Below are 56,524 nucleotides of genomic sequence, written 5' to 3' on the forward strand. Positions count from 1 at the left end.
CCCGCATTGTACGCACGGCAAAAGTTGACTTCATAAACCAGCCCTGAATCGCCCCCTGGGCATCGTCCCCGCCTGAACGATTATGCCCAATTCATCATGCTGCAACGCGATAACAATCACAAGCAATATGCGATGATATGCCTAACTGGTTAAATTCTTGGTGGCATTGGCGCGTAGGCAGCCGGATCGACCGATAGCGGCCGACCCTCGAGCGATAGGCTTGCGATCCGCGCCGGCGTCTCGCTGATCACCTTGCCGCGCCGGACGACAAAGAGCCTCGTGGCGCGCATGCGAACGGCTTCGATCGGATCCCGAGCCTGCAGCACGACGAGATCGCCGGTGCAGCCGACTTCGAGCCCATAACCGTCGAGACCCATCACTTTGGCCGGATTGACGGTGACCGCGTCGAAACAGAACCGCATCGCTTCGCGCGACGTCAACTGACCGACGTGCAGCCCCATATGGGCGACATCCAGCATGTCGGCGCCGCCGAGCGAATACCAAGGGTCCATGCAGCAATCCTGGCCGAAGGCGATATTGATGCCGAATTCGCGCATCTCCTTGACCCGGGTCAGTCCGCGCCGCTTTGGATAGGTGTCATGCCGCCCCTGTAGCACGATGTTGATCAGCGGATTGGGGATCGCATGCACGCCTGCCTCCGCAATCAGAGGCAGGAGTTTGGAGACATAATAATTGTCCATCGAATGCATCGAGGTCAGGTGCGAGCCGGCCACCCTGCCTTGAAGCCCGAGCCGTATCGTTTCGGCGGCCAGCGTCTCGATGTGACGCGACAGCGGATCGTCGGTCTCATCGCAATGCATATCAACCCTCAGACCGCGCTTTTCAGCGATCTCGCAGAGCGCACGCACGGAACGCGCGCCGTCCTCCATCGTCCGCTCGAAATGCGGAATGCCGCCGACGATATCAACGCCAAGATCGAGGGCGCGCTCCAGATTCGCTGCCGCCGTCGGCGAGCGGTAATAGCCGTCCTGCGGGAAGGCGACGAGCTGCAGATCGAGATAGGGCGCGACTTTTCTTTTCACGTCCAGCAGCGCTTCGACGGCAAGCAACCGGTCGTCGCAGATATCGACATGGGTCCGCACGGCGAGCAGCCCCTGCGACACCGCAAGATCGCAATAGCGCAATGCCCGCTCTGCCACCGCCTCATGCGTCAACAGCGGCTTCAACTCACCCCAGAGCGCGATACCCTCCAGCAGCGTGCCCGACATATTCAGCCGCGGTAGGCCAAGCGACAGCGTCGCATCCATATGGAAATGGCAATCGATGAACGGCGGCGAAACCAGTTGCCCGCCGGCATCGATCACACGCTCCACCTCTCCCTCCAAGCCCGGCTGCACAGCCACGATCTTGCCGCCAGCAATAGCGATATCCTGACCCTCACGGCCATCGGGAAGGCTGGCATTACGGACGATGAGATCGAATGACATCGGGAATTGCCTTTGGATTGAAGCGCGACAAGACGGATATGTAGTGCGAAACGGCGATGAAATGAACGGTTCGTACAGCGCCGGCACACGATGTCACAAGAATCGAGGTGCAGACAGTGAGTTGACTCGATTCGCTCTTTCCGCAACTTTCTCTCGAGAATCAGTAAATACAAGCATATGTGGAAATCATGGTCGAATCAGCCCACACGGCGACCACTGTCAATTCTGTTCCCCCTTGGCAGCGGTGGGGTGCGCGAATGATCGATTTTTCGCTCCTTTATCTGCCATCGAATTATCTCGCGGAACTGCTCTTTTCACGCCTTTTCCCATCAGCTTATCTTCAAATGGCACTGCCGGACGCGCGCATTGTCGCAATATACCTTGCTCCCGGCATGCTGTGGTATCTCCTTCCTCTTGTTATGGTTGCGCTTCTTATTACGTCCGTCGTTCTGGCGCTGGTAATGGCCGTATTCGGAGCAACGCCTGGAAAGGCGATCTTTGGTATCAAAGTCCGGCCATTGAACGGCAACGGCACATTCCGTTTCCATTTGCGCAGAGAGCTGGCCGTTTTTGCCGCCGGCTTCGGATGTGGCTTTCCATTGATTTCCGCACTCACGATGGTCGTGCAAAGACAGCGCGTCGCTCTCGGATTGCCCGCCAGCTATGACGAAGGTCGGGCCAGCATCACCGGTATGCGATTGACGCCGGTTCGCGAAGTCCTGGGTGCCATCGCTATCATAGCAACTGCAATCGGCGCGACGATGCTCACCGTAAGCGAGCGCGGAAATGCGCCGTGGCATCTGCAAACCTATGCCTGGCAAAACCCAGTAACGTCGAAAATCACTGCCATCAGCAGGATCTGGCAGGTCAAGAGCATACCGGCCGCGCCTCCGAATAGATATTACGAATTCCGCAGCAGTCGATCACTATTATCTATGGTTCAGTTTGGATATGAACGCTGGTCCGGCAACAATATCGACAACGCTTCCTATGCTGCCATATTGCAGCCGGTTGTGCAGCAACACTTCAAAGTCATCGACGATTGGAAGCCTGTAACCGTGGGTGGGATTTCCGCCCTGCGTATTCATGCCTCCGGCTTTGACGGGCTCTCAACCGCCATCGAGATTACCGTGGCGGTTCAAGGACGTGATTGCTGGCAAACAAGTGTCTACACGCGCGGCAAGGAAGTTGACGACACGACCGGCGCCACCGATCTTGCCGAGGCGTTATTTTCAACCATTGCAACCGACCAGAGCGAAATCTCTGCGCTCAACGTGACATCTCCGTGACGCGCGCCATCGCGTATAGGCGTCATCGGCGATCATGTGTATAAGCGACAACAACTGCCAATGAAGGGATTGCGCTGTAGCGTGCGCACCCATCGCTAGCAAAAGGATTGAAGTTTCATGCACGTCACGATGATCGGTTCGGGTTATGTGGGTCTTGTGTCCGGCGTCTGCTTTGCCGATTTCGGCCACAACGTGATTTGCGTCGATAAGGACGCCGGCAAGATCGAGGCGCTGCGAAGGGGTGAAATCCCGATCTTCGAGCCCGGCCTTGAACAATTGGTCGCCGACAACGTCCGCGCCGGCCGCCTTTCCTTCTCGACCGATGTCGAAACCAGCGTTGCCGCGAGCGACGTCGTCTTCATCGCCGTCGGCACGCCGTCGCGCCGTGGTGATGGCCACGCCGACCTCTCCTATGTCTATGCCGCCGCCCGCGAGATCGCCCAGCACATCAAGGGCTTTACCGTCATCGTCACCAAATCGACCGTGCCGGTCGGCACCGGCGACGAGGTCGAACGCATCATCCGCGAAACCAATCCGGATGCCGATGTCGCCGTCGTCTCCAATCCGGAATTCCTGCGCGAAGGCGCGGCGATTGAGGACTTCAAGCGCCCCGACCGCATCGTCATCGGCCTCAATGACGATCGCGCCCGTGGCGTCATGACCGAGGTCTACCGGCCGCTTTATCTCAACCAGGCGCCGCTGCTCTTCACCGCTCGTCGCACCTCGGAGCTGATCAAATACGCAGCGAATGCCTTCCTTGCCATGAAGATCACCTTCATCAACGAGATGGCCGATCTGTGCGAAAAAGTCGGCGCCAATGTGCAGGAAGTCTCGCGCGGCATCGGCCTTGATGGCCGCATCGGTTCAAAATTCCTGCATGCCGGCCCAGGCTATGGCGGCTCCTGCTTCCCCAAGGATACGCTGGCATTAGCCAAGACCGCGCAGGACTATGATAGCCCCGTGCGCCTGATCGAGACGACGATCTCGATCAACGACAGCCGCAAGCGCGCCATGGGCCGCAAGGTGATCGCGGCCATGGGCGGCGATATCAGGGGCAAGGCCATTGCTGTGCTCGGCCTGACCTTCAAGCCGAATACCGATGATATGCGCGACAGCCCGGCGATCTCGATCATCCAGGCGCTGCAGGATGCCGGCGCCGCTGTGACCGGCTACGATCCGGAAGGCATGGACAATGCCCGCCAGCTCATCGACAACATCGCCTATGCCGACGATGCCTACAGCGCAGCGCGCGACGCCGATGCGCTCGTCATCATTACGGAATGGAACCAGTTCCGCGCGCTCGACTTCGGCCGGCTGAAATCCGTCATGAAAGCCCCCGTCCTCGTGGACCTCAGAAACATCTATCGCCATGACGAGGTCACAAAGCACGGGTTTGCCTATACCAGCATCGGCAGACCCATGAATGGCGCCGAACTGTAAGCAAAGGCCGACGAATGCGTTATCTTATTACCGGAACCGCCGGGTTCATCGGGTTCCATCTCGCCAAGCGCCTGCTCGATGACGGGCATTTCGTGGTCGGCTTCGACGGCATGACGCCCTATTACGACGTCAGGCTCAAGGAAAAGCGCACCGCGATCCTCGCCCGCTCCAATGGCTTCAAGGCCGTGACGGGTATGCTGGAGGATAAGGCAGCCCTGGATCACGCTGCTGAACTGGCGGAACCTAACGTCATCGTCCATCTCGCCGCACAGGCCGGCGTGCGTTACAGCCTGGAAAACCCGCGATCCTACGTGGATTCCAACGTCACCGGCTCATTCAATGTGCTGGAACTGGCGAGAAGCCTCCAGCCGAAGCACCTGCTGCTGGCCTCCACCTCCTCCGTCTATGGCGCCAACGAGAAGATCCCCTTCGCGGAGAGTGACAAGGCCGACGAGCAGATGACGATCTATGCGGCGACGAAGAAGAGCATGGAGCTGATGGCGCATAGCTATGCCCATCTCTTTCGTATTCCGACCACCGCCTTCCGCTTCTTCACCGTCTACGGTCCCTGGGGCCGTCCCGACATGGCATTGTTCAAATTCGTCGACGCCATCAGGAACGACCGGCCGATCGAAATCTACGGCGAAGGCAAGATGAGCCGCGATTTCACCTATATCGACGATCTCATTGAGGGCATCGTCCGACTGATCGGTGTCGTGCCTTCGGAAGAAAATCGCATCGTTTCGGAGACCATCGGCGACACCTTGTCGAAACACGCGCCGTTCCGCGTCGTCAATATCGGCGGCGGTCAGCCGGTCGGGCTGATGAGCTTCGTCGAAACCATCGAGGCGATGCTCGGCAAGAAGGCGATCCACCACATGCTGCCAATGCAGCCCGGCGACGTGCACAATACCTATGCCGTTCCGGACCTGCTGGTAGCGCTGACCGGCTTCAAACCGCAGATCGAAGTCGAAGAAGGCGTGCGCCGTTTCGTCGAATGGTATCAGGAAAACTATTGAGCCGATGCCGCCATAGGCGGCCCCTAGAGCAATTTCAAGAAAAGTGCGTGAGCCCCTTTCCGCCCGGAATTGCGTGAAAACAAAGAGATAGAGCAGTTCAGCGATTTCCTGAAGCGCTGAACTGCTCTAGCCGGAAGCGGAGACAGCAGCATCAGATTGGCACTTGCCACGACTGCTTGATCTTCTGCATCGGAATTTCGGTCTTGATGTTTCTGACCCCTTTGATGCGGCCAAGGTGTTCCATCTGAAACCGCCTATATCCCTCCAGATCCGGGGCGACGACCCTGAGGAGGAAATCGCAGTCGCCTGCCATAAGGTGGCACTCGACCACCTGTGGAAGCTTTTCGGCCGCCTCATAGAAAGCGGTCGTCGTCTCTTCGTCCTGGCTGGAAAGCCATATCCGGACAAAAACGGTGAAGCCCATGTCGAGCTTTGCGGGGTCGAGGATGGCGACGTATTGCTTGATGATACCGGCCTCTTCCAACAACTTGACCCGCCTCAGGCATGGAGACGGAGACAGTCCGACCTTTGCAGCGAGCTCAGTGTTCTGGATTTTCCCATCCTGTTGCAGGACGCGGAGGATCGCGCGATCTAAGGAATCAAGTTTCATTGGAGTTTTCCACCCGAAAAGCACAGGATCATTGGCACAGCATGCCAATTTTTGAGGATTTCGGCCGTAAAACGCAACCAAGATCGCGAACGACTGCGCTATTGTCCCCCTCCTATGTCGCCCAAGGTGTCGGCAATTAGAAATGGGAAGGGGTTGGGCCGGTGACGGACTATGTTTCAGGTGATGTCAGCGTCCGATCGCAAGGACGCTCAGAGGGGTGGCGAGGCCTCAGGGATTCGACACCGGTGATGTTGGGCTTCGTGCCTTTTGCCCTGGTACTCGGCGCACGCGCAGCCGATAAAGGCTTCAGTCTTGGCGAAGTGCCCCTGATGACGGGATTGAACTTCGGGGGCGGATCGGAGTTCGCGGCTGTCGAACTTTGGACGTCGCCCCCGCATGTCCTCCTCATTGTCGCCATCACTTTTCTGGTCAACAGCCGCCACCTGCTGATGGGTGCGGCGCTCGCTCCCTTTATTCGGCATCTGTCGAAGAAAAAGGCGTTCGTAGCACTGTTCTTCATGTGCGATGAAAGCTGGGCAATAGGGCTCGCCGACGCAAAGAAGTCGAACACGACCTTGAGCCTCGGTTATTTCTTCGGCGTCGCCCTCGGCCTCTATTTCAGTTGGGTCATCTTCACGACGATAGGAGCATTCGTGGGCCCCGTTCTTGGCGATGTCACGCGCTATGGCTTTGACATGGCATTCCCGGCTGTATTTTTCGTGATGCTCGCCGGGATGTGGAAAGGCGCAAAGGCGGCGCTTCCCTGGCTGGTCAGCTTGCTCGTCGCTGCAACCACATACGCAGTGTTTCCTGGAGCTTGGTATGTTCCTGGCGGGGCGCTCTCCGGTGTACTCTCTGCATTCCTGCTGGCGCGAACCGATGTTTGATCCTTCATTTGTTATCGCCATCATCTGCATGGCAACGGTCACCTATCTGACGCGTATCGGAGGATACGTCTTCCTGCGCAACCGCACGCTAAGCCCCCGTTTGCGCACGGTCATGGAGAACGCCCCGGGTTGCGTATTGATCACGGTCATCGCGCCGGGCTTCGTCACCGGACGCCCCGCCGATCTCATCACCCTTGCGCTCACCATGTTGGCGGCGACCCGACTGCCCGTGCTTCCGACGGTGCTGATCTCGATCGCTTCGGCTGGTATCCTTCGCCACATGTTGGCGTGAATCCCCGCTCTTCAGGCAGGCTGGAAACATGACAGAGATCGTGGAAGCAGAGCACTGGATTGAGAGCCCCGCCGGGCGCCTCTATGCCAAGTCATGGGCACCACGCGATCTGAATTCCAAGGCGCCGATCATCCTGTTTCACGACTCTCTCGGATGCGTCGCGCTCTGGAGAGATTTCCCGCGTTTGCTCGCCCATTCTCTCGGGCGACGTGTGATCGCCTACGACAGATTGGGCTTTGGCCGCTCCGATGCTCGCATGGACATTTTGGAGCGAGACTTCATTGCCTTGGAAGCCGAGCGCGTCGTACCGCTCCTCTGCGAGCAATTGGCGCTTCGGGAATTTATCGCCTGCGGGCACAGCGTGGGCGGCGGCATGGCGGTGGAAACGGGAGCCAGGCTCGCCGGGTGCAATGCTGTGATCACCATCGCCGCCCAGGCTTTCGTGGAAGATAGGACGCTGCAAGGCATCAGGACCGCACAGCAGGAATTTGCGTCGGTCGACACCATTGCCCGGCTTGCCAAATATCATGGCGACAAAGCTGATTGGGTGCTGCGCGCTTGGACCGAAACCTGGCTTGCTCCGGATTTCGCCGAATGGAACCTCGATGCAGCACTTGAGAGACTGCCTTGTCCGGTAATCGCCATTCACGGCGACCGGGATGAATATGGTTCGCTTGCCCATCCACGTCGGATCGCGGCAGGGCGCGGATCATTCCATATTCTTCCAGACACCGGACATTCGCCACATCGCGAACGTCCAGCAGAGGTCATCAAGGTGATCGAAGACTTCCTGGCCTATTCGGCCAGCCCCGCCGGATGATAGGCCCGATCGAAATAGATAAGCCCCTGCCCGCCGCCGCGCTGGCGGATGGCATCGACTTCGCACATCAGAATATCGTGCGTGCCGCCATTGGCGCGATGCACGATGCGGCAATCGAACGAGACGAGCGCATCCTCCAACGCCGGCGAACCGGTGGATAGTTCCGACCATGCAGCCGCAGCGAAGCGCTCCGCCACCGGCGTCTTGCCGCCAAAGAGGCGCGACAGGTCCTGATGCCCCTCGGAAAGCACGTTAACGCAAAGCACGCCGTTTTCCGTAACGGCAGGGTGAACCGAAGCGGTGCGGTTGAGACAGACGAGCAGCGTCGGCGGGCTGTCGGAGACACTGCAGACGGCTGTTGCGGCAAAACCGGCAAGCCCCGCAGGTCCATTGGTCGTCACGATACTGACGGCCGCTGCCATCCGCGCCATGGCATTGCGGAACTCGGATTTGACCACATCTGGATCGGCAACAGGCACCGCCTTCTCGATCGCCACGGATGTTTTCATGTTCATTCCCATCATCCCCACCGTTTGTGCCGGACCCTGGCAAAATTAGAGGGTCGAGACGCTTGTCTCAAGCAACGATGTTTCTCAGAACCCACACCTGAAGAGCAATAAGTTTTCTATAAAATCTATATACAAAAAGAAAAAACAATTCCTGTCGACGTTTCGCGCATCTCCTCCCCTCATGCGCAAACGAGACGCTAACTCCGGGATTCGCAGCGGCCATCATCCGGGGTGCACACAAAAAGGCAGCGGCACGGCCACAAATTGATGCTTTCCCTAGCCATCACCCTTGCCGTATCCGTTATAAGAGAAAGCACATGAGAGGAAATGGCGATGGCGAAGCCCTTCTATTGGAACGAACTGACGACCTATGATTTCGCTGGCCTTTCGCCCGACACCACCATTGCCGTCCTGCCGATCGCCTCGACCGAACAGCACGGCCCGCATCTGCCGATCGCCACCGACGTGGCCATTGCCAACGGCATGCTGGCCGAACTGAAGGCGCAACGCCCTGACGATCTCGACTTCCTGGTGTTGCCGACCCAGGAAATCGGCAAGGCCAACGAACATATCTACGGCCCCGGCACGCTCTCCCTCAGCGCCGAGCTGCTGATCCCGGTCTGGACCGCGATCGGCGCCAAGGTTGCCGAGGCCGGCATCCGCAAGATGGTCATCGTCAATTCGCATGGCGGCAATCTCGACATCATGGGCATCGTCGCGCGCGAATTGCGCGTGCGCCATCAAATGGCGGTCGTCGCCACGCAATGGACGCGCTTCGGCACGCCGGACGGCATGATCAGCGACCATGAGCAGCGTTACGGCATCCATGGCGGCGACGTAGAAACCTCGCTGATGCTGCATTTCCGCCCCGAGCTGGTGCGAATGGACAAGGCCGAAAATTTCGTCTCCAAGGCGGAATGGATGAAGGAGCAGTCGAATTATCTGCAGCCGCTGCCGCCGCATTCGCTCGCCTGGATCGCCCACGATCTCAATTCCAACGGCGTCGTCGGCAATGCCGCCAACGGCACGGCGGAAAAGGGCGCGCTCATCTGCCGCCATCAGGTGCAGGGCTTCATTGAACTGCTGCGCGATCTCAGGGACTATCCCCTGTCGAACCTCTATTCGAAATAGGCGTCCGGCCGGCGGCGTTCCGGCACCATCAGGATGTGTCCCTTCGCCTGCAGTTCTTCCACCAGGCCGGCGAGTTCGGCAAGCAGATATTCCACGAACAAGCTAGTCGCCGCATCGAGCGGCGCTCGCGTGCGGGCAAAGAGTTTCATCGGCTGATGCCGCGAATGCGGCTCGGCGATCGGCCGGAACACCAGCTCGCCGCGCCGGCATTCGGCGATGACGTCGAGCGGGTTCAACAGCGTCAGCCCCGCCCCGCATTTGACCAGTTGCTTCAGCATTTCCGACGCGTTGCTTTCCAGCACCGGCTCGACCTGCACCGATAGCCGCGCCAGCGTCAGATTGATGATCTCGCGCAGGCTGGAGCCCGGCTGCGCCAGCACCAGCCGCTCCTCCACGACATCGGCGAGATTGATCGGCCCAGGCCCGATCAGAGGATGCCCCGGCGGCAGCACGACGCCGATCGGAATATCGAAATTGCCGAGCGAACGGATGCCCGGTGTCGCCGGAATGTTGAAGCCGAGGCCGACATCGACTTCGCCGGACAAGACGGGCGCCATGGTCGTGGAGCCGGCATCGTTGCGCAATTGAATGAAGACGCGCGGATGTTCGGACAGGAAACGCGCGATGATCTCCGGCAAGGGTCCGGAAGCAAGCCCGACCGTCGTGACGATCCTGACTTTGCCGGCCTGCTGCATCTTGAGACTGCGGATGCGCCCTTCCAGCCGCTCGTAGTTCTTCAGCACCTCGCGGATATGCTCGATGCAGAGCTCACCCGCCGCCGTCAATCTGAGCCCGCGCGGCAGTCGTTCGAATAGCGGCGCTCCCATCTCTTCTTCCAACGCCAGGATCTGCCTGTTGACCGCCGACGACGCCACATTGAGCCTCGCCGCCGCCTTGCGGATCGAGCCGCAGCGGGCAATCTCGTTGATATAAAGAAGTCGCCTCGAGTGCAGCATGCTCATCCCCATTGCATAAATTTTGCCCAGGCCGCACAATTTAGGCACGAGCGCGAGCTGAGATGCCTAAAAGGCATCAATGCGCACGAATTTTGATGCTTTTCAAAGCGCAACGCAATCGCTCAAATGCGGAAAATGGGCGTCAATCGCGGCGTCCCATGGCAGATAAGGGGAACAACCGGCCATGTCCAATGCATTGAAGACCAAAGCATTTCTCGCCGTCATGGGCTTGGTGGCCGCTGTCGCCGCCGCACAGCCGGCGAGCGCCCTCGACAAAGTGACGTACGGAACCAACTGGCTGGCGGAGGCCGAACACGGCGGCTTCTACCAGGCGATCGCCGACGGCACCTACAAAAAATACGGCCTGGATGTTGAAATCGTCCAGGGTGGCCCGAACGCCGCCAATCAGGCGCTGCTGATTTCCGACAAAATCGACTTCTACATGGGCAGCCCGCAGCAGGAAATTGATGCGGTCAAACAGGGCATTCCGATCGTCGACGTTGCCGCGATCTTTCAGAAGGACCCGCAGGTGCTGATCGCCCATCCGGACGCCGGCGTCGATAAGTTCGAAGATATTGCCAAGCTGCCGACGATTTTCCTCGGCAAGGACGGCTACGTTACTTTCTTCGAATGGATGAAGGCCAACTTCCCCGGCTTCAAGGACGAGCAATACAAGCCTTACAATTTCAGCCCGGCGCCGTTCCTCGCCGACAAGCAATCGGCGCAGCAGGGTTACCTGACCTCGGAACCCTATGAAATCCAGAAGCAGACCGGTTGGGAACCGAAGGTCTTCCTGCTCGCCGACAGCGGCTATTCGCCTTATTCGACGATGATCACCACGCAGACGTCGCTCGTTCAAAAGAACCCTGATCTCGTGCAGCGTTTCGTCAGCGCCTCGATCGAAGGCTGGTACAACTACCTCTATGGCGACAACAAAGCGGCCAACGATCTGATCAAGAAAGACAATCCCGATATGACGGATGGCCAGATCGCCTATTCTATCGCCAAGATGAAGGAATACGGCATTGTCGAATCCGGCGACGCGCTCGACAAGGGCATCGGCTGCATCACCGACGCGCACTACAAGAAATTCTTCGACGAGATGGTGCAGATCAAGATGTTCACCGCTGATACGGATTACAAGAAAGCATTCGATCCGCAGTTCGCCTGCAAAGGCGTCGGGATGAGCCTGAAGAAGTGACGGTCAAATAGAGCCCCTCACCCTAGCCCTCTCCCCACTCGCGGGGAGAGGGAACGACAGAGCCAAAGGCGCGACCGCCGAACGACAAGAGCTGCAACTGCCGCCACAGGCCATGGTGATTGAGATCGGCAGGCATGACGAGATAGTCCCCTCTCCCCGCCAGTGGGGAGAGGGTTAGGGTGAGGGGCAATTCTTGCTCTGAAGCCGATTGCTGACATCGACAGAGAGCCGAACGATGATCATACCCAATGCAACCGCTGCCCCCTCGACAGAAGCACGCAAGCGGCCACTCGTCGTCATGGACAAGGTATCGAAGATATTCTCCAACGGCACCCTGGCGCTGTCCGACATGTCGCTGACGGTGGAGAGCGGCGAGTTTATCAGCCTGCTCGGCCCCTCGGGCTGCGGCAAGTCGACGGCGCTGCGGATTATCGCGGGCCTCGGCGGAGCCTCCAGCGGTACGATCGACTGGCCGAGTTCGCGCATCAACTCCAAGGGCCTGCCGGAGGGCGATATCAGTTTCGTCTTCCAGGAGCCGACACTGCTGCCTTGGAAGACCGTCTTCGGCAATGTCCACCTGCCGCTGAAACTGCGCGGCATCTCCAAAGTGGCAGCCTATGACCAGATTATGGAAACACTGGCGACCGTCGGCCTGCAGGATTTCGCCGATGCCTATCCGCGTGAATTGTCCGGTGGCATGAAGATGCGCGTCTCCATCGCTCGCGCGCTGGTCACCAAGCCGAAGCTGCTGCTGATGGACGAACCCTTTGCAGCGCTCGACGAGATCACCCGCCAGAGGCTCAACGACGATGTGCTGCGGCTGTGGCAGTCGACCGGCATTACGGTGATCTTCGTCACCCATTCCGTCTATGAGTCAGCCTATCTCTCAAACCGCATCGTCGTGATGAAGGCGCGCCCTGGCCGTGTCCACACCGACTTTCCCCTAGACACCAGCGGCGAACGCGACCTGCTCTACCGGTCTTCCGAGGAATATCGTCAGGTTTGTGAAAAAGTGTCCCGTTCCCTGATCGAAGCCATTGGTTGACTGGAGGCCCATTGATGAGCAACAGCACCAGCCTACCCCTCTCTGCAGAGACGACCGATGCACCATCTGAACCCGCCCTGCGGGCCGGAAATGCCGAACGCTCCCTCAGCATTCTCGTCCCGCTGCTGACCGTCGTCGTCCTAATCCTCCTCTGGCAGCTTCTCGTCGTCGGCGCCGGCATTCCGCAATATATTCTGCCAAGCCCGCTCGCCGTCGCGAAAGCACTGGTGTCCGACTGGGGCATCCTCTCGCCAGCGCTTTGGGTGACGACGGAGATCACCTTCATCTCGCTGGCGCTGGCGCTGATCGGCGGTGTCGGCTTTGCGATTTTCCTCGTGCAATCGCGCTGGATCGAACTCGCCTTCTATCCGCTCGCCGTCATCCTGCAGGTAACGCCGATTGTCGCGATCGCGCCGTTGATCCTGATCTACGCGCCAACCCGCGAAGCCGCACTGTTGATCTGCGGTTTCCTCGTCGCCTTCTTCCCGATCCTCTCCAACATGGTGCAGGGACTGAAGAGCGTCGACCATAATCTCCTCAATCTCTTCGATCTCTATGGCGCCTCGCGCTGGCAGACGCTGTTGCATCTGAAGCTGCCGGCCGCCCAGCCCTATTTCATGACCGGCCTCAGGATCGGCGGCGGCCTGTCGCTGATCGCCTCCGTGGTCGCGGAATTCGCCGCCGGCTCCGGCGGCCCCAATTCCGGTCTCGCCTTCCGGCTGCTCGAAGCGCAGTATCGCCAGAACATGCCGCGCCTGTTCGCCGCCCTGCTGCTGCTCTCGGCGCTTGGCGTCGCCATCTTCGCCCTCACCTCCTTCATCTCATGGCTGAGCCTGCATCGCTGGCACGAAAGCAGCCTCAAGCGGGAAAACTGATGTCCTATTCCTTCATGTCCCCGCCGAACGCGGCGCGCTTCGTGCTGAGCAACGCCACCGTCCCCGCCGTGACGGCAGCCGGCTTCACCGGCCCATCAAGCGAAGGCTTGATAAAAGCCGATATCGTCGTTGCGGATGGCCTCATCAAGGATATTCTGCCGGTAGGCAGCGCGCCGGCTGAATTCGCCAAGGCCGATATGAGAGACGGCATGGTCTGGCCGACCTTCGCCGACATGCATACCCATATCGACAAGGGCCACATCTGGGAGCGCCGCGCCAATCCGGACGGCAGTTTCGTAGGCGCTCTCGACGCGGTACGCGCTGATCGCGAGGCCAACTGGTCGGCTGAGGATGTCAGGAAGCGCATGGAATTCTCGCTGCGCTCGGCCTATGCCCACGGCACCAGCCTGATCCGCACACACCTCGACTCACTCGCGCCTCAGCACCGCATTTCCTTCGAGGTATTCTCTGAGGTGCGCGAAGCCTGGAAAGACAAGATCGCGCTGCAAGCCGTCGCGCTCTTCCCGCTCGATGAGATGGCCGACGACGCCTTCTTCGCCGATCTCCTCATGGTCATCCGCGATGCCGGAGGCCTGATCGGCGGCGTCACGCAGATGAACCCCGATATCGATCGCCAGCTCGACAAACTGATCTGCGCCGCCATGGACAACGGCCTCGATATCGACCTGCATGTCGACGAAACAGAAGACAAACAGGTGCTGACGCTAAAGGCGATCGCCGAAGCGGTGCTGCGCAATGGCTTCACCGGCAAGGTCACCGCCGGCCATTGCTGCTCGCTCGCCCGCCAGGACGAGGATGTTGCCGCCGCCACGATCGATCTCGTCGCCAAAGCCCAGATCTCCGTCGTCTCCTTGCCGATGTGCAACATGTATCTGCAGGATCGCCATGCGCGCCGTACACCCCGTTGGCGCGGTGTCACCCTGCTGCATGAGCTGGCGGCCGCCGGCGTGCGGACGGCGGTTGCCTCAGACAATACACGCGACCCCTTCTACGCCTATGGCGATCTCGACTCCGTCGAGGTCTTCCGCGAGGCCGTCCGCATCCTGCACCTCGATCATCCGCTGGATACGGCCGCCCGGGTGATCACCACGTCGCCGGCCGATATTCTCGGCCGTCCCGATATCGGCCGTATCGCCGTGGGCGGCCCCGCCGATCTCGTCCTCTTCAGCGCCAGACGCTGGAGCGAATTCCTCTCTCGTCCGCAGTCCGACCGCGTCGTCCTTCGCAAGGGCAAGGTGATCGACCGCAGCCTGCCGGATTACCGCGAACTCGATACCGTTATTGGAGCCTGACATGCCGGATTATCAGCTCATCAAAAAAGAACTCGAAGGCATCGCCGTCGAAGACAATCCGGCGCTGGTGCGCCAGAAGAGCCGGGATTTCTACTGGTATTCGCCGATCCTGAAGGCGCAGCTCGACAATGTCACCGCCGATCTCGTCGTGACGCCGAAGACCGAGGAAGAGGTGATCCGCACGCTGAAGGTCGCCTATGCCCATGATGTGCCGGTCACCCCGCGCGGCGCCGGCACCGGCAATTACGGCCAGGCCATGCCGCTTTCCGGCGGCATCGTGCTAAACCTCGCGGGCATGAACAAGATCAAGGAAATCCATCCCGGCCGCGTCATCTGCGAACCCGGCATCGTCATCGCCGAGCTCGACCGCCAGACCAAGGCGCATTCCGGCCAGGAACTGCGCTTCCATCCCTCGACCGCGCAGACGGCGACGATCGGCGGCTTCATCGCCGGCGGCTCCGGCGGCGTCGGCTCGATCACCTGGGGCGGATTGCGCGATATCGGCAATATCCTGCGCCTGCGCGTCGTCACCATGGAGGCCGAGCCGCGTGTGCTTGACCTCACCGGCTGGGACCTGACCAAGGTCAGCCATGCCTACGGCACCAACGGCATCATCACTGAGATCGAAATGCCGCTCGCCCCGGCCTATGACTGGGTGGACGTGCTGGTCGGCTACGACGATTTCATGGACGCCGTGCGCTTCTCGGATGCGCTCGCCAAATGCAACGGCATCCTGGTCAAGGAAATCGCGCCGATCGCAGCGCCCATCCCCCATGACTATTTCTCTCGCCACAAGCCCTATATCCGTCAGGGCCAATCGATCGTGGCGCTGATGATCGCGCCGCATGCCGTGGACCCGTTCCTGGCCTTCACCAGCCAGCAAAAGGGCGAAATCACCTTCCGCTCCGACAAGGTCGAGAGCATGAAGGGCATTCCGCATGCCTATGAACTCGCCTGGAACCACACGACGCTGCGCGCCATCAAAGTCGACCCGAGCATCACCTATCTGCAAGTGCAGTATCCGAGTCCGGATCACGTCGCCAAGGTCCAGAAAATGGTCGAGATCTTCGGCGACGAAGTGCCCGGCCATCTCGAGTTCATCAGGTTCGACGGCGAGATCCAGTGCGCCGGCCTGCCGCTGGTGCGCTATACGTCGGAGGCGCGGCTGGAAGAGATCATTCGCATCCATCAGGATCACGGCTGCCCGATCTTCAATCCGCATCGCTATACGCTGGAGGAAGGCGGCATGAAGCAGACGGATACCGTCCAGCTCGCTTTCAAGAAGGAAACCGATCCGAAGGGCCTGCTGAACCCCGGCAAGATGATCGCCTGGGACAATCCCGACTTCGACTTCACGGCCGGCGAGAACTATCTCTTTCCTGGTCTTGCGGCGCTGATGGAGGCCTCATGAGGGTTCTCGTCCTCCATTCGCATCCCGTCGAAGAAAGTTTCGGCGCGGCGCTGCACCGGCAGACGATTGAGAGCCTGAAAGCGGCCGGCCATGAGGTCGACGACTGCAACCTCTATGCCGAGGGCTTCGACCCCGTACTCTCCCGCCACGACCGGATGATCTATCACGACTATCCGGAAAATACCGAGGCGGTGAAACCCTATGTCGAGCGCCTGCAATGGGCGGAAGCACTTGTTATCGTCACCCCGGTCTGGAATTTCGGCTTTCCAGCGATCCTGAAAGGCTATTTCGACCGCGTCTGGCTGCCGGGCGTCACCTTCGAACTGGTGAATGGCAAGGTGACCTCGAAGCTGCGGCATATCCGCAAGCTCGGGGCCGTGATGACCTATGGCGCCGATCCCTTCCGCGCCTTCATCGTCGGCAATCCGCCGAAGAAGATCATCAAGCGCATGCTCCGCGCCATGATCAAACCCTTCGCCCCCGTCGTCTTCCTCGCCCATTACGACATGAACCGCTCCACGGACGAGACGAGAAAGCGCTTTTTGGAGAGAGTGAAGCGGGAGATGGAGCGCTTTTAGCTGCCACCCATCGGTGAAATCACCTCGCCGCCGATCCCCATCCGCATCGAGTCCTAAGCCTAACCAACTGCTTGCTGCAGGTGTTTTACATCACCTTCGCCGCTGTCACCTCGACCTCGACCAGAAACTCCGGCCGCGTAAATCCGCCGACGATGATCAGCGTGGAGGCCGGCTTCGGATCGAGTATATAGCGGTCGCGCACGGCCATATAGGCAGGAAAATCCTCGCGTTTCGTGACGAAACCGGAAATGCGGATCACGTCGGAGAAGTCCATGCCGGCTTCATCGAGGATCACCTTGATCGCCTCGAAGCAGAGTTCCGCTTGGCTAGCGACATCTGGTGGAATGCTATCGTCGAGGGCAATGCCGAGCTGGCCTGATGTGACCAGCAGACTCGCGCCTGATGGCACCAGCAGGCCGTGATTATAGTTGCCGAAGGGGCGGCGAACGGAGGGCGGATTGAAAGTTTTCTTCATCGGCATCGTTTCCCATTGGTCGCGCCGATTTCAGCATTTCACCGGCAGCCGGGCAAGCCGTTCAGAGCGCTTGCGCCGGCTCCACCGCCCGGTTTCGCCGCACTTCCAGCAGGATATGGCCAAAGAGCGCGATAAGCACGATCGGGCCGCCGATTAGCGTCGCCTGCGATGGCCGTTCAGCGAGGAATATCCAGACCCACAGAGGCGTCAGCGGCACCTCGAGCGAGGTCAGCAGGCTGGCATCGGCGGCCGGGATCAGCCGCGAGCCGAAGGTATAAAGGCTGAGACCCATGGCGTTCTGGATGATGCCGAAGGCGATGATCAGGCCGAGATCATGCCCGGACACCATCGCCGGCGAAGCGAACCAGAAGGTGATGAACGAGCAGAGCCAGGCGGACAAGGCCATCGCTGGCAGCATAGGCACATCCCGGTGCTGGCGCATGACAACAGCGAGACCGGCGACCGACAACGTCATGACGCAGGCCAGGCCCTTGCCGAGCCAACCACCGCCCCCGTTGCCGCTTACCTCACCGGAGAGCATGACCAGCACGCCGATGAGCGCCACGACGCTGGCGACCAGCGTCGCCATGCTTGGGCGCTCCTTGATGAAGACATAGGCGACGCCCGCGGTGACGAAGGGCACCGTCGCATAGATCACCATCGCATCGGCGACGGAGGTATAATAGATCGAGCCGATGCCGCTGATCATGGACGTGGTGGAAAACACCGTTGCGGCCAGCGACGGCCAGCGCATGGAGCGAAGAATTCGCCAGGCCCTGCCGCGCTCGATATAGAGAAACAGCGTGAAGACGCCGAGCCCGGAGACGATACCCCGGCAGAAGAGGATGGTCATCAGATCCGCGTGGATCAGGCGGACGAACAGGCCGGAAGTCGACCACGCCAGGGCTGAAGCCGCCACGTAGATCACGCCCAGCCGATATTGCTGCTGCTCCGCCAGCGTCACCACGAATCCCTCCGAACCCTTTAGGCTTAGACTATTAGCGAGCACCAGGAGAGCCCACAAGCGATGCCTGCGGCGCAAAATGTCGTTGATGAGAGAGGAGGTGTCGCGGCTGCAGAACCGCCACGCCCATCTCGGCCCAAACCAGCGCTTGCGTCTTGCGGATATTCCGTATGTCTTTAGGGTACCGAATATTCGGCAGAGGGGGAATCAATGCAGCTATTGCTGGCAGGGCTTTTTGCGTGCGGCTGCGTGAGCCTGGTCGACGCCCCGCTATGGCCGGCTGCCGAAAGCTACGTCAATACGGCAACGGAATGTAGCCAAAGCGGCGATCCCGGCAATTGCCGGCACACGCGCGATATGTGGAAGAGCGAATACGACGCTGCGACCGAGGGAAAATATCAGAACCAGCGAAAGGTCGCACTCTGCCTAAGCACAGGCTGCGACAATGCCATCCAGCCCGACAGTATCCGCGGCTGCGCCTGGCGCATGGTCATCGTGAATTCGAGACACGCGGAGCTGGACAATACCGACACCGAGAATCTCAACCATTTCTGCGGGTCCGCTTATATCGATCAAGCGGGACGGCGCGCAGCCGAAGTCCAGGCGAAGACGATGCTGGAACTCCTCGGGATGCGACCGGGCGCATAGCAGTCGGTACCGCCATGCGCCCGATTTCATTCACACTTGAGCATATGGCGCGAAGAAGCCGCGGATCGCCTCGATCTCATTCGGGCGGATATCGTGGCCGCCCGAATGCCACTCCAGCGTCACCTCGGCTTTCTGCCGCGTGAAATAATCCGCGAGCGCCTTGGTCACCGGCGCCGGCGAGATCGGATCGCGTTCCCCAGCGGTGATCAAAACCCGGCTGCCGTCGAGCTTGGCGTTGTCACGCGGCTGGAACGGGATCAGCGGATGCATCAGCACGGCGGCATCGAAGAGATCGCCGTGTTCGATCAGCACATTGGCGAGAATATTCGCGCCGTTGGAAAAGCCGAGACCAAGCACCTGCGAGGCGCCGTGGTCGACGGCCAGGCTCTTCACATAGGCGGCCATCTTCTCGGTGGCCCGGGCAAGGTCCGCCATGTCGTAGACGCCCTCGCCCGTGCGCCGGAAGAAGCGCGCTGCGCCATGTTCCGAAACGTCGCCACGCGGCGAGACGATGGTCGCCTCCGGCAGCAGGCGGCTGCCGAAATCGAAGAATTGGTTCTCGTCGCCGCCCGTGCCGTGGAGGGCAAACAGAATAGGTTTGCCGGGTGCACCGGGCTTCACCCGGTGCACATAGGTCGTATTCGTCATGATCACCCCCTGTTTAAGCGTCCAGCGGTTCGAGATGCTGCTCGAGCAGTGCCCGCAGATGAGCGTGCTGTTCCGGCAGCTTCAGCGCCTCGCCGAGATGGGCCGTATCTTCGTCTCGGTTGAAACCGGGCTCGTTCGTAGCGACTTCGAACAGCACGCCGCCCGGCGTACGGAAATAGATCGCCCAGAAATAGTCACGGTCGATAACCGGCGTAACCTGATATCCCGTATCCATCAGCGCCTTGCGCACTTCGAGCTGTTTTGCGCGGTTCTCGACGGCAAAGGCAACATGGTGGACGGAACCCGCACCGGGAAGTGCACGGCCGATGTTCGGCATGGTTTCGAGATCGACGAAATCGGCACCATTGCCGCCGGGGATAGCCAGCCGCTTGACGCCTTCATGCGTATCGACGACTTCATAACCCATATATTTCAACAGCTCGGCCGTGGCGCCCTCGTCCCTTAGCCGCATGGCGACGGAATGGAAGCCTCGGATAGCATGCTCGGCATCGACGCCGCCATGCGTCCAGGGCTGACGATCGTCATTCTTGACCTCGACCAGCGCGAAACCGTCCCCATCGGGACCAGCGAAATGGAGGCGCTTCTGGCCGAAGGATTCATCAGCCTTCAGAGCCTCGACGCCCTGCTTGCCAAGCCGCTCGCTCCAATAGCCGATCGCGCCCTCCGGAATGGAGAAAACGGTATTGCCGACTTCGCCTGTGCCCGGACGACCGCGAGCCATCTTCGGGAACGGGAAATAGGTCATGATCGTGCCGGGCGTGCCGATCTCGTCACCGTAATAGAGGTGATAAACATCCGGCGCGTCGAAATTGACCGTCTTCTTCACGCGGCGCAGGCCAAGCGTGTCCGTGAAGAACTTATTGTTGGTGCGGGCATCTTCCGCCATCGAGGTAACGTGGTGAAGACCCTTGATCTGATTGAGCATCTTTAACCCCTTGTCTCGCCCGCAACGGCAGGCGTTTCTCATGAGCAGAAGATGGTCCCACAGCCCGTTTTTCGATAGCCCCCAATAGCCAAACGGATTGTCTCCGATTATTGAACGACAAATGGCGGTCGTTCAATACATCAGCCATTACCCGGATCGCTCGGCAAAGCCCAGTCGATCGGATCCTTGCCATGTTCTGCCAGATAAGCGTTCGCCTTGGAAAAATGCCGGCAGCCGAGGAAGCCGTTATGCGCCGACAGTGGCGATGGGTGTGCGGCTTTCAGCACGAGGTGCCGCTCGGTATCGACGAAGGCGGCCTTCTTCTGTGCGTAGGAGCCCCAGAGCATGAAAACCACGCCGTCGCATTCGTCGTTGACACGGCGGATGACGGCATCGGTGAAGCGTTCCCAGCCCTTGCCCTGATGCGAGGCGGCCTGTGACTCCTCTACCGTCAGCACACTGTTGAGCAGAAGCACGCCCTGCTTCGCCCAGCTTTCGAGAAAGCCGTGACGCGCCGGCGGGACGCCGAGATCGGTTTCCAGTTCCTTGTAGATATTGACGAGCGACGGCGGGATACGCACGCCGGGGCGAACGCTGAAGCAGAGCCCATGCGCCTGCCCGACGCCGTGATAGGGGTCCTGTCCAAGGATCACGACCTGCACTTCATCGAGCGGCGTCAGGTCCAAGGCCCGGAAATATTCGCTGCCGCGCGGAAAAATCACCTTGCCGCGCTGTTTCTCTTCGACAAGAAAGGATTTGAGCTGCTGCATATAGGGGCTGACGAATTCCTGTGACAGCGCCTCTTTCCAGCTTTCCTCCAGCTTGATGCCCGCTTCCGCCATCGTCCCTCGCCTCCATCTTTCGTCAGCATGTCGATTGAGGATGAAAGCGCCAGCGTGTCAAGAAAAGGACTTCCATTGCGGCAGGCAGATCACAGCTTTCCGGCGGCGGACGTCGCCAGAGACGGCGATTGCACTCTCTCCCCCGTCGAGATCAGCAACGCTTCGCGTTCGGCCTCCGGCATGGCACGTACGCGTCGCCTCACCGTGAAGCGGATCGCGGCAAATCCGGCCAGCATCAGCACCACTTTGCTGCCAATACCGAAGGCCGGCATGACGACCGCCCATATGGATAGATCAAAGGCTGTGGCAACGAATACATTGAGCGCAGCGGACAGGAACATCAGGCCAGCCCAGACAAAGCCCACATAAGTAGCGACATCGGGCGCGACTGCGCGGGCAATAGCCGGCAGATACCGATTCATCCAGCCCGGCTTAAGCATCACCACGCCGACAATCGAATAGATAACGCTCGGCTTGAATAGTACGAAACGCGGATCGTCCGTCAGCAGCGTTGCCGCGCCTGCAGCAATGACCAGAAAGAGGCTCAGCCACTCCATGGTATCGATTGGCTTCCGTCGAAGGTATTGTATTCCGATTTGGACAAGGCCAAACGCTATCGCCGAGCAAGCCGAAAGGGTCGCATTATGCGTGAGGGAAAGCAGAACGACGAAAAATAGGCTGGAGGCCAAATCGGCGAGCAGTAGCCTGACCGCATCGAAAAAGCTTTTCACCGCACTTCGGCCCTTGTCGCGACTTCTGTAACGGTCATAAAGCCACCAGCCATCGACATCAAGAGATGGCACTCAATCTTTCCGTAATCACCCCTTAACCCGCGCCATTTGCGGGTCATAGAGCGGCTTCAACGACACCTGGCAGGGCACGCGGCGTTGGGCAACGTCGAGTTCGTATCGGCCGCCAAGCACGAAATCCTCGCTGACCCCATCCGCATTGCGGACATAGCCGTAACCGATCGGCTTGCCGATCGTGTAGCCATAGCCGCCGCTCGACAGCCAGCCGACGCGTTGGCCGTCGCGATAGATGGTCTCGCGACCGAGCAACACGGTTTCGGGATCGTCGGGCACGAAGCAGGCGAACAACTTCTTCACCCCCGAAGCCAACTGCCGCTCGATGGCCTCCCGGCCGCGGAAGGCGATGTTCTTCTTCATCTTCACCGCCCAGGCGAGCCCTGCCTCGACCGGCGTATGGTCGGGACCGATGTCGGAACCCCAGGCACGAAAGCCCTTTTCCAGCCGGCAGCTTTCGATCGCGCGATAGCCGGCATTGATCAATCCGTGATGACGCCCGGCCGCCATCAGCGCATCGTAGACCGTGGCCGCATATTCCACCGGCACATGCAGCTCGTAGCCGAGTTCGCCGACATAGGTCATGCGCAGCGCTCGAACCGGGCAGCCGGCAATGCCGATGGTCTTCACTCGCAGGAACGGAAATGCGGCGTTCGAAACATCGTTCGAGGTGACGGATTCCAGCACTCTGCGCGAATTCGGCCCCATCAACGACAGCACTGAATAGGCAGAAGTGATATCCACCAGTTCGGCATGCATCTCGGCCGGGATATTCCTGGCGATCCAGTCGAAATCATGCGTGGCAAAGCCCGTGCCTGTCGTGATGTAAAATTCGTTCTCGGCGACGCGCGCCACGGTGACATCGCATTCGATGCCGCCTTTGTCGTTCAGCATCTGCGTGTAGGTCAGCGCGCCAACCGGCTTGGCGACGTCGTTGGACGCGATCCAGGAGATCGCCGCTTCGGCATCTCGCCCCTTCAGCACGAATTTCGCAAAAGACGTCTGATCGAAGATCACCGCCGCCTCGCGCACCGCCCTATGCTCACGACCGACCGCAGCAAACCAGTTCTGGCGGCCGTAGCTGTAGATATCCTTCGGCTCCTCGCCGGCAAAAAGGTCGGCGAACCAGTTCGGACGCTCCCAGCCGAGCTTTTCGCCGAAACAAGCGCCCTGCGCCTTCAGCCGATCATAGAGCGGCGACTTGCGGCAGGGGCGGCCGCTCGAATGCTCCTCGAACGGCCAGGCCATGGTGTAATGCTTGCCATAGGCTTCCAGCGTGCGGGTGCGCACCCAGTCCGTATCGAAATGCGGGCGGCCGAAACGCCTGATGTCGACGGGCCACAAATCATAGGGCGGTTCGCCCTTTGCAACCCATTCGGCAAGCGCCATGCCCGCCCCGCCCGCTGACGCTATGCCGAAGGCGTTGAAGCCAGCACCGACGAAGAAGTTTCGAAGCTCCGGCGCTTCGCCGAGGATGAAATTGCCATCGGGCGTAAAGCTCTCTGGCCCGTTCAGAAGCTGCTTGATGCCCGCCGTCTGCAGCGCCGGCACGCGCATCAGAGCCTGCTCCATGATCTGCTCGAAATGACCGAAATTGCTATCGAGCAGCGTGTAATGAAACTCCTTGGGAATGCCGTCGATCGCCCAGGGGATCGGATTCGGCTCATAGCCGCCCATCACCAATCCGCCGACCTCTTCCTTGTAATAGGTCAACCTGTCGGGATCGCGCAGCGTCGGCAGGTTGGAGGGGACGCCGAAGGATTCGGTGATGAGATACTGATGCTCGACGGAGACGAGCGGCACGTTGACGCCGAAGCGCGCGGCAAAGCTGCGCGTCCACTGCCCGGCACAGACCACAACACGCTCGCATTCGATGCGGCCCTTGTCGGTGATGACAGCGCGAATCCTGCCCTTATCGATCTCCAGATCGAGAACTTCGGTGTCCTCGAAAATCGAAACACCGGCCATGCGCGCGCCCTTCGCCAGCGCCTGGGTGATATCGGAGGGATTGGCCTGCCCATCGGTCGGCAGATAGGCGGCACCGATCAGATCGTCTATATCCATTAGAGGCCAGAGATCGAAGGCCTCCTTCGGCGTCAGCAGATGCATTTGCAGCCCGAAGGATTGCGCCGTCGTCGCCTGTCGCTTGACTTCCGTCCAGCGTTCCTCATTGCAGGCAAGGCGCAGGCCGCCGTTCATCTTCCAGCCGGTGGCAAGCCCCGTCTCCGCCTCCAACCTCTTATAGAGATCGACGGAATAGCCGAGCATCTGGGTGATATTGGCGCTGGTACGCAATTGCCCGACAAGGCCTGCGGCATGGAACGTCGTGCCCGAGGTCAGCTTCTTTCGCTCCAGCAGGACCGTGTCTGATAGCCCGAGCTTGGCAAGGTGATAGGCTGTCGAACAGCCGACGATACCCCCGCCGATGACGACCGCCTTCGCTGTTTGGGGCAGTTCTTTCATCGCATCACCTCAAGAATTCCGGAATGATTGATAGGCACGTTCAAATCGCGCCAGATTTTCGCTCGTATAGGCTGAATAATCGAAGTCGATACGGGAATGGATTTCGGAAACCATGCTCCACATCGTCTCGCGCAACAGCGAAGCGCATTTCATTGCCTGATAGCGCCGACGTAGCTCGTCGCTCACCGGCGCCTCGAAATAGGCTTCCAGCATCGCCGTTTCCTGGCTTTCGGAGAATTCGTTGTTGGAAGCAAGACCACCGAGATCGAAGAGCGGCGTGTTGAAGCCGGCATAATCCCAATCGATCAGCCAAAGCCTTGTTCCATCGTCGAGGAAATTGCCGGGCAGAAGATCGTTATGGCCGAAAACGATGTCGAAGGGTCGCGCGGCCTGTTCCAGTCGCTCGGCGATATCGAGGAAGGAAGGCAGCAATGCTCCATGACGGCTACCGCCCTCTTCGAGAAGGGCGGCATAGTCGCATACCACATGAAAAACCCAGAAGATGGCCCCTGCGCCGCGAAAGTGTTTCGCAACATTCTGGTGACAGGAACGGACAAGCGGTACGATGCGCGCTAGCATCAAAGGGTCGCGAATATCCTCCGCGACCAGCGGCTTTCCGTCGATATAGTCCAGCACGAGAACGCCTGGCTCGGAATGAACGACAGCGGGCGACAATCCCGCCGCATGCGCAGCCTTGCTCGCGGCCAGTTCGTTGGCACGTCTGATGTGGTGAACCGGGATATCCGTCCCGAGCCTGACCACGAAACGCCGGCCGCTATCGGTGACCAGGTAGTTGCGATTGGTGATGCCGCCCACGAGCGGAGCGATATCGATCGATCCGCGCCAAATGCCAAGAGCCTGTATCTTGTCTTCGGGCGTTACGATCATCCCTCCTCCAGCGCTAAAATCGCGCGTCTTTTGGATGTAAAAGGTTCCTCACAAAAGGAGAACTGTCAAGAACTAGCCACAAAATGAAACGCTCATTTGGTTTTTTGTTGGATTTTGCGGGGAATAAGGTCTAATCCCTATTAGGCTATGGATATTTTCAACAGAAAGCTTCACCGTAAGTGAGATTTGACTTAAAAATTCAATCTCGAGGTGATTGGAACGAGATGACTTGCGTTTGAGTCGTTATCCCGCTCCAGATGTTTGATCAGGCATGGTCTTATCCGCAAGCCGCTTCGCACGTTTTGGGATCATGCCTTAGCTAGGATCGATACCATGTCGGACATCTCGCAGGTGCCGCTGCATTCGAACCATCGGGAACGCGAGATCCTGGAGGAGCTTCGGCTCGCGGGCGGCGCAAGCCGTATTCAGTTTCTCGCCGAGCGGCTGGCGGTTTCGGAGGAGACCATCCGCCGCAATATCCGCAGCCTGGAGGCCAATGGCCTCGTCACCAAGGTGCACGGCGGCGTTCATATCAAGGACTCGATCATCGAGCAGCCGCTGCATTTCCGGATGAACGAGAATGCCGAGGCCAAACGCATGATCGCGGCCCGCGTCGCGGCAATGATCCAGAACGGCGATACGCTCTTCCTCGACATAGGCTCCACGACGGCCTTCATCGCTGTGGCGCTCCAGAAACATCAGAACCTGTTCATTGTCACGAACGCCGTCTCGGTCGCCCATGCGCTCGCGACCCGCAACGGCAATCGCGTTTTCTTCGCCGGCGGCGAGCTGCGCAGCCATGACGGCGGCGCCTTCGGCACGGAAGCGACCAACTTCCTCCGCCGCTTCAACGTTCGCCATGCCATATTGTCCGTCGGCGCCGTTAACGCCGTGTCCGGCTTCATGCTGCACGATCTGGAGGAGGCGGAATATTCCCGCGAAGCCGCACGCCGCTCCGAAAACCGCATCATCGTCGCTGATAGCGCCAAATTCGGCCGCAGCGCCCCGATCGTCATCGATGATCCCGCCATGTACGATATGATGGTCACCGACGACCTGCCGCCCCCAGATATCCGCGCCATGCTCGACCGCAACGAGATCGATCTCGTCGTCGCCAATCAGCGCCGGATGGAACAGCTCTAACCAGAGCGGTTCAGCTTTCGCCATTCCGGAACAGCGCGCTCCCCTATTCCTATTGTTACTTAACTCCTGCACATGGCTTCCAGGGTCAGCGCCGCCTTGCTGGCATGGCGCTCTTTGTGGCGCAGCAGACGGAAGCTGCGGACCGGCAGGTCGAAGGCGGCCCGCACCAGCAATCCCCGTTGCAGATAAGCCATGGCCGCCGCACTGGAAATCGCCGTGGCGCTCTGCCCATAACAGACCGCCGACAGCACGGCCTCATTCGACGGCAGCACCAGTGCCACGCTGAGATCATGCGGTGAGGTGCCGAGCTTGATGATGGCATTTTCGAATTCGGACCGCGTACCCGAACCTTCTTCGCGCATCACCCACGATGTACCGGTGGCAAGATCGTCAACCGACAGGCTCCGGCCGTCGGCCCAGGGATGATCTGGCGGCACGACGATGACAAGCGCGTCCGGTGCAACGACTTTCATCGACAGGGCCGGCGTATCCACCTCCCCTTCGACGAAGCCCAATTCGGCCGTGCCTTCGATGACTGCCTCGGTGACCGTGCGTGTATTGCCGATCGTCAAATCGAGCTCGATGCCGGGATAGTCACGGTGAAAGCGCATCAGCACGGGTGGCAGCCAGTAGCTGGCGATGGTCTGGCTGGCACGCAGGCTGAGCCGGCCACGCTGCAGGCCACCGAGTTCGGAAAGCATGAGCTCCGCCGATCGCACCCGAGCCAGCGTCGCCTTCGCCTCGCCGAGAAAGGTCCGGCCGGTTTCCGTCAGCTCGATCCGCCGGCCGACACGGTGAAACAACTCGACGCCGTAATACCCTTCGAGGTTCTTGATGGCCGCGCTGACGGCCGAGGGCGTCAAATGGATGGCCTGTGCAGCGTGGGTCAGATGTTCCCGCTCGGCGACGGCGACAAAAATGGCGAGTTGCTCGAAGGTCATGGGAAATCATTCTAATTAATCGAACGAAACATAGGATAATATTCGATGGATGTCGACAACAGGAGGTGAGACTTTCTCTTCATAGCAAATTCTAAATAGCCGAACGGCGGTTCCGCATGTCCCTTTTCCACCGCGCCAATATTATCCTCCCCGGCCTTGCCCTGACGGGCGTCGTAGCCCTTCTCGCCTATGCGGGCGAGCACATTGAGATCGGTATTCTCGGCGGTCGGTGGATCGAGAGCCTGGTGCTCGCCATTGCGCTCGGTATCGTCGTCTGCACCGTAAAGCCGCTGAAGCCCGCCCTGCGCCCCGGCATCGATTTCAGTGCCAAGATCCTGTTGGAAATCGCCATTGTCCTGCTCGGCGCCTCGATCAGCCTCTCGGCCATCGGTGGCGCCGGTGTCTGGTTGATCGCCGGCATCGCCATCGTTGTCGTGCTGTCGATCGCGGCGACCTACACGATCGGCCGGCTGCTCGGCCTGCCGCCGAAACTGGCGACACTGATCGCCTGCGGCAACTCCATCTGCGGCAACTCGGCTATTGTCGCCGTTGCCCCGGTCATTGAGGCCGGTTCGGAAGAAATTGCCGCCGCTCTTGCCTTCACCGCCGTGCTCGGCATCGCCGCCGTCTTCCTGCTGCCGCTGCTCTATTTCCACGCCGGCATGAGCGTGCCGCAATATGGCGTGCTGGCCGGCCTGACCGTCTATGCCGTGCCACAGGTACTTGCCGCCACTGCGCCGATCAGCCTCCTTGCGGTACAGACCGGCACTCTGGTCAAGCTGGTCCGCGTGCTGATGCTTGGGCCTGTCATCTTCCTGCTCGGTATCCTCACCAAGACCGAAACGGCAGGGATGGATAGCCGCACGGGCCATCGCCACTCGCTGGTTCCCTGGTTCATCTGCGGCTTTCTGGGGCTGATGGCCCTGCGCTCTTTCGGCCTGATCCCGGACGCGCTGGTCACGCCGATGGCTGTGATCTCCAACATCCTGACGGTGATTGCGATGGCAGCACTCGGCCTGTCGGTGAACATTCGCTCCGTTGCGCATGCCGGCGGCCGGGTAATCACCGCAGCTACGCTATCGCTGCTGACGCTTGGCGTCATCAGCTATGGGCTGATTGCCGCTCTGCAAATCCAGTAGGTCCGGCATTGCCGTGGGAATTGTCGGAAGCCCGCTTCGGATCTGGCTTCTGAGCCGATGCCAGCAGTACGGCGATCTCATTCCCCGGCGAGGGATAACCGAACGCATAGCCCTGAAGTCCGTCACAACCGGCACGCGCGAGGAGCCGCGCATGGTCCTCGGTTTCGACGCCCTCGGCGATGACCTCGACGTTGAGCGCTCTTGCTATTTCCACGATCGCACCCACCATGCGGCGCTGCTCGTCCGAGACGGTAATTGCCGTCACCAACTGCCGGTCGATCTTCAGCCGCTTCGGCTTCAGCTTCACAAGGCCGATCAGTGAGGCATGGCCAGAGCCGAAATCGTCGATCTCGATCTCGATACCCATCTTTTTGATTGTGTCGATATTGGCGAGCATTTTGTCGTCGGGATCGTCGAGGAAGATCGTCTCGACTAATTCGAAGGCAATGGCATGGCTTGGGATATTCTGAGCCTGCAGCCGTTCGATCAGGTGCGGATCGGCCAGACGTCTTCCCGAGATGTTGACGGCGATACGCGGCGGCGTCAGGCCCTGCAGAGCCCAGGCGGCACGGTCGAACAGTGCGCGGTTCAAGATGGCCGCATCGATCTCTGCCGTCAGCCCGTATTCCTCAGCCACCTTGAGGAATGCTGCCGGCGCCAGCAGCCCCTTCTCCGGATGCCACCATCGGGCCAGAGCTTCCAGTCCCACGATCCGTCGGCTACGCGCATCCACCTGGATTTGGTAGAAAGGCACGATTTCATGCCGCGTCAGCGCCAGCCGCAATTCCTCTGCCAATTGCCGTTCTGCCTGCAGATCGGATTGCAGTTTCGGCGTGAAGAACTCGACGCGGTTGCGGCCGAATTTCTTGGCTTGATAGAGAGCGATATCGGATTCCGCCAGCAGATTGCCGGCGCTGCCGACAGCGCTCCACGCTGCACCGATCGAAGCTCCCACCTGCAGCATTTCATGATGAAAGCGAACATCACGCTGCAGCCGCCAGAGAATATCATCGGCAATGGTTCTGAGTTCATCGGCACTATCGAGATTGACCAGCATCACGACGAACTCGTCGCCGCCAATGCGGGCGACCATATCATCAGCCGCTATCGCCCCGGAAATCCGCACCGCCGCATTCTGCAGCGTCAGATCGCCAGCCGCATGCCCCCATTTGTCGTTGATCTGCTTGAAACAGTCGAGATCGATATGGAGGACGGCCAGCGTCTTGACGGTAGCATCGGCGCACAGTTCCGCCAATCGGCGATCGAAGTAGCGGCGGTTGGGCAGGCCGGTCAGATAGTCGTGGTCGGCGGCATGTTCGATGTCAGCACGGCTCTGCTCCAGCGCGATTGCGCGAGCTTCCGCGACTGCTTTCTGGTTGCTCAGCTCGCGGTTCATCAGGACATCAGCCGTGACGTCCCACTCCGCACCGATGAAGGACGGCGCGCCATCAGGTCCCTCGTAAAAATGGGCCCGCGAGCGCAGATAGCGTATCTTCCCTTCGGGCAGGATGATGCGAAATTGCGAGTTATAGAAACCCTTTTCCGTAATCGCTGTCTCGAACTCGGCGATTGCCCGCTCGACATCGTCAGGATGAAGAGCGCTCAGCCAGATCGCAGACGACACTTTGCGGTCGGTACGGCCGGTCTGGTAGAGCTTGTGCATCTGCGTATCCCAGAGCAATTCCTCTTCATTCAGATTGTGCTCCCAGACGCCGATTTGGGACGTCTCCAGCGCCAATTCCAGCCTCCTCAAGAGATCTTGGAACTCCTGTTCGGATCGCCCTGATACCGTCTCTTCCACCGAGTTCGAACCCCCTTCGGACACATGGAAAGTTTGCATAATTTCAACGATATCTTCGCATCACTCCCTTTAACGATATTTAATAACCCCTCAATAGGTGCGGGCTTTCGCCCGCAACTCCCGGTGCGATCAATTTGTGGTTAATGATTATGGCGCGGCGGATTGGCCGCGAGGTTGCGGAAATCGGCAGCGCCTTCGAGTACTGCGCCATCGGAAAGCTGCGTGACCGAGCGGCGGTAGATGCGCTGCCAAGGCGTCGCTTCCGGCGGAACTGCCGGAATGCCGTCACCCTTGCGTCGCTCGATTTCCGTCTCGTCCACCAGCATGTCGCAGCGGCCTTGATTGAAATCGATGCGGATGGTGTCGCCGGTCCGCAGCCATGCAAGGCCACCGCCAGCCGCGCTTTCCGGCGAGGCGTTCAGGATCGACGGGCTGTCGGCGGTACCCGATTGGCGGCCGTCACCGATCGTGGGCAGGCTGCTGATGCCACGCTTCAGTAAGGCATCCGGCGGCTGCATGTTGACGACTTCGGCAGAGCCCGGCCAACCGATCGGCCCTGCCCCGCGAATGACGAGGATCGTGTTCTCATCGATACCGAGATCGGCATCGTTGATGCGCCTGTGATAGTCCTCCGATCCGTCGAACACCACCGCCCGGCCTTCGAACACGCCCTCGCGGCCCGGCTCCTGCAGATAGCGGCGGCGGAAATCCTCCGAAACGACACTCATCTTCATGATGGCGAAATCAAAGAGATTGCCCTTCAACACCAGGAAGCCGGCCCGCTCCTTCAGCGGCTCGGCGAAAGGACGGATAACCTCGCGGTCTGTCGCCTCCCTGTCCTTCAGGTTCTCCGCCATCGTCTTGCCGGTAACCGTCGGACAGTCGCCATCGAGCTTGCTGGCCTGCAACAGCTCCCACATGACGGCCGGCACGCCGCCGGCGCGATGGAAGCGCTCGCCGAGATAGGCTCCCGCCGGCTGTACATTGGCGAGCAGCGGAATGTCGAAACCATGAACCTGCCAATCATCCGGATGCAGCTCGACCCCGGCATGCTTGGCCATGGCCGCCAGATGTGGTTGCGCATTGGTGGAGCCGCCGATCGCCGAATTGACCTTGATGGCATTCAAGAATGCTGCACGGGTCAGGACATCCGATGGCTTGATATCTTCCAGCACCAGTTCGACGGCGCGCCGCCCGGTGCGATAGGCCATCTGCCCGCGTTCGCGATAGGCGCCGGGAATGGCGGCACAGCCGGTGAGCGACATGCCGAGCGCCTCCGCCATGGCGTTCATGGTCGAGGCCGTGCCCATGGTGTTGCAATGGCCGATCGAAGGCGCCGAGGCGAGCGACGCCTCCATAAAGCCCTCTTCGTCGATTTCGCCAGCCGCCAGCTTGCGGCGCGAGCGCCAGATCACCGTACCGGAACCGGCCAGCTCGCCATCGTGCCAGCCATCGAGCATGGGACCACCGGAAAGGACGATCGCCGGGATATTGACCGTGGAGGCCGCCATCAGCGCCGACGGCGTGGTCTTGTCACAGCCCGTCGTCAACACGACGCCGTCGAGAGGATAGCCGTAGAGAACCTCGACAAGGCCGAGATAAGCGAGATTGCGGTCGAGTGCCGCCGTCGGGCGTTTGCAATTCTCAAAGATCGGATGGGTCGGGAATTCGATCGGAATGCCGCCGGCATCGCGAATGCCGTCGCGGACGCGCTTGGCGAGATCGAGGTGATGGCGGTTGCAAGGCGTCAAGTCGCTGCCGCTCTGGGCGATGCCGATGATCGGCTTGCCGGAGCGCAGCTCTTCCGGCGTGATACCGTAATTCATGAAGCGCTCAAGATAGAGCGCGGTCATGTCGATATGATCGGGATTGTCGAACCAGTCCTGCGAACGCAGACGACGCTTGGGTATGCCGTTGTCGGTCATGTCTTCCTCAGGTCTTTCCTCGGGCATTCTTTTCTTCCAGATGCGCCAGCAAGCCGCTGTGGTCGCTTTCGCCGCCACCCTGCTCCACGAATTCGGCAAACTCTGCCCGGACCGCTTCGGTCAGCGGCAGATGAAGCGACAGGCTTTTGGCAGCGGCAAGAACCGCGTCGAGATCTTTCAATTGGTTGCGCGACGTCCCGCCAGGTACGAAATTGCGCTCGATCATGCGCTGGCCGTGCAGCTCCAGAATCCGGCTTTCGGCAAAGCCGCCACGAATGGCGGCGCGAAACGCCTCGCGCGAACCGCCGCCGGCTTCGACAAGCAGCATGGCTTCCGCAATCGCGCCGATGGTGACCGCAACGATCTGCTGGTTGCCGAGCTTGGCAAGCTGGCCGGCGCCGCTCGGTCCCACATGCGTGACGCGGCCGAGCGGGGCCATGATGTCGCGGACGCTATCGATGACTTCCGCATCGCCGCCCGCCATGATCGCCAGCGTCCCGGCTGCTGCGCCGACCACGCCGCCGGAGACGGGGGCATCGATATGATGAACGCCGCGCTCGGCAAGCTTTGCCGCATTCTCACGAGCGAATGGCGGCGAAATGGAGCTATTGTCGACCACGACGGCGCCGGGCTCCAACGCTTCAGCGACACCGCTTCCGAACAGAACCTCACTAACCGCACCGGCATTGGTCAGCATGGTGAACAATATGGTGGCACCCTTGGCCGCCTCTGCCGCCGTCGCGGCGACGGTCGCTCCATCCGCCACCAATGCGTCAGCTTTGCTCCGATCGCGGTTCCAGACGGTGACGGCAAAGCCGGCCCCAAGCAACCGCCTCGCCATGGGGGCTCCCATCAGTCCGGTTCCGAGAAAAGCAATCTTCCGATCGGTCATACAATGCGTCCTTCCAATTCGTCTTCAATATGGACCTGAATGATCTCGTCGAAAGAGCTCTCGGCCACAAAACCCAATTCCCTCGCCCGCGTCGCCGTAAAGCCCTGGGCCCAGCCGGAAACGATACGCATCACCAGTTCGTCCGGTTCGCGGCGGATCAACTTTACCGTCTTCTCGCCGGCAATGCGACGGAGAGCCTCGATCTGCTCGCCAACCGTGGCGCTGACGCCCGGCATGGAGAGATTTCGATCCGCACCAACTGGCGCAAGATCGATCGTCGCGCCATGAACGAGAAATCCGACCGCCGAACGAGGCGAAGCATGCCAATGCCGCAGGTCCTCCGGCACCGGTAGCACGGCTTCCATGCCGATCAGCGGCTCCCGCAATATGCTGGAGAAGAACCCGGAAGCCGCTCGATTCGGCTTGCCGGGACGAATGCAGATGGTCGGCAGGCGAATGCCGATGCCGTCGAAAATACCGCGCCGCGTATAATCGGCCAGCAGCAGTTCGCTCATCGCCTTCTGCGTGCCGTAGCTGGTGAGAGGCGTCAGATGGAAATCGTCGGGGATAGGCGTCGGAAAGGGCGAGCCGAAAACTGCGCAGGAAGAGGTAAAGACGATACGTGGACGATAGCCATCCTCGGCATGGGCGGCACGGATCGCCTCGAAGAGTTGCCGCGTGCCATCGAGATTGATGCGATACCCCTTGTCGAAGTCGAGTTCGGCCTCGCCGGAGACGATCGCCGCGAGATGGAAAATCACATCTGGCCGGCGAGCCACGATCTTCTCCGCCGCTCCCGGCGCAGACAGATCCCGGGCGCGAGCCTTCACCTTGCCTGTAAAACCCTGAGGCAGAGGAGGCTCGATGACATCGACCAATGTCAGCCTGCTGATCTCCCGGCCGCCGAGACCGCCATCGGCGATCAACCGTTCCGTCAGTTTTCGGCCGATCATGCCGGCTGCTCCGATGATGGCGATGTGCATGGAATCCTCCTTCACGAATGACGACTAACGGGCGTTCCTCCGGCCCGATGTACGTCAATCATTTGCCTAACCGTTAGATAGACCCATGGCGTCAGCATGCAAACGAAATTGGCAGGCACGAGGTAAAATCTTCGAAAAACAGATTGGCCGAAATGGAAAATATCAAGGCCAAGGTGAGATAAAAAGAAGGGCGAGACCTTGCGGTCCCGCCCCTGAAGTATCGGGCACTGGGGGTAACACCCGACACGGCGTTTTTATTCGGCGGCGATCGGGAGAACCTCTGCCGAATGGGTGTTGTTGTCGTTGTGATGATGCTGCTTCAGCGGACGGTTGCCCGTCAGCCTGCGGATCAGCACGTAGAACACCGGCGTCATGAAGATGCCGAAGAACGTTACGCCGATCATGCCCGAGAACACAGCGACACCCATGGCGGCGCGCATCTCGGCACCGGCGCCGGTCGAAGTGACCAAGGGCACGACACCCATGATGAAGGCCATGGATGTCATCAGGATCGGGCGCAGACGCAGACGGCTGGCTTCGACGGCGGCCTGAACCGGTGTACGGCCTTCGAATTCCAGCTCGCGGGCGAATTCCACGATCAGGATCGCGTTCTTCGCCGACAGGCCGACGAGCACCACCAGGCCGATCTGAGTGAAGATGTTGTTGTCTCCACCCGTGAGCCAGACGCCGGTCAGCGCCGCCAATACGCCCATCGGTACGATCATGATGATGGCGAGCGGCAAGGTCAGGCTCTCGTATTGGGCGGCCAGCACGAGGAAGACCAGCAGCAGCGCCAGCGGGAAAACAACGACGCTGGAATTGCCGGCCAGAATCTGCTGGTAGGTCAAGTCCGTCCATTCGAAGTCTATGCCGGGCGGCAACGTCTCATGCAGAATCTTCTCGATCGCCGCCTGTGCCTGGCCCGACGAGTAGCCAGGCGCCGGACCGCCATTGATATCGGCCGCAAGGAAGCCGTTATAGCGGTTCGTGCGTTCCGGACCGGTGGTGGCGTCCACCTTCAGCAGGGCTGAAAGCGGGATCATCTGGCCCGATGCCGCACGAACCTTCAACTGGCCAATATCTTCCGGTTGAGCGCGGAACTTGGCATCGGCCTGCACGCGGACGCTGTAGGTGCGGCCGAAGGCGTTGAAGTCGTTCACGTAGAGCGAACCGAGGTAGATCTGCAGCGTCTGGAAGACGTCCGTGACGGAGACCCCGAGTTGTTCGGCCTTGGCACGGTCGAGATCGGCAAAGAGCTGCGGCACGTTGATCTGGAAGCTCGAGAAGATGCCGGTGAGTTCCGGCGTCTGGTAGGCCTTGGCGATCACTGCCTTGGCCGCCTGGTCGAGCGCCTGGTTACCGAGGCCGGCGCGATCCTCGATCTGCAGCTTGAAGCCACCTGTCGTGCCGAGGCCGTTGACCGGCGGCGGCGGGAACATGGCGATGAAGGCATCCTGGATGGCGCCGAACTTCTGGTTCAGCGCCATGGCGATCGCCCCGCCCGAAAGGTCCGGCGTCTTGCGCTCGTCGAAGTCCTTCAGCGTCACGAAAACAATGCCGGCATTCGAGGAATTAGTGAAGCCGTTGATCGACAGGCCCGGGAAGGCGATCGCATTGGCCACGCCCGGCTGGGCGAGCGCAATATCGGTCATGCGCTTGATCACGTCCTCCGTGCGGTCAAGGCTCGCAGCATCCGGTAGCTGTGCAAAGCCGATCAGATACTGCTTGTCCTGCGACGGCACGAAACCGCCGGGAACTGTGGTGAACAGGCTGTAGGTCGCCCCCACCAGCGCGAGATAGAGCACCATGACGATGCTCTTGCGCGACACCAGGCCGCCGACGCCCTTGCCGTAGTACTTCGAACCGGCCCCGAACGCCCGGTTGAAGCCACGGAAGAACCAGCCGAAGATCGCGTCCATGAACCGCGTCAACCAATCCTTCGGCGCGTGATGGCCCTTCAGAAGCAGGGATGCCAGTGCCGGAGACAGGGTGAGCGAGTTGAAGGCAGAGATGACGGTCGAGATGGCGATCGTCAGTGCGAACTGGCGGTAGAACTGGCCGGACAGGCCGGAGATGAAGGCGAGCGGCACGAAGACCGCGACGAGGACCAGCGCGATCGCAACGATCGGACCGGAGACTTCCTTCATGGCCTTGTAGGTGGCGTCTCGCGGACTGAGCCCACTCTCGATATTGCGTTCGACGTTCTCGACCACCACGATCGCGTCGTCCACGACGATACCGATCGCCAGCACCAGGCCGAACAGACTGAGCGCGTTGATCGAGAAGCCGAAGACATACATCACCGCAAAGGTACCGATGATCGACACGGGAACGGCGATCAGCGGGATGATCGAGGCGCGCCATGTCTGCAGGAACAGGATGACGACGAGGACGACGAGCGCGATGGCTTCGAGCAGCGTGTCGATCACCTTCTCGATCGAGGCGCGGACGAATTTCGTCGTGTCGTAGACGATCTCGTACTTGACACCCGCCGGCATGGCCTGCTGCAGCTCGTTCATGGTCGAGCGCACGTTGTTAGCGATCTCGATCGCGTTCGAACCGGGTGCCTGGAGAACCGCGACGGCGACGGCCGGCTTGCCGTCGAGCAGCGAACGCAGCGTATAATCTTCCGCACCGAGCTCGACGCGGGCGACGTCGCGAAGGCGGGTGATCTCGCCGTTGGCGCCCGTCTTGACGATGATGTTGCCGAACTCCTCGGGTGTGCGCAGGCGGCCCTGCGCATTGACGTTGAGCTGCAGATCCACGCCCGGCCGGCTGGGTGAGGCACCGATGATGCCGGCCGCAGCCTGGACGTTCTGGGAGCCGATCGCATTGCTGATGTCGCTGGCGGCAAGATTATGCTCGGCCGCCTTCTGCGGATCGATCCACACGCGCATGGAATAGTCGCCGGCGCCGAAGACCTGCACCTGCCCGACACCTTCGATGCGGGCGAGCCGATCCTTGACGTTCAGGGTCGCATAGTTTCGCAGATAGGTGATGTCGTGGTCGGCCCCGTCCGAGACGAGGTTGACGACCATGATGAAGTCGGGCGAGCTCTTGACGGTCGTGATGCCGAGGGCACGGACCTCCGTGGGCAGGCGCGGCTCGGCCTGCGAAACGCGGTTTTGCACGAGCTGCTGCGCCTTATCCGGATCTGTGCCGAGCTTGAAGGTGACCGTCACGTTGAGAACGCCGTCGGACGTTGCCTGGCTGGACATATAGAGCATGCCCTCGACGCCGTTGATCTGCTCTTCGAGCGGCGTCGCCACCGTTTCGGCGATGACGGTCGGGTTGGCGCCGGGATAGGTGGCGCGCACGACAATTGACGGCGGCACGACCTCTGGATATTCGGAGATCGGCAGCGCTCTGAGGCCGATCAGGCCGGCGACCACGATGAGGACCGAAAGAACACCGGCAAAGACCGGGCGGTCAACAAAGAATCTGGAGATGTTCATATCAAAGCCCCCTCCGGGGTGAAAACGGGTGCAAAAACCCTGTCCGGCGATTTGGAAGCCGCCGGCGGATCATGCGATTTCGGATATCGGCCTTCTGCCCACGGGCAGAAGGCGAAGTCTTATTGAGCGGTCGCGACCTTCTCAGCCATCTGCGGTGCCACGACTGCACCGGGACGGATGCGCTGCAGCCCGTTGACAACGATCTTTTCGCCGACTTTCAGGCCGTTCTCGATCACTCGCTGCCCGTCGACCAGCGACCCGAGTTGGACCTGCCGGTAATTGACCTTGTTGTCACCATCAACGACGAAGACGAACTTCTTGTCCTGATCGGTGCCGACTGCGCGGTCGTTGATGACGATCCTGTTTTCAGCTTTCGGCTGACCCATGCGAACACGCACGAACTGACCCGGGATCAGACGGCCGCCGGGATTGTCGAAGACCGCGCGCACCGCGATCGTGCCGCTGGCTGCATCCACCTCGTTGTCGATGAGCTGCAGCTTGCCGGTGATCGGCGTGCCATTGTCGTTAGAGGTGCCAATCTGCACGGGGATCTGCTCGACCGGCGGAGCCGCTCCGTCAGTGACCGGGAGCTGTGAAAGCGCCTGAGTTACCGTCTGTTCGCTGGCGTTGAAGCTGGCGTAGATCGGATCGACCGAAACCAGCGTCGTCAGGGCCGGCGAAGCGGAACCGGCGGCCACGAGGTTGCCGACAGTCACCTCGATCTTGCCGACGCGACCGGCGATCGGAGCTCGAACCTGCGTATAGTCGAGGTTCAACTGTGCCGTCTGCAGGGCGGCTTGTGCCGCCTTCAGATTGGCTTCGGCCCCGGCGTAATTGCTGGCGCGCGTGTCCATGTCGCTCTGCGAGATCGTCTTGTTGTCGGAGAGCTTCTGGCCGCGGTCGACCTCGACCTTGGCGAGATCCAGCTTGGCCTTGGCCGCTGCAACTTCCGCCTGCGCCTGGGCGACGGCCGCCTCATAAGGTGCCTGATCGATCGTCACGAGCAGGTCGCCCTGCTTGACCAATGCGCCTTCGCGGAAGTGCACCGACTCGATGGCGCCGGCCACACGCGGACGGACTTCCACACGGTCGATAGCTTCGAGCCGGCCGGAAAACTCCTGCCAGGTCGTGATGTCATGCGCCTCGACGGCAGCGACGGTGACGGGGATCGCCGGCTTCGCAGCCGGGGCCGCCGTCTCGGTCGCTTGAGCGCCGCGGGGCATATCCAGATAGAAGGCTGCGCCTGCAACGGCCGCAGCAACACTCATGCCGGCGCCCCATAGGGCCCAGCGCTTACCGTTGGACTTCATGTTAGTCTCTCCTGTTGATCCCGGCTTGGGGCACGGGATCGAAAATTCCTAGCGTCTCGACATCATCAGACTTGGTCGATCAAGCCTGCACATCCTCGACAAAGTTCCGGAAACAACAGCAGACATCCTGCTGCCATGACGGCTTATCCTTAGACTGCCCGCCGTAGATGGTGGGCCAGCCTGTCCCGGCGGGAAGGACTTGCTGGCGAACACGGACGCCGGCCCCTTTCAGGCGGCTGCCGTATTCCATGCCCTCGTCGCGGAGCGGGTCGTCCTCGGCCGTGAGCACCAATGCCGGCGCGAGGCCCGAAAGCCGCGAACAGTATCGAGGCGCTGCATAGGGGTGACAGACACCGCCCAGGAAACCCAGGTAACGGTTCCAACCCTCCGTCCAACGCTCGCGCATGCCGCTTTCCTCCGCCTGGAGGAAAGATTTCGATCCCATGAAAGGATCAAGCAGAGGCGAAATCAGCACCTGTCCGTCCAGCGAACCTGGCATCTGATCGCGCGCTTTTAGAGCCACGCCCGCTGCAACGTTGCCACCCGATTCCTCACCGGCGACAAAGAGCAGCGATTTTTTCGCCCCGCCCAACGCAAGCATATTCCGCTTGTTGCCGAGATAGGCGAGAATCCCGTAGGCGCTTTCCAGAACCTGCGGAAAGGCATTCTGATTGCCGCTGGTGTAATCGGCAGCAACCACGATCGCACCGGCTTCCGCAAGACTTGCGGCCACCGGCCGGTCAATAGCATGCTCGGTATCGATAAAGGCGCCACCATGCAGATAAAGCACGATGGGTGCCGCCTTCTTCAGACCTTCACCGTTGTAGACCCGTGCTGCAACCGGCCCCGTGGGCACGTTTTCCAGCATCACATCTTTCCACGGCGCACTCATGGGCCCACATCCTTATCTATTCGATTGAACATGATCTCTTCCAAAAGCCGTTTCACACGCTTCAGAATCATGTTCCGGATTGCGCGGCCCCAAGCGCCCCATGCCGCGTTGCAACATTCACATCTACAACATATTGTTATTCCGTTCTGAGAATAAGTAGCCTATATTCGATCAGACTATTCACCAGAACAAACAATCGACCGTTTTCTCCGCTGTGGTCGAAAGGCGTCTCAAAATGGACCAGCTATCAGCAATGCGGGCATTCGCACGCGTGGTGGAGACGGGCAATTTCACCCGCGCCGCCACCACCCTCTCCATGCCAAAGGCGACGGTGACGACGCTCATTCAGTCGCTTGAGGCGCACTTGCACACCAAGCTTCTGAACCGCACGACCCGTCGTGTCATGGTAACGACAGACGGCGCGCTCTACTATGAGCGTGCCATTCAGATCCTCTCCGAAATCGAGGAACTGGACGGCAGCATCAGCAACTCGCAAAGCCTGCCAAGCGGGCGCCTGCGCGTCGAGATGGCCGGCGCCTTTGCCGACACCATCGTCATGCCGGCAATTTGCGATTTTCACCAACGTTATCCGGACATCCGTGTCGACCTCGGAGTCGGCGACCGGCTGGTGGATTATCTGGCGGAGAATGTCGATTGCGCCCTGCGCGCCGGCATGCCGAGCGATCAGTCCCTGATTGCCCGGCGCGTGGGAGAAGTGCATCTCGTTACCTGCGCCGCTCCTCGCTATATCGAAAAATTCGGCATGCCCGAACGGCCGGAAGAGCTGGAAAGTAGCCACTATGCCATCAGCTATTTTCGCGCCCAGACCGGGCGGACGATCCCGTTCGAATTCCACCGCGGCAATGAATCGCTGGAAATCAACCCGCGCTATATCCTCTCGGTCAACGACAGCCGCAGCTACGTCAACGCTGCCTTGACCGGCCTTGGCGTCGCCCAGACGCCGATGTTCATGGTCCGTGATGCGCTTGCCAAGGGCGATCTCGTCTCCGTCCTCCCCGGCTGGACCCGCCCGCCCCTGCCACTGCACATCGTCTATCCGCCGAACCGGCATCTCAGCAACAAGGTGCGCGTTTTCGTCGACTGGCTGGCAAAATTGCTGGCGACATCGCGGCTCGGAGCCGCTTAGTTCCCTTCTCCCCGGCGGGGAGAAGGTGATGCTGCCGTGATCCCACACCATCAGCTCCAGGAGGCTCCCGCCGGATGCCGGACCGTCGCGTTCAGCCGATTCCAGACATTGTCCACGGCAACCGAGATGATCAAAGCGGACAGCGCCTTTTCGTCATAGTATTTGACCGCCTCATTCCAGATTTCATCGCTGACCGCGTCCGGCCGGTCGGCAAGGCGGGTCATTGCTTCGCCGAGCGCAAGCGCTGCGCGTTCGGCATCGGTGAAATAGGGCATTTCGCGCCAGGCCGAGACGCCGACGATCCGCTCGATCTTTTCGCCCTCCTTCTGCAGCTTGCGGAAGCCCATATCGGTGCAGACGCTACAGCCATTGATCTGGCTGACGCGCAGATGTGCGAGATCCATGGTGTTTTCGGACACGCCACGATCCCTAATCGAGGCGCTGACTGCCAAGAGGGCTTGCAGGGTTTCCGGCAGGATGACGGCGGGGTTCTTCATGCGGGCTTGCATCATTCTCTCCTTGAGCTGTTTTCAGGTGAGCCCAACAGGGGGCCGATCTTGACGACACGGCCCGATGCCGATCCTTTGTCACATCGGCTGGGTTTCGTTCGTCATAGGCATGACGGAGCACGCATAAGGAATGTGACCGATGGACGAAAAGAAGTGGCAGGCAGAAAAATTCGAGGCCAATCGGCCGCATTTGCGCGCGGTCGCCTACCGCATGCTCGGCTCACGCGCGGAGGCCGAGGATGCGGTACAGGAGGCTTGGCTGCGGCTCAGCCGTGCTGACATCTCTGAGGTCGAAAACCTGAGCGGTTGGCTGACGACGGTCACCGCCCGCATCTGTCTCGATTGGTTGCGCTCCCGTAAATCCCGGCGCGAGGAGCCGCTGACCATCCATGTCCCCGAACCGGTCGTCAGCCATGAAGCCGGCACAGGTACCGACCCGGAACAGGACGCGCTGCTCGCCGATTCGGTCGGCCTGGCGCTGTTGGTGGTGCTGGAAAAGCTGACCCCGGCCGAGCGGCTGGCCTTTGTGCTGCATGACATGTTCGACATGCCCTTCGATGACATCGCTCCGATCGTTGGACGCACGACGATTGCCACGCGTCAGCTCGCCAGCCGCGCCCGCCGCCGGGTGCAGGGAGCGCCGGTCGCAGCGGAAGTCGATCTGACCCGTCAACGGCATGTGGTCGATGCATTTCTGACGGCGTCGCGCGGCGGTGATATGAATGCACTTCTTGCCGCTCTCGATCCAGACGTCGTCTTCCGTGCCGATGCCGTGGCAACGCGCATGGGCTCGCTGCCGGAAATCCGGGGCCGGACGGCGGTGGCCGAAACCTTCCGCGGCCGTGCTCAGGGCGCTCTGCCAGCAGTCATCAACGGCACCGTCGGCGCCATCGTCGTCTTCGGTGGACAATTGCGCATCGCCCTCCGTTTTACCGTCGCCGACGATGGCCGGATTGTCGGCATCGACGCGATGGCCGATCCCGAGCAATTGCGCAAGCTCGATGTGTTGGTGATCGATCGGTGAAGATGTCACCGCATCTGCGTCGGGCTCGTACCCGTCAGGCGGGCGCAGACCAGGCGGCTTGGGAGACGGAGGAAGTCTGACGGTCCGGTCGTCGCGTCGAAACACTTTCCATGCAGCCCACCTTCGTTCTACCATGACAGAGGCGACTGGAGTCGCCCGAGCAAGAAGGAAACGAGCGTGCGCATAGCCTTGGAACCGGTGTCTTCGAGAACGACCATCCAGGAGGGCGTTTATCAGCAGTTGCGCAACGCGCTGATGGCCGGCAATTTCGATCCGGGCCAGACATTGACCATCGCCTCGCTCGCCGAAACATTCGGCACCAGCAACATGCCCGTGCGCGAAGCCTTGCGCAGGCTTGCGGCGGAAAATGCGCTGGAGGTGGCGGCGAACGGCTCTGCACGTATACCGATCGTGACGCTTGCCCGCCTCGACGATCTCTGCCGCGCCCGCATTGCTGTCGAAGGATTGGCCGCCGAGCTTGGCATTCCCAGGCTGACCGCCACCGACATCGCAACGTTGGAACGCATCGCCGCCGAACAGCACGCCATTGGCCGCAGCAGCAATGTCTATGAACTCATGGCGAGGAACCAGCAGTTCCATTTCACCATCTATCGCGCCTCCGGCTCGGAAGTGCTGTTGCAACTGATCGAAACGCTGTGGCTGCGTTTCGGTCCCTATATGCGCATGTTGTCGGCCTCCGTCGAACCGCTGATGCGCAGCGGCGAGATCGATCCTGCCGGCTCGCATTTCCCGATCATAGAAGCGCTGAAGGCCGGCGATTTCGCCCGCGCCCGCGATGGCGTCGTCGCCGACATCCGCCGCACGCATGAGATCCTGCGCGACTATTGCCCCGCAACGGAAGACGAACCCCGCGCCAAAGGTCCCGCCTCAGCCCTGCGGAGATGAAGCCGGTTCGACACCGGGTCAGGAATTTAGTTGAACCCTCAAATATTTTGTGATCAAATGATCATAACATGATTTTGAAACCCTTTCCCTGCAGCGAGATCCTCATGAGCGCTTCTCCTTCCCCGTCGAAATTTTCAGGCCATAACAGCTTTCCGGTCGATGAAGTCCGCGCCATGTTTCCGGCTATTCAGAAGGCCGGCGATTTCGTGTTTCTCGACAATGCCGGCGGTTCGCAGGTGCCGCAGGCGGTGGTCGACGCGGTCGCCAATCATCTGATCGACTACAACGTCCAGCGCATGGCGAAATATCAGCACAGCCAGGGCGTCGACCGCAATCTGGCCGAAGCGCGCGAGAGCGTCGCCATGCTGGTCAACGCTTATCGTCCCGAAGAAATCTCCTTCGGCCAAAACGCCACATCCTTCATCCGTCTGGTAAGCCTCGGCATCGCTAAACTGCTCGGCGAGCGCAACGAGATCGTCATTACCGATATGGACCACGACGCCAACATCGCCACCTGGCTGGCGCTGCAGGCAGACGGCGCCAAGATCGTCTGGTGGCGCATGCGCGAAGACGGCACGCTGCATACCGAGGACCTGAAGCCGCTGCTGAACGACAAGACCCGCCTCGTCGCCTGCACCGTGACCGCCCACTCCATCGGCACGATCGTCGATGTCGCGACCGTTGGGAAGCTGGCGCATGCGGCCGGCGCCGAAGTCTTCCTCGATTGCGTCCACTACGGCCCGCACGGCCTGATGGATGTGCAAGCCTGGAATTGCGACTATCTCGTCTGCTCTGGCTATAAGAATTTCTCGCCGCACATGGGCTTCCTCTGGGGCCGCTTCGACGCACTGGTCAAGCTGCCGACTTTCAAGGAAGACTTCATCCCGGACGTGCCTCCCTACAAGATCGAGGTCGGCACCTTCACCTATGAAAACGTCGCCGGCATGAATGCCGCCGTCAAATATCTCGAAGCCCTCGGCCTTCGCTTTCTGCCGGCCGGTCAACACAGCCGCCGCGAGGCGCTTGCCGCCGCCATGGGCGCAATCCGTGAATATGAGCTGATGCTGTCGCGCGAGATGATCGCCGTTTTGAAGCGCCACGGCGCCGTCATCTACGGCATTTCCGACGACGCCCGCCTCGAACAGCGCGTGCCGACTATCTGCTTCAACATTCCGGGCATCACGCCGCAGCAATTCGCCGCTGAGATGGGTGAAGCCGGCATCGGGCTGCGCGACGGCCACATGTTCGCCCCGCGCTTGATGAAGCGCCTCGGCCTCTCCATGGAAACCGGCGCGATCCGCGTATCTCTGGTGCACTACAACAAGGTCGAAGAAATCGCCCGCTTCGAAAAAGTGCTGACCGAGGTCATCGCGCGGCATAAATAGGCGCTTCGCAGATATCTGGTTTGAGGTTATCCCTCTTCGCAGAGATCGTTGAGAGAGCGAAGAAACCCATGGGCCATTTCCGCAAGAGCTGCCTCGAGAAAAGCCTGCTCATCGGCACCTTCGCCGCTATTCCGCATCCCGTCGCCATCGAGGTTACGGCGTCATCCGGCGTCGATTTCCTCTGCATCGATTGGGAACATTCGCAGATCGGCCGCGAACGCATCGAGAATCTGATCCGCGCCGCCGACGTCCACCGTGTTCCCGCCATGGTCCGCGTTCCGGGCCATGCACCGGAGTCCATCGCCTCGGCGCTGGATGCGGGCGCGGCCGGCGTACTAGTGCCGCGCGTGTCTACGGCGGCGCAGGCAAGAGCTGCCGTGCTGGCGACGCGGTATCCGCCGATCGGCGAGCGGGGCGTCGGCCCTGGACGGGCAGCAGCCTACGGCTATCGCATTCCGGATTATCTGGCCAAAGCCAATGCCGAACTCGTGCTTGCCATCCAGGTCGAGACGGCGGAAGGGCTTGCCAATATCGCGGAGATCGCCGCGGTCGACGGCGTCGACGTCATCTTCATCGGCCCCGGCGACCTCTCCGTCTCGATCGACGCCATGGGGCCAGCCGGCAAAGCCAAGCTCGACGCAGCCATCGAAACCATTGCGACAACCGCGCTCGCTGCCGGCCGCATAGTCGGCATCTTCCGGCCATCGCCGGACGATATCGGCGCCTGGTCGACAGCCGGCATCAGTTTCTTCTTGCTGGCGAGCGACACCATGTTTTTAGGCGCAGGCCTCGCCGCCGGAGTTGCCCAAGCGCGTCGGCAAGGCACACCGAAACAATAGGACCACCGCGCCTAAAGACCTGCCGCGCGTGAAAAATTATCGCGGAAAGCGGCAAGGTCGGGCGGGCTGACATCCGAAACCGCCCAGAAGACCAGCCCACCGCCGGACCATTCGACGAGATTATAGCCATCATGCATCGTCTCGCTCCGCTCGACCTTTGCCCCCGGCCAGACGAAGAGATTGATGACGTGGCCATGGCGGCGATAGACGAGCGCGGCAACGACCCGGCCGTTGATGTAGTCCACCCGGCCGCCGATCAGCGGAAAACCGTCGGCTGCAAGATCGACCACCGGCGGCGAGAAATCGATCTTGCCGTTGAACCATGGCTTGACCGTATGCTGATCGGATGTCTGCACATCGACCAAATGGTTGGCGAGCATCGAGCGCACATGACTCGCGAGCAGTTCGTTCTGGATAGGCGCGTTCACCTGCGGATTGCCAAGCACAAGCATGAGGGTGGCGGCTAGGGCAGCCATCGACGGCATGAAGCTCCATTGTCCAAACAATTGCAGGCCGCGCCACCATGCATTTTCGCGGCGCCGTGTCCCCGGAGCCTGCGCTTGGCGCCGGGCTTCCTCAAGAGAAATGGCCGTCATGATACGTGCACGAACCTCATCGGGCGCTTTCCATTTGACACCGTCCCGGCCGACGACCCGCTTCATGTCTTTGAGCCCTTCCAAGGCGGCGGTGCATTGCGGGCATGTCGCAAGATGCTGTTCGAATTGTATCGTGTGAACCGCATCGAGTTCGTCATCCACGTAACAATGAAGGATCGTTTCCCATTCCGGGCAGCTTTCCGGGGTTTTCTCGCTCATCATGCGGCCCCGCCTTTCTCGCCCGATTGCCATGCCTCACAGAATTCACGCCTCGCCCTGGCAAGCCGCGACATCACGGTTCCGATCGGCACATCGGTGATATCGGCGATCTGGCGGTAGGACAGATTTTCCAGCTCCCGAAGCACCAGCACTTCCCGCGACAGGTCCACAAGAGAGTTGATGACCTGCCGGACCCGCTGCGACTCCGACTTGCGGATCAAGGCTGCCTCGGGCGCGTCCTCTTCGGAGGCAACGTCATGCGCGCCGCCGTATGGCCAGTCTTCGTCCTTCGCATCGTCCGCCGTCATTGGCGTCTCGAAACGAGCCTTTCGCCGGCCCTCGCTCAGCCAGACGTAGTAGCAGTTCCGGACGATGGCAAACATCCAAGCGCGGGGTTCACCGCCCCGATAGCCCTCGAAATTGCGATAGGCACGCAGGAACGCTTCCTGCACGATATCCTGCGCCGCATCGGCATCACGGCTCAGAAACCGCGCGAAATTATAGGCGGCATCCAGGTGCGGGACGACCGTATTCTGAAACCGCAACATCAGATCGCGCGATGCCGGCGAAAGACTTCCGACATTTTCGTGATGCATCGATTGCAGCATCGGACCAACGGCATCGATCGCGACAGCCGAGCGTGGCTTTGCGAATGACACTAAGGATTGGCAGATAGAAGCGATAGCAGCCCGCATCCGGGTCATGGGGCGGCTCAACGCAGAAACGAAAACCGGCGGAGGCCGGTCGTCGAATGCGAAGAAGGCGAAATGGATATCCGTCGTCATGATCCCTGCATTGCTCCAGCGTCGGTTTCGGTCAGCTTAGGCCCAGATGCAAATATTGCTCTTCATTCTCCAGATCGTTTCAGACGGCATTTTATTCTCACCGCCCGCAAATATTTTTCGTTGGCGGCAATGCCGCACAGCAGCACGTCCCTCACATGCCCTACTGTGCACCCGCTCACACAACCGCGCCAGCAGAATTAGGCTAGGTATATCAAAAACTTATCAGAAAGATGCGACGAACCGAGAATAATCCGCCGACAGCGGCGATCTCCTTCGACAGCGGAGGCATTGATTGATCCCTGTCCTCCGCTTCGCGTGGCGATGCCACTCAAAGAGGAGACAAGACAATGTTCAACATGACGCGCCGCACTGTTCTCAGCTCGGCCGCGGCAGCAGCCGCTTTCGGCCTGTCGGCGAAGCTGGAATTCCTCCCGTCGCTGGCCAAGGCCGCAACACCGCTTGAACCGGAAGTCGGTTTCTATCGCTATAAGGTCGGGGATGTCGAAGTCACCGCCATTTATGACGGCATCTGGCGCAAGCCGCATGATCCCGCCTTCATCAAGAACGCCTCCGTCGAGGATACCAAGCAGGCGCTGGCCGCCGCCGGCCAAACCACCGAATTCATGCCCATTCCGCTCACCGTCGTCGTCCTGAAGATCGGCGACCGGCTGATCATGATGGATGCGGGCTCAGGCGTCGGCCAATGGCAGGCCAATGCCACCCATCTGCCCGCCAACATGGCCGCCGCCGGCATCGACTACAAGAACATCGACACGGTGATCATCTCGCATTTCCATCCCGATCATGTCTGGGGCCTGATGGAAAAAGGCACGAATGAACCGGTTTTTGCCCATGCCGAGCTCATCACAAACGCCGACGAATTCAATTGGTGGACGGCGCCCGACCGGGTCGACAAGCTCGCCGCGGGCCGCAAGGACGCTGGAAAACGCATCGGCGCCGTCTTTCCAAAATGGAATAACTGGAAACTGGTCGGCGATGGCGCGGAAGTAGCTCCCGGCGTTCACCTCGTCGCCGCACCCGGCCATACGCCCGGCCATTCCACCTTCCTTGTCGCTTCGGGCAAGGAACAGCTACTCGTCTCCGCCGACATCATGTACGTGCCGGCGCTGCTCGCTCCTCATCCGGATTGGGAGGGGAGCTACGATCAGGACGGGCCGGCGGCCGTGGTCACGCGCCGCAAGCTGGTCGATCGCATCATCGCCGACAACATCAAAATCTGCGGCTCGCACTTCCCCTTCCCGGGCTCCGGCACCTTCGTGAAGGACGGCAATGCCTATGGTTTCACCCCGACAACACAGGCCTGAAAGCTCAAGGAGACCTATCATGATCAAATACGCAATCTTTGGCGCCGCCAGCCTTTGCGCCGCCATCATCCTTCCCGCAGCCGTCGCGCTCCCGGCTTTTGCCGTCGACAACATGGAAACCACGGATGCGCCAGACCTGACCTCCGTTCGCGCCAAGATCAACGCGAAGGACTACACCGGAGCATTGGCCGAACTCCGCGGCCTGGCGGAGGATCATCAGCAGGCCGATGTCTATAATCTTCTGGGCTTCACGCTCCGAAAGACCGGCGATTTCCAGACCTCGCTGACCTACTACACCAAGGCCCTGGAACTGCAGCCCGATCATAAGGGCGCACGCGAATATCTCGGCGAACTCTATGTCGAGACCGGCAACATGGACAAAGCAAAGGAACAACTGGCGACGCTAAAGCAACTTTGCCCCAGCGGCTGCGAGGAATTGGAGGACCTGCAAAAGGCGATCGACACCAAGACTGTCAACTAATCCGAGAAAGCAGTGCCTGCGAAGCGGAACGATGCCTCGCAGGCACATTTGGAGGTGATGAGATGGACTATTTGGAAAATGCAAATGTCGTGCATCCAATGGACATAACACTTCTGGCCGGTCGGCTCTTGCTCGCCTGGATATTCCTGCATGAGGGCGTGGCGCTGGCGCTCAATTTCGACGCCGCTGTCATCGCCATGGCGAAGCTTGGTGTTTCCGAGTTGCTGGTGGTTGCTGTGATTGCGTTGCAGCTTGCGGCGGGTCTTTCGATAGCCCTCGGTCTGTTGACCCGCCTCGGCGCCTTGTCGCTCGGGCTCTTCTGCCTGTCGACGGCGTTGATGTTCCACAACGATTTCGCCAACCACAACGAAATCCTGCATTTCGAAAAGGACTTGGCGATCGCCGGCGGCATGTTCGTTCTGGTGACAGCAGGTGCTGGGGCACTGTCCGTGGATCGCTTCCTCGAACGCCGCATCATGGCCTTGAGCGACAAGTCCGGCAAACCGCTGCGCCGCGCGGTCGAGAGAGGCATTCTGTGAATGCCTCAGACATATCCACCCGCGTGAAATTCCTGTCGAAAACAGCCTATCACGCGCTGTTTTCGACATTTTCGTCGATTTTTTAAGCTTAAAACTTTTTCCTTGAAATACGTCTCATTTTGGATAACCATCCCATAATGAAGGGCAATCCGAGCACTGTCATTCGCGGCGGAACGACCCTTTGACATCAGGATTTCAGGAAAAGTTCCTTGTCTCTTCCATCACAGAGCTTGTCAGAGACGACACGCAGCCGAAACGCCTTCGAGGGCATTCGCGCCCAGATCCGTGACCTGCGCACCGACAATATCGCTGTGCTTGCCAAGCGTGCTCGCGAGCTTGGCGGCGTCATTCCGCTATGGTTCGGCGAAGGCGACCTGGTAACACCGGCCTTCATTCGCGACGCCGCCAAGAAGGCGCTCGACGATGGCCAGACCTTCTATGTGCCGAACATGCGCGGCCTACCGACGCTGAACGAAGCTCTTTCCGACTATCAGACCCAATGGCACGGTCGCCCGATCCCCATCGAGCGCACCACCGTCGCCCCCGGAGGCATGCAGGCGCTCTACATGGCGCTGGAATTGCTGGTCGATGTCGGCACCAATGTCGTCTATGTCGCGCCGCAATGGCCCAACATCCACAACGCCATCCATCTGATCGGCGGCGAGCCGCGCCCCGTGTCGCTCGATTTCGATACCGATTGGCGGCTCGATCTCGACAAGCTCTTCGCTCGCTGCGATGCCCGCACCCGCGCCATCTTCCTGTCGACCCCTGCCAATCCGACCGGGTGGACCGCTACACGCGAGGAGATGCAGGCGCTGCTCGATTTCAGCCGCCGCACCGGCATCTGGATCATTTCAGACGAAGTCTATGCCCGCCTCTATTTCGACGGAGAAATTGCACCCTCGATCCTCCAGGTAGCCGAAGATGGCGATCGGGTGATTGCCGTCAACAGTTTCTCCAAGGCCTGGGCGATGACCGGCTGGCGCGTCGGCTGGCTGACGCACCCTTCTGATATTGCCGACCAACTCGGCGCCATGACGCAATACGTAAACAGCGGCACATCGGCGATGACCCAGGCGGGTGCTGCCGCGGCGATACGCGAAGGCGAGCCGCTGGTTGCCGAAATCCGGGCCAGAATCAAAGCCGGCCTCGATCTCGCCTATGAGAAGCTGCCGCAGATACCTGGGATCATCCTGCCGGAAAAACCGCGCGGCGGCATGTATGCTTTCTTCGCGCTAGAGGGCGAAGCCGATGCGACCGCAGTCTGCGAGCGTATTCTGGAAACAGCACGCGTTGGCCTGGCACCCGGCTATCATTTCGGGGAATCGTCACGCGCATTCCTGCGGATGTGCACATTCCGCGATACCGGGCAGATGCGAATTGCACTCGATCGTATGGTCGACGCGATGAAATGACGGTCCCCCACATTGGCGGACCGGCAATACCCGCGGGCAGATGGCGCCGGCGGTCATAACCAGAGGGAGACAACCAAATGAATTTTACCCGTCGTAATCTACTGGTCCTGGCGACCGTCGTCGGCATGGCCGGCGGAAGCCACTTTGCCTATGCCGCCGATGTGCTGAATGTCGGCTCCTACCCGAACAACCCGCCCTTCGAATACAAGACCGACAGCGGTACCTTCGAAGGCTTCGAGGTCGATATCGTCAACGAAGCCGCCAAGCGCGCCGGCATGACGACCAATATCGCCGACTACGGCTTCCAGGCCCTGTTTGCCGCCACCAGCTCCAAGCGCATCGATGTGGCGATCTCCTCGATCACCATCACGCCGGAACGTCTGAAATCGCAGTCCTTCACGCAGCCCTACTACGACTCCGATATGGGCATCGCCACCAAGGGCGGCAGCGCAATCAAGGGTCTCGCCGATCTCAAGGGCAAGACCATCGGCGTCCTTTCCGGCTCGACCGGCGAGAAGTGGGTCAACGACAACAAGGCTGCTAACGGCTTCGCCGACGTCAAAGGCTACAACTCGCAGCAGGATATGTTCCTCGATCTCGGCGCCGGCCGCATCGATGCAGTCGTCAGCGACATTCCCGGCATGCAATATCTCTTCGTCAAGACCAAGGGCTTTGCGATCAAGGACCGCATCAAGACCGGCGAACAGTATGGCCTGATGATGACCAAGGACTCGCCGCTCGTCGCCAAGATCAACGACGCCATCACGGCAATGAAGAAAGACGGCACGTTGGAAAAGATCCACGAAAAGTGGTTCGGCAGCAAAGCACCCGCAGGCTCCTCCACTGTCACCGAAATGCCTATCCCCAAGGCGTGATCAAAAGATCAATTCTCTCGATCTCTACGCCGGCCCCTTCGGCCGGCGTAATTGTGCTAACCTTCATTCTGTTCCGCCTCATGGGAGTGCCAATGTCGCTCGTCGATACTTTCTTCAATTCCGACGTCATGATTTCGGCCTTCCCCCAATTGCTGCGCGGTCTCTGGATGACGCTGGCGCTTGGCGTGGTCAGCATCGTCATCGGCGTTTTGGGCGGCCTCGTCGTCAGCCTGATCCGGCTCTATGCGCCGAAGCCGTTCCGGCTGCTAATGGTCGCCTATATCGACATCATGCGCGCCATGCCGATGCTGGTCGTGCTGATCCTGATCTATTACGCCCTACCCTTTATCGGTATCAGCTTCTCGGCCTGGTGGTCCGCGATCCTGGGCTTCTCAATCGTTCTAGCTGCCTATTCGGCGGAAGTCTTCCGCTCGGGCATCGAAAGCGTGCCTCGCGGCCAGTTCGAGGCGGCTGCTGCCCTCGGCATTCCATTCTTGGTGACGCTCTATAAGGTCGTGCTGCCGCAGGCGATCCGCATCGTCATTCCGCCGACCACCAGCAACTGCGTCTCGATGTTCAAGGATACGTCGCTCGCCTCGACCGTGGCTCTGCCGGAGCTTCTGAAAGAAGGACAGAACGCGCAGGGCTTTTATGCCAACCCTTCGCCGCTGATCATGGCCGCGCTGATCTATATCATCCTGCTCTGGCCGATGGTGCGGCTCGTGAGCGTGCTCGAAAAGAGGTTCAAGAGCGAGAAGGCGCACTAAGCAAGTCCAGGAAAGCCCGCAGCAGTTTTCCGTCCGGAAGTCCCAGAGAACAAACAGATAGAGCGGTGCTGAGATTCCGTGAAAAGCTGTACCGCTCCAAACGCAGCCATCAGTCGAAGGCGGCGCCCGACAGGTGATTGTTCACGGACGATTTCACCCCGCCAATATCCTTCCAGAGTTCAACGATGATGGCGGGATCGACGTCGGCCATCATGTCTCGCAGCCACCCCTCATGAGCGGCGGCCATGACCGTGAACAGCTCCTCGCCCTTCTTCGTCAGCTTGGCGACAGTTACGCGCCGGTCGCCGTCAGGCGTCTCGCGCAGCACCAGGCCGTCCGTTTCCAGCCGTTCGACCAATCCCGTCACGTTGCCGTTGGTGACCATCGTGCGTTTGGAAAGTTCGCCCAGCCGCAGACCGTCTCGCTCGCGATAAAGCTGCGCCATCAGGTCGAATTGCGGCAGTGTCGCGCCGAATTCGTTGCGAAGCCGGCGGCGGATTTCCTGCGATATCAGCTTTGTGGTCGACAGCATGCGCAGCCAAAGCCGCAGTTCCTGTTTCTTGCCTTCCTGCGTGCCCTGGACGATGATTTCCAGATCGACGGTTCCACTTTCGGACTCTGCCATGATGTCAGCTCAAATCATCGCGTTGCAATTTCATATATGAACGGTCTACGGAGCAATATTTCAAATGTCAAAGGTTTACGCACCAAGCTCGAAGACCGTTACTTCGCCAGCATTTTCCCTAGCATGAAGCCTGAGCCAGCCCCCGTGCCCGCACCCGGCCAGGTCGACGCGCCGCACATATAGAGCGAGCCGATCGGCGTCTTGTAGCGCGAATAACCGGCGAGCGGGCGAAACAGAAAATTCTGATCGAGATGGTGGCTACCGGAAAGATTGTCGCCGCCGATCAGATTGGGATTTTCACGCTCGAGATCGACGGGTGAAAACACCGACCGGCCCAAAATCTTGCCGCGCAGGCCGGGCGCATAACGCTCGATGACGTCAAGCACGCGCTCGGCATAGGCATCCTTCACCTCATCCCAATTCTGCCCATTGATCTCGCCTGCTGCGTCGCGACTGAACTCGGCCGGCAGGACACGCACCTGTATCCAGAGCACATGCTGTCCATCTGGTGCCCGTGACGGATCGAACGCCGTTGGCTGACCCACCACCAATGCCGGCTCGGCCGGCAAAAGCCCACCCATCGCCTCGGCATAGACACGCGACATCATCTCCATATCCGGTGCAATGTGGACATAGGCGAATGTCTTGAGCTCCTGGCCACCAGTCCAATCCGGCAGGCCGGAGAGCGCCAGATGGATCATCATCGTGCCAGGGCCGGCGCGAAAACGGGTAAGCCTGCGGTCGAACTCTCGACGTGAGGCATCCTGATCGAGAAGCTTTCCGAACAATATCTGCGGATGAATATTGGCGATGACAGCGCGCTTGGCCTCGTAGCGGCGCCCGTCTGCGAGCACAACACCGGTCGCCTTGCCGCCGGTGGTGACGATCTTGTCGACGCGTGTGCCAAGCATCAGCTCGCCGCCTTTGGCTTTGAGCGTGCCGACCATCGCCTTGATGATCGTATCGGCACCTCCCTTGCCGATCACCATGCCAAAGGCCTGGTTGGCCATAGATTCAAGATAAGGAAACAGTGCGCCGCCGGCGATATCCGGTGCGAAATCGAGATGTAATCCCCAGGCAGCCATCATCGTCTTGAGTTTGGCATTCTGGAACCGCGCATCGAGAAAATCGCGCGGCGAGGCAAACAACATTCGTGCGGTCTCATAAAGCCAGCCGGCCCCTTTTTCTCGCCATGCCTTCCAAAGGACCCGTGCCGCCGCCGCTGACGGCATCGGCGCACCGAGCAGGCCGAAAATATGCGGCGCATCTGAACCGAATTCCGACAGCATGGCCCGCCAGGCAGCCGCATCCTCTGGCGAAATATCGGCGATCGCGCCCGTGGTCTTTTCGAGATCGGTGCTGACGCCGAGATAGGTGCCATCGCGGAAGACGCTGGCAAAACAATCGGCTGCCGGCACGAAGCCGAGACCCGCGGCGGTCAACTCATTCTTGTACTGCGCAAAAAAGGCGGAGCCGGCGAACATCGAGAGGTTCATGGCGCAGAGGTCGTGCCGAAAACCCGGCAGCGTTACTTCGCGGGTTTTCACCGCTCCGCCCGGCTCGGCATTGCCCTCGATGACGGCCACCTTCCAGCCCTTCGCCGCCAGATGCACCGCCGCCGCCAGGCCATTATGACCCGCACCCACAATGATCGCATCATAGCTCATCGATCACCCTCTCATATCGTGATTATTATCATCATATGCATACATTTTGAGCTTTAAGCTTCAAGTACCTATCATGGAAAATCGCGCACCGACGACCACAACCGAATGTCGTCCGCGTGGGAAAATAACGTATAAATGGCCTTTATTTTCAGGTAGCTGCCTGGGTTGCAAAACACACGCAACCGACGCCATTTTTGGTCCTTTTGGCACCGGCAGAATGCTTGCAATATCATATATTGTAACATAGGCTCGCCTCATCCGGTCGCCGCTGGACGGCTTTGCGATTTCAGGAATCGCGTCCGCACACCCGGCGATAATGGCTTTCGGGCTTGGCCCTTAACGAGGACCCCTCTGGGGTTTTCAAACAAGGCCAGGCCACACAAAGGGGAACGCACTATGACCACCAACACTCTTGCCAGCTTAGCCACGGCCCTCGTTTCGGGCTCCATCAAGGTCGTCGATCTGACCGCGCCGCTTGGGCCCGAAACGCCGGTGCTCTATCTGCCGCCCCAGTTCGGCAAGAACACGCCCTCGGTCAAGGTGCACACGATTTCACAATATAATGAGGACGGTCCGTTCTGGGCCTGGAACTGGCTCGAACTCGGCGAGCACACCGGCACGCATTTCGACGCGCCCTGTCACTGGATCACCGGCAAGGACAACCCAAACAATACGACCGATACCATTCCGCCGCAGAATTTCGTCGCTCCGGTGAATGTCATCGACCGCTCGAAGGAAGCTGCCGCCAATCCGGACTATCTGCTGACGATCGACAGCATCAAGGAATGGGAAGCCGAACACGGCGTGATCGAACCCGGCACCTGGGTGCTTCTGCGCACCGACTGGTACAAGCGCAACGGCTCGACCGAAGCCTTCCTCAATGCCGACGAAAACGGCCCGCATTCGCCGGGTCCGACCGCCGAGGCGATCGAATATCTGCTGACGAAGGGCATTATCGGTTGGGGTTCGGAGACAATCGGCACCGACGCCGGTTCCGCCGGCGGCATGAACCCGCCCTTCCCGGCCCACAATCTGATGCACAAGAACAACCGCTACGGCCTCGCCAGCCTCTCCAACCTCGATCAGCTTCCAGCCAAGGGCGCCGTGCTGATCGCCGCGCCACTGAAGTTCGTCAAGGGCACGGGCTCTCCAGTGCGCGCGCTGGCGCTGGTGGCATGATATGGCGGCTCACTACCTTTTCCCCGCAGGGGAGAAGGTGCCCGATAGGGCGGATGAGGGGGACGAGAAGCGATAGTTCCCCGCGCCTTGAGCGACGAGCGAAAGGCAATTCTTCCGGCAACGCCCCCTCAACCCGCGTTGCGCGCGACCTTCTCCCCGCTGGGAAGAAGGTGGGGGATATCCGATGACCTCCCCCGATTACATTATCGTCGGCAGTGGCATCAACGCGCTGGTCGCGGCTGCCATGCTTGGCAAGAAG

The 56,524-nt window shown here is 60.3% G+C and carries 55 protein-coding genes (2 of these 55 only partly in view); 29 read left to right on the forward strand and 26 right to left on the reverse strand.

The genetic code is table 11. The features are described from left to right. Both QD357_RS08785 and QD357_RS08790 read right to left on the reverse strand, forming a co-directional pair. A protein-coding gene (locus tag QD357_RS08785) for a GNAT family N-acetyltransferase (protein ID WP_107108987.1) crosses the window boundary here: on the reverse strand, positions 1-34 show its beginning. It extends 821 nt beyond the left edge of the window; the window shows 34 of its 855 coding nt (coding positions 1-34); the start codon lies at positions 32-34; its stop codon lies beyond the left edge, outside the window. A 115-nt stretch (positions 35-149) separates the two neighbouring features. Next, on the reverse strand, positions 150-1,448 hold the full coding sequence (locus tag QD357_RS08790; RefSeq protein WP_107108988.1) for an amidohydrolase family protein: 1,299 nt from the start codon (positions 1,446-1,448) through the stop codon (positions 150-152). 188 nt (positions 1,449-1,636) lie between these two features. On the opposite strand from QD357_RS08790, the gene QD357_RS08795 reads away from it, so the two are divergent. The 3 genes from QD357_RS08795 (at position 1,637) to QD357_RS08805 (ending at position 5,196) form a co-directional block, all read left to right on the forward strand. Beyond that, the gene (locus QD357_RS08795; RefSeq protein ID WP_107108989.1) at positions 1,637-2,737 is read left to right on the forward strand and encodes an RDD family protein; all 1,101 of its coding nucleotides are present in this window, start codon (positions 1,637-1,639) and stop codon (positions 2,735-2,737) included. A gap of 117 nt (positions 2,738-2,854) precedes the next feature. Further along, positions 2,855-4,177 (forward strand): UDP-glucose dehydrogenase family protein, encoded by a 1,323-nt coding sequence (locus tag QD357_RS08800; RefSeq protein WP_107108990.1) that lies wholly within the window; start codon positions 2,855-2,857, stop codon positions 4,175-4,177. Positions 4,178-4,191: 14 nt separating this feature from the next. Next, positions 4,192-5,196 carry an NAD-dependent epimerase gene (locus QD357_RS08805; protein ID WP_107108991.1) on the forward strand — a complete coding sequence of 335 codons (1,005 nt, stop codon included), beginning with the start codon at positions 4,192-4,194 and terminating at the stop codon, positions 5,194-5,196. A 151-nt stretch (positions 5,197-5,347) separates the two neighbouring features. On the opposite strand, the gene QD357_RS08810 is transcribed toward QD357_RS08805, so the two are convergent. Further along, positions 5,348-5,806, reverse strand: coding sequence for an Lrp/AsnC family transcriptional regulator (locus QD357_RS08810; protein ID WP_414124137.1), 459 nt, complete (start codon positions 5,804-5,806; stop codon positions 5,348-5,350). Between the two features lie 248 nt (positions 5,807-6,054). Between QD357_RS08810 and QD357_RS08815 the strand changes: the two genes are divergently transcribed. From QD357_RS08815 to QD357_RS08825, 3 genes are read left to right on the forward strand one after another with little or no spacing between them, the layout of a single operon-like run. Next, positions 6,055-6,693 (forward strand): AzlC family ABC transporter permease, encoded by a 639-nt coding sequence (locus tag QD357_RS08815; RefSeq protein WP_107108993.1) that lies wholly within the window; start codon positions 6,055-6,057, stop codon positions 6,691-6,693. Next, on the forward strand, positions 6,686-6,985 hold the full coding sequence (locus tag QD357_RS08820; protein WP_107108994.1) for an AzlD family protein: 300 nt from the start codon (positions 6,686-6,688) through the stop codon (positions 6,983-6,985). The genes QD357_RS08815 and QD357_RS08820 overlap by 8 nt, the downstream gene beginning before the upstream one ends. 28 nt (positions 6,986-7,013) lie before the next feature. Beyond that, on the forward strand, positions 7,014-7,805 hold the full coding sequence (locus tag QD357_RS08825) for an alpha/beta fold hydrolase (protein ID WP_107108995.1): 792 nt from the start codon (positions 7,014-7,016) through the stop codon (positions 7,803-7,805). Here QD357_RS08825 and QD357_RS08830 read toward each other — a convergent pair. After that, the gene (locus tag QD357_RS08830) at positions 7,781-8,320 is read right to left on the reverse strand and encodes a flavin reductase (protein WP_107108996.1); all 540 of its coding nucleotides are present in this window, start codon (positions 8,318-8,320) and stop codon (positions 7,781-7,783) included. The two genes, QD357_RS08825 and QD357_RS08830, sit on opposite strands and share 25 nt — an antisense overlap. Positions 8,321-8,647: 327 nt before the next feature. Between QD357_RS08830 and QD357_RS08835 the strand changes: the two genes are divergently transcribed. Further along, complete coding sequence (locus QD357_RS08835) at positions 8,648-9,445, forward strand: creatininase family protein (RefSeq protein ID WP_107108997.1); 798 nt, start codon at positions 8,648-8,650, stop codon at positions 9,443-9,445. On the opposite strand, the gene QD357_RS08840 is transcribed toward QD357_RS08835, so the two are convergent. Next, positions 9,433-10,401 carry a LysR substrate-binding domain-containing protein gene (locus tag QD357_RS08840; protein ID WP_107109439.1) on the reverse strand — a complete coding sequence of 323 codons (969 nt, stop codon included), beginning with the start codon at positions 10,399-10,401 and terminating at the stop codon, positions 9,433-9,435. The two genes, QD357_RS08835 and QD357_RS08840, sit on opposite strands and share 13 nt — an antisense overlap. A 184-nt stretch (positions 10,402-10,585) precedes the next feature. Here QD357_RS08840 and QD357_RS08845 point away from each other — a divergent pair, with 184 nt between their 5' ends. From QD357_RS08845 to QD357_RS08870, 6 genes are all read left to right on the forward strand, one after another. Beyond that, on the forward strand, positions 10,586-11,602 hold the full coding sequence (locus tag QD357_RS08845; RefSeq protein WP_107108998.1) for an ABC transporter substrate-binding protein: 1,017 nt from the start codon (positions 10,586-10,588) through the stop codon (positions 11,600-11,602). Between the two features lie 235 nt (positions 11,603-11,837). Next, positions 11,838-12,647 (forward strand): ABC transporter ATP-binding protein, encoded by an 810-nt coding sequence (locus QD357_RS08850; RefSeq protein ID WP_107108999.1) that lies wholly within the window; start codon positions 11,838-11,840, stop codon positions 12,645-12,647. A 14-nt stretch (positions 12,648-12,661) separates the two neighbouring features. Further along, on the forward strand, positions 12,662-13,522 hold the full coding sequence (locus tag QD357_RS08855) for an ABC transporter permease (RefSeq protein WP_245407497.1): 861 nt from the start codon (positions 12,662-12,664) through the stop codon (positions 13,520-13,522). Next, a complete protein-coding gene (locus tag QD357_RS08860; RefSeq protein WP_107109000.1) occupies positions 13,522-14,835 on the forward strand; it encodes a cytosine deaminase in 1,314 nt (437 codons plus the stop codon). Before QD357_RS08855 ends, QD357_RS08860 begins: the two co-directional genes overlap by 1 nt. 1 nt (position 14,836) lies before the next feature. Beyond that, on the forward strand, positions 14,837-16,246 hold the full coding sequence (locus QD357_RS08865; RefSeq protein WP_107109001.1) for an FAD-binding oxidoreductase: 1,410 nt from the start codon (positions 14,837-14,839) through the stop codon (positions 16,244-16,246). Continuing rightward, positions 16,243-16,824: an NAD(P)H-dependent oxidoreductase gene (locus QD357_RS08870; RefSeq protein ID WP_107109002.1), complete on the forward strand. Its 582-nt coding sequence runs from the start codon at positions 16,243-16,245 to the stop codon at positions 16,822-16,824. Before QD357_RS08865 ends, QD357_RS08870 begins: the two co-directional genes overlap by 4 nt. Positions 16,825-16,909: 85 nt before the next feature. Here QD357_RS08870 and QD357_RS08875 read toward each other — a convergent pair whose 3' ends face one another. Next, positions 16,910-17,299, reverse strand: coding sequence for a RidA family protein (locus QD357_RS08875; protein ID WP_107109441.1), 390 nt, complete (start codon positions 17,297-17,299; stop codon positions 16,910-16,912). A gap of 61 nt (positions 17,300-17,360) precedes the next feature. Then, positions 17,361-18,266, reverse strand: a complete 906-nt coding sequence (locus QD357_RS08880; protein WP_245407498.1) for a DMT family transporter — start codon at positions 18,264-18,266, stop codon at positions 17,361-17,363. 207 nt (positions 18,267-18,473) lie between these two features. Here QD357_RS08880 and QD357_RS08885 point away from each other — a divergent pair, with 207 nt between their 5' ends. Further along, positions 18,474-18,911 carry a hypothetical protein gene (locus QD357_RS08885; RefSeq protein WP_107109003.1) on the forward strand — a complete coding sequence of 146 codons (438 nt, stop codon included), beginning with the start codon at positions 18,474-18,476 and terminating at the stop codon, positions 18,909-18,911. Between the two features lie 30 nt (positions 18,912-18,941). Here the strand turns inward: QD357_RS08885 and QD357_RS08890 are convergent, their stop codons facing one another. The 6 genes from QD357_RS08890 to QD357_RS08915 all read right to left on the reverse strand — a co-directional run bounded on the left by QD357_RS08890 (position 18,942) and on the right by QD357_RS08915 (position 25,501). Then, complete coding sequence (locus QD357_RS08890) at positions 18,942-19,559, reverse strand: alpha/beta hydrolase (RefSeq protein WP_107109443.1); 618 nt, start codon at positions 19,557-19,559, stop codon at positions 18,942-18,944. 13 nt (positions 19,560-19,572) lie between these two features. After that, positions 19,573-20,505, reverse strand: a complete 933-nt coding sequence (locus QD357_RS08895) for a VOC family protein (RefSeq protein ID WP_107109004.1) — start codon at positions 20,503-20,505, stop codon at positions 19,573-19,575. A 140-nt stretch (positions 20,506-20,645) separates the two neighbouring features. Further along, positions 20,646-21,347 carry a uracil-DNA glycosylase gene (ung, locus tag QD357_RS08900; protein WP_107109005.1) on the reverse strand — a complete coding sequence of 234 codons (702 nt, stop codon included), beginning with the start codon at positions 21,345-21,347 and terminating at the stop codon, positions 20,646-20,648. Between the two features lie 89 nt (positions 21,348-21,436). Next, the gene (locus QD357_RS08905; protein ID WP_245407499.1) at positions 21,437-22,150 is read right to left on the reverse strand and encodes an inner membrane-spanning protein YciB; all 714 of its coding nucleotides are present in this window, start codon (positions 22,148-22,150) and stop codon (positions 21,437-21,439) included. A 15-nt stretch (positions 22,151-22,165) separates the two neighbouring features. Beyond that, a complete protein-coding gene (locus QD357_RS08910; RefSeq protein WP_107109006.1) occupies positions 22,166-24,613 on the reverse strand; it encodes a GcvT family protein in 2,448 nt (815 codons plus the stop codon). A gap of 9 nt (positions 24,614-24,622) precedes the next feature. Further along, positions 24,623-25,501 (reverse strand): choline kinase family protein, encoded by an 879-nt coding sequence (locus tag QD357_RS08915; protein ID WP_107109007.1) that lies wholly within the window; start codon positions 25,499-25,501, stop codon positions 24,623-24,625. Between the two features lie 333 nt (positions 25,502-25,834). Between QD357_RS08915 and QD357_RS08920 the strand changes: the two genes are divergently transcribed. Further along, positions 25,835-26,644 (forward strand): DeoR/GlpR family DNA-binding transcription regulator, encoded by an 810-nt coding sequence (locus QD357_RS08920; RefSeq protein ID WP_107109008.1) that lies wholly within the window; start codon positions 25,835-25,837, stop codon positions 26,642-26,644. Between the two features lie 59 nt (positions 26,645-26,703). On the opposite strand, the gene QD357_RS08925 is transcribed toward QD357_RS08920, so the two are convergent. Continuing rightward, positions 26,704-27,585, reverse strand: a complete 882-nt coding sequence (locus tag QD357_RS08925) for a LysR substrate-binding domain-containing protein (protein ID WP_107109009.1) — start codon at positions 27,583-27,585, stop codon at positions 26,704-26,706. A 116-nt stretch (positions 27,586-27,701) separates the two neighbouring features. Here QD357_RS08925 and QD357_RS08930 point away from each other — a divergent pair, with 116 nt between their 5' ends. Then, positions 27,702-28,724, forward strand: coding sequence for a YeiH family protein (locus QD357_RS08930; RefSeq protein ID WP_107109010.1), 1,023 nt, complete (start codon positions 27,702-27,704; stop codon positions 28,722-28,724). Here QD357_RS08930 and QD357_RS08935 read toward each other — a convergent pair. The 7 genes from QD357_RS08935 to QD357_RS08965 all read right to left on the reverse strand — a co-directional run bounded on the left by QD357_RS08935 (position 28,687) and on the right by QD357_RS08965 (position 39,982). Next, positions 28,687-30,564 carry a GGDEF domain-containing phosphodiesterase gene (locus QD357_RS08935; protein WP_181316090.1) on the reverse strand — a complete coding sequence of 626 codons (1,878 nt, stop codon included), beginning with the start codon at positions 30,562-30,564 and terminating at the stop codon, positions 28,687-28,689. The genes QD357_RS08930 and QD357_RS08935 overlap by 38 nt on opposite strands. Before the next feature lie 101 nt (positions 30,565-30,665). Further along, the gene (locus QD357_RS08940) at positions 30,666-32,450 is read right to left on the reverse strand and encodes an IlvD/Edd family dehydratase (protein ID WP_107109446.1); all 1,785 of its coding nucleotides are present in this window, start codon (positions 32,448-32,450) and stop codon (positions 30,666-30,668) included. A gap of 7 nt (positions 32,451-32,457) precedes the next feature. Continuing rightward, entirely contained in the window at positions 32,458-33,342 is an 885-nt protein-coding gene (locus QD357_RS08945) for an NAD(P)-dependent oxidoreductase (RefSeq protein ID WP_107109011.1), read from the reverse strand. Continuing rightward, complete coding sequence (gene denD / locus QD357_RS08950) at positions 33,339-34,325, reverse strand: D-erythronate dehydrogenase (RefSeq protein WP_107109012.1); 987 nt, start codon at positions 34,323-34,325, stop codon at positions 33,339-33,341. The genes QD357_RS08945 and denD overlap by 4 nt, the downstream gene beginning before the upstream one ends. Before the next feature lie 254 nt (positions 34,326-34,579). After that, entirely contained in the window at positions 34,580-37,780 is a 3,201-nt protein-coding gene (locus QD357_RS08955) for an efflux RND transporter permease subunit (RefSeq protein WP_107109013.1), read from the reverse strand. A gap of 119 nt (positions 37,781-37,899) precedes the next feature. Next, positions 37,900-39,090 (reverse strand): efflux RND transporter periplasmic adaptor subunit, encoded by a 1,191-nt coding sequence (locus tag QD357_RS08960; RefSeq protein ID WP_107109014.1) that lies wholly within the window; start codon positions 39,088-39,090, stop codon positions 37,900-37,902. A 79-nt stretch (positions 39,091-39,169) separates the two neighbouring features. After that, the gene (locus tag QD357_RS08965; protein WP_107109015.1) at positions 39,170-39,982 is read right to left on the reverse strand and encodes an alpha/beta hydrolase fold domain-containing protein; all 813 of its coding nucleotides are present in this window, start codon (positions 39,980-39,982) and stop codon (positions 39,170-39,172) included. A gap of 235 nt (positions 39,983-40,217) precedes the next feature. On the opposite strand from QD357_RS08965, the gene QD357_RS08970 reads away from it, so the two are divergent. Then, positions 40,218-41,129 carry a LysR family transcriptional regulator gene (locus tag QD357_RS08970; RefSeq protein ID WP_107109016.1) on the forward strand — a complete coding sequence of 304 codons (912 nt, stop codon included), beginning with the start codon at positions 40,218-40,220 and terminating at the stop codon, positions 41,127-41,129. A gap of 50 nt (positions 41,130-41,179) precedes the next feature. On the opposite strand, the gene QD357_RS08975 is transcribed toward QD357_RS08970, so the two are convergent. After that, positions 41,180-41,638, reverse strand: coding sequence for a carboxymuconolactone decarboxylase family protein (locus QD357_RS08975; protein ID WP_107109017.1), 459 nt, complete (start codon positions 41,636-41,638; stop codon positions 41,180-41,182). A gap of 139 nt (positions 41,639-41,777) precedes the next feature. Here QD357_RS08975 and QD357_RS08980 point away from each other — a divergent pair, with 139 nt between their 5' ends. The 4 genes from QD357_RS08980 (at position 41,778) to QD357_RS08995 (ending at position 45,792) form a co-directional block, all read left to right on the forward strand. Continuing rightward, a complete protein-coding gene (locus tag QD357_RS08980) occupies positions 41,778-42,662 on the forward strand; it encodes a sigma-70 family RNA polymerase sigma factor (RefSeq protein WP_107109018.1) in 885 nt (294 codons plus the stop codon). Between the two features lie 177 nt (positions 42,663-42,839). Beyond that, entirely contained in the window at positions 42,840-43,568 is a 729-nt protein-coding gene (locus QD357_RS08985) for a GntR family transcriptional regulator (protein ID WP_107109019.1), read from the forward strand. Positions 43,569-43,672: 104 nt separating this feature from the next. Then, positions 43,673-44,953, forward strand: coding sequence for a cysteine desulfurase-like protein (locus tag QD357_RS08990; protein WP_107109447.1), 1,281 nt, complete (start codon positions 43,673-43,675; stop codon positions 44,951-44,953). 68 nt (positions 44,954-45,021) lie between these two features. Then, entirely contained in the window at positions 45,022-45,792 is a 771-nt protein-coding gene (locus QD357_RS08995; protein WP_107109020.1) for an HpcH/HpaI aldolase family protein, read from the forward strand. Between the two features lie 11 nt (positions 45,793-45,803). Here QD357_RS08995 and QD357_RS09000 read toward each other — a convergent pair whose 3' ends face one another. Then, on the reverse strand, positions 45,804-46,607 hold the full coding sequence (locus QD357_RS09000; protein ID WP_107109448.1) for an anti-sigma factor family protein: 804 nt from the start codon (positions 46,605-46,607) through the stop codon (positions 45,804-45,806). Beyond that, positions 46,607-47,302 carry a sigma-70 family RNA polymerase sigma factor gene (locus QD357_RS09005; RefSeq protein ID WP_414124144.1) on the reverse strand — a complete coding sequence of 232 codons (696 nt, stop codon included), beginning with the start codon at positions 47,300-47,302 and terminating at the stop codon, positions 46,607-46,609. The genes QD357_RS09000 and QD357_RS09005 overlap by 1 nt, the downstream gene beginning before the upstream one ends. 437 nt (positions 47,303-47,739) lie before the next feature. Between QD357_RS09005 and QD357_RS09010 the strand changes: the two genes are divergently transcribed. The 6 genes from QD357_RS09010 to QD357_RS09035 all read left to right on the forward strand — a co-directional run bounded on the left by QD357_RS09010 (position 47,740) and on the right by QD357_RS09035 (position 52,794). Further along, positions 47,740-48,717: an MBL fold metallo-hydrolase gene (locus QD357_RS09010; protein ID WP_107109021.1), complete on the forward strand. Its 978-nt coding sequence runs from the start codon at positions 47,740-47,742 to the stop codon at positions 48,715-48,717. Between the two features lie 19 nt (positions 48,718-48,736). Further along, the gene (locus QD357_RS09015; protein ID WP_107109022.1) at positions 48,737-49,198 is read left to right on the forward strand and encodes a tetratricopeptide repeat protein; all 462 of its coding nucleotides are present in this window, start codon (positions 48,737-48,739) and stop codon (positions 49,196-49,198) included. A 62-nt stretch (positions 49,199-49,260) separates the two neighbouring features. Then, positions 49,261-49,737, forward strand: a complete 477-nt coding sequence (locus tag QD357_RS09020; protein WP_107109023.1) for a DoxX family protein — start codon at positions 49,261-49,263, stop codon at positions 49,735-49,737. Positions 49,738-49,946: 209 nt separating this feature from the next. Continuing rightward, positions 49,947-51,152, forward strand: coding sequence for a pyridoxal phosphate-dependent aminotransferase (locus QD357_RS09025; RefSeq protein ID WP_107109024.1), 1,206 nt, complete (start codon positions 49,947-49,949; stop codon positions 51,150-51,152). Positions 51,153-51,229: 77 nt separating this feature from the next. After that, positions 51,230-52,027: an ABC transporter substrate-binding protein gene (locus tag QD357_RS09030; protein ID WP_107109025.1), complete on the forward strand. Its 798-nt coding sequence runs from the start codon at positions 51,230-51,232 to the stop codon at positions 52,025-52,027. Positions 52,028-52,119: 92 nt separating this feature from the next. Beyond that, positions 52,120-52,794, forward strand: a complete 675-nt coding sequence (locus QD357_RS09035) for an amino acid ABC transporter permease (protein WP_107109026.1) — start codon at positions 52,120-52,122, stop codon at positions 52,792-52,794. 109 nt (positions 52,795-52,903) lie between these two features. Here QD357_RS09035 and QD357_RS09040 read toward each other — a convergent pair whose 3' ends face one another. Together QD357_RS09040 and QD357_RS09045 are read right to left on the reverse strand one after the other, a co-directional pair. Beyond that, the gene (locus tag QD357_RS09040; protein WP_107109027.1) at positions 52,904-53,419 is read right to left on the reverse strand and encodes a MarR family winged helix-turn-helix transcriptional regulator; all 516 of its coding nucleotides are present in this window, start codon (positions 53,417-53,419) and stop codon (positions 52,904-52,906) included. Between the two features lie 98 nt (positions 53,420-53,517). Beyond that, a complete protein-coding gene (locus QD357_RS09045) occupies positions 53,518-55,086 on the reverse strand; it encodes a phytoene desaturase family protein (RefSeq protein ID WP_107109028.1) in 1,569 nt (522 codons plus the stop codon). 396 nt (positions 55,087-55,482) lie between these two features. Between QD357_RS09045 and QD357_RS09050 the strand changes: the two genes are divergently transcribed. Next, positions 55,483-56,265, forward strand: coding sequence for a cyclase family protein (locus tag QD357_RS09050; protein WP_107109029.1), 783 nt, complete (start codon positions 55,483-55,485; stop codon positions 56,263-56,265). A gap of 184 nt (positions 56,266-56,449) precedes the next feature. Continuing rightward, positions 56,450-56,524, forward strand: partial view of a phytoene desaturase family protein gene (locus tag QD357_RS09055; RefSeq protein WP_107109030.1) — the 5' portion only. Its footprint extends 1,515 nt past the window's final position; the window shows 75 of its 1,590 coding nt (coding positions 1-75); it begins with the start codon at positions 56,450-56,452; the stop codon falls past the right edge of the window.

The sequence above is a fragment of the Rhizobium sp. BR 317 genome (assembly GCF_047445835.1).
GTDB classification, from domain to species: domain Bacteria; phylum Pseudomonadota; class Alphaproteobacteria; order Rhizobiales; family Rhizobiaceae; genus Rhizobium; species Rhizobium paranaense.

Excerpts from the sequence above, each read along its gene's own strand:
- QD357_RS08925 (WP_107109009.1), bottom strand. The coding sequence starts at position 27,585 with ATGACCTTCGAGCAACTCGCCATTTTTGTCGCCGTCGCCGAGCGGGAA.
- QD357_RS09050 (WP_107109029.1), top strand. The coding sequence starts at position 55,483 with ATGACCACCAACACTCTTGCCAGCTTAGCCACGGCCCTCGTTTCGGGC.
- QD357_RS08995 (WP_107109020.1), top strand. The coding sequence starts at position 45,022 with ATGGGCCATTTCCGCAAGAGCTGCCTCGAGAAAAGCCTGCTCATCGGC.
- QD357_RS08920 (WP_107109008.1), top strand. The coding sequence starts at position 25,835 with ATGTCGGACATCTCGCAGGTGCCGCTGCATTCGAACCATCGGGAACGC.
- QD357_RS08945 (WP_107109011.1), bottom strand. The coding sequence starts at position 33,342 with ATGACCGATCGGAAGATTGCTTTTCTCGGAACCGGACTGATGGGAGCC.
- QD357_RS08955 (WP_107109013.1), bottom strand. The coding sequence starts at position 37,780 with ATGAACATCTCCAGATTCTTTGTTGACCGCCCGGTCTTTGCCGGTGTT.
- QD357_RS08965 (WP_107109015.1), bottom strand. The coding sequence starts at position 39,982 with ATGAGTGCGCCGTGGAAAGATGTGATGCTGGAAAACGTGCCCACGGGG.
- QD357_RS08830 (WP_107108996.1), bottom strand. The coding sequence starts at position 8,320 with ATGAACATGAAAACATCCGTGGCGATCGAGAAGGCGGTGCCTGTTGCC.
- QD357_RS08870 (WP_107109002.1), top strand. The coding sequence starts at position 16,243 with ATGAGGGTTCTCGTCCTCCATTCGCATCCCGTCGAAGAAAGTTTCGGC.
- QD357_RS08865 (WP_107109001.1), top strand. The coding sequence starts at position 14,837 with ATGCCGGATTATCAGCTCATCAAAAAAGAACTCGAAGGCATCGCCGTC.
- QD357_RS08795 (WP_107108989.1), top strand. The coding sequence starts at position 1,637 with ATGGTCGAATCAGCCCACACGGCGACCACTGTCAATTCTGTTCCCCCT.
- QD357_RS08850 (WP_107108999.1), top strand. The coding sequence starts at position 11,838 with ATGATCATACCCAATGCAACCGCTGCCCCCTCGACAGAAGCACGCAAG.
- QD357_RS09000 (WP_107109448.1), bottom strand. The coding sequence starts at position 46,607 with ATGAGCGAGAAAACCCCGGAAAGCTGCCCGGAATGGGAAACGATCCTT.
- QD357_RS09005 (WP_414124144.1), bottom strand. The coding sequence starts at position 47,302 with ATGCGGGCTGCTATCGCTTCTATCTGCCAATCCTTAGTGTCATTCGCA.
- QD357_RS08885 (WP_107109003.1), top strand. The coding sequence starts at position 18,474 with ATGCAGCTATTGCTGGCAGGGCTTTTTGCGTGCGGCTGCGTGAGCCTG.
- denD (WP_107109012.1), bottom strand. The coding sequence starts at position 34,325 with ATGCACATCGCCATCATCGGAGCAGCCGGCATGATCGGCCGAAAACTG.
- QD357_RS08840 (WP_107109439.1), bottom strand. The coding sequence starts at position 10,401 with ATGCTGCACTCGAGGCGACTTCTTTATATCAACGAGATTGCCCGCTGC.
- QD357_RS08845 (WP_107108998.1), top strand. The coding sequence starts at position 10,586 with ATGTCCAATGCATTGAAGACCAAAGCATTTCTCGCCGTCATGGGCTTG.
- QD357_RS09010 (WP_107109021.1), top strand. The coding sequence starts at position 47,740 with ATGTTCAACATGACGCGCCGCACTGTTCTCAGCTCGGCCGCGGCAGCA.
- QD357_RS08940 (WP_107109446.1), bottom strand. The coding sequence starts at position 32,450 with ATGACCGACAACGGCATACCCAAGCGTCGTCTGCGTTCGCAGGACTGG.
- QD357_RS08975 (WP_107109017.1), bottom strand. The coding sequence starts at position 41,638 with ATGCAAGCCCGCATGAAGAACCCCGCCGTCATCCTGCCGGAAACCCTG.
- QD357_RS08800 (WP_107108990.1), top strand. The coding sequence starts at position 2,855 with ATGCACGTCACGATGATCGGTTCGGGTTATGTGGGTCTTGTGTCCGGC.
- QD357_RS08980 (WP_107109018.1), top strand. The coding sequence starts at position 41,778 with ATGGACGAAAAGAAGTGGCAGGCAGAAAAATTCGAGGCCAATCGGCCG.
- QD357_RS08970 (WP_107109016.1), top strand. The coding sequence starts at position 40,218 with ATGGACCAGCTATCAGCAATGCGGGCATTCGCACGCGTGGTGGAGACG.
- QD357_RS08930 (WP_107109010.1), top strand. The coding sequence starts at position 27,702 with ATGTCCCTTTTCCACCGCGCCAATATTATCCTCCCCGGCCTTGCCCTG.
- QD357_RS08825 (WP_107108995.1), top strand. The coding sequence starts at position 7,014 with ATGACAGAGATCGTGGAAGCAGAGCACTGGATTGAGAGCCCCGCCGGG.
- QD357_RS08915 (WP_107109007.1), bottom strand. The coding sequence starts at position 25,501 with ATGATCGTAACGCCCGAAGACAAGATACAGGCTCTTGGCATTTGGCGC.
- QD357_RS08835 (WP_107108997.1), top strand. The coding sequence starts at position 8,648 with ATGGCGAAGCCCTTCTATTGGAACGAACTGACGACCTATGATTTCGCT.
- QD357_RS08790 (WP_107108988.1), bottom strand. The coding sequence starts at position 1,448 with ATGTCATTCGATCTCATCGTCCGTAATGCCAGCCTTCCCGATGGCCGT.
- QD357_RS08990 (WP_107109447.1), top strand. The coding sequence starts at position 43,673 with ATGAGCGCTTCTCCTTCCCCGTCGAAATTTTCAGGCCATAACAGCTTT.
- QD357_RS08805 (WP_107108991.1), top strand. The coding sequence starts at position 4,192 with ATGCGTTATCTTATTACCGGAACCGCCGGGTTCATCGGGTTCCATCTC.
- QD357_RS08860 (WP_107109000.1), top strand. The coding sequence starts at position 13,522 with ATGTCCTATTCCTTCATGTCCCCGCCGAACGCGGCGCGCTTCGTGCTG.
- QD357_RS09045 (WP_107109028.1), bottom strand. The coding sequence starts at position 55,086 with ATGAGCTATGATGCGATCATTGTGGGTGCGGGTCATAATGGCCTGGCG.
- QD357_RS08935 (WP_181316090.1), bottom strand. The coding sequence starts at position 30,564 with ATGCAAACTTTCCATGTGTCCGAAGGGGGTTCGAACTCGGTGGAAGAG.
- QD357_RS09020 (WP_107109023.1), top strand. The coding sequence starts at position 49,261 with ATGGACTATTTGGAAAATGCAAATGTCGTGCATCCAATGGACATAACA.
- ung (WP_107109005.1), bottom strand. The coding sequence starts at position 21,347 with ATGGCGGAAGCGGGCATCAAGCTGGAGGAAAGCTGGAAAGAGGCGCTG.
- QD357_RS09030 (WP_107109025.1), top strand. The coding sequence starts at position 51,230 with ATGAATTTTACCCGTCGTAATCTACTGGTCCTGGCGACCGTCGTCGGC.
- QD357_RS09015 (WP_107109022.1), top strand. The coding sequence starts at position 48,737 with ATGATCAAATACGCAATCTTTGGCGCCGCCAGCCTTTGCGCCGCCATC.
- QD357_RS08890 (WP_107109443.1), bottom strand. The coding sequence starts at position 19,559 with ATGACGAATACGACCTATGTGCACCGGGTGAAGCCCGGTGCACCCGGC.
- QD357_RS08895 (WP_107109004.1), bottom strand. The coding sequence starts at position 20,505 with ATGCTCAATCAGATCAAGGGTCTTCACCACGTTACCTCGATGGCGGAA.
- QD357_RS08810 (WP_414124137.1), bottom strand. The coding sequence starts at position 5,806 with ATGAAACTTGATTCCTTAGATCGCGCGATCCTCCGCGTCCTGCAACAG.
- QD357_RS08875 (WP_107109441.1), bottom strand. The coding sequence starts at position 17,299 with ATGAAGAAAACTTTCAATCCGCCCTCCGTTCGCCGCCCCTTCGGCAAC.
- QD357_RS09035 (WP_107109026.1), top strand. The coding sequence starts at position 52,120 with ATGTCGCTCGTCGATACTTTCTTCAATTCCGACGTCATGATTTCGGCC.
- QD357_RS08820 (WP_107108994.1), top strand. The coding sequence starts at position 6,686 with ATGTTTGATCCTTCATTTGTTATCGCCATCATCTGCATGGCAACGGTC.
- QD357_RS08855 (WP_245407497.1), top strand. The coding sequence starts at position 12,662 with ATGAGCAACAGCACCAGCCTACCCCTCTCTGCAGAGACGACCGATGCA.
- QD357_RS09040 (WP_107109027.1), bottom strand. The coding sequence starts at position 53,419 with ATGGCAGAGTCCGAAAGTGGAACCGTCGATCTGGAAATCATCGTCCAG.
- QD357_RS08960 (WP_107109014.1), bottom strand. The coding sequence starts at position 39,090 with ATGAAGTCCAACGGTAAGCGCTGGGCCCTATGGGGCGCCGGCATGAGT.
- QD357_RS08910 (WP_107109006.1), bottom strand. The coding sequence starts at position 24,613 with ATGAAAGAACTGCCCCAAACAGCGAAGGCGGTCGTCATCGGCGGGGGT.
- QD357_RS08815 (WP_107108993.1), top strand. The coding sequence starts at position 6,055 with ATGTTGGGCTTCGTGCCTTTTGCCCTGGTACTCGGCGCACGCGCAGCC.